At 39.6% G+C, this 54896-nt stretch carries 68 protein-coding genes and 1 riboswitch (2 of these 69 only partly in view); of the genes, 43 read left to right on the top strand and 25 right to left on the bottom strand.

The window, feature by feature from the left end:
• Positions 1 to 587 carry the 3' end of an FUSC family protein gene (locus ACFX4N_RS13935; RefSeq protein ID WP_057273843.1) on the top strand. The gene continues 1363 nt to the left of window position 1, outside the view, so 587 of the gene's 1950 nt are visible here — the last part of the coding sequence; its start codon lies off the left edge, out of view; it ends in the stop codon at positions 585 to 587.
• A gap of 35 nt (positions 588 to 622) precedes the next feature.
• Here ACFX4N_RS13935 and ACFX4N_RS13930 read toward each other — a convergent pair whose 3' ends face one another.
• Positions 623 to 1441 (bottom strand): squalene/phytoene synthase family protein, encoded by an 819-nt coding sequence (locus ACFX4N_RS13930; RefSeq protein ID WP_029323747.1) that lies wholly within the window; start codon positions 1439 to 1441, stop codon positions 623 to 625.
• Positions 1442 to 1766: 325 nt separating this feature from the next.
• On the opposite strand from ACFX4N_RS13930, the gene ACFX4N_RS13925 reads away from it, so the two are divergent.
• From ACFX4N_RS13925 to ACFX4N_RS13900, 6 genes are all read left to right on the top strand, one after another.
• A complete protein-coding gene (locus ACFX4N_RS13925) occupies positions 1767 to 2438 on the top strand; it encodes a response regulator transcription factor (RefSeq protein WP_013058558.1) in 672 nt (223 codons plus the stop codon).
• Position 2439: 1 nt separating this feature from the next.
• On the top strand, positions 2440 to 3474 hold the full coding sequence (locus ACFX4N_RS13920) for a sensor histidine kinase (protein WP_057273842.1): 1035 nt from the start codon (positions 2440 to 2442) through the stop codon (positions 3472 to 3474).
• Positions 3475 to 3561: 87 nt separating this feature from the next.
• Positions 3562 to 3918, top strand: a complete 357-nt coding sequence (locus tag ACFX4N_RS13915) for a DUF1093 domain-containing protein (protein ID WP_057273841.1) — start codon at positions 3562 to 3564, stop codon at positions 3916 to 3918.
• Positions 3915 to 4682 carry an ABC transporter ATP-binding protein gene (locus ACFX4N_RS13910; RefSeq protein WP_013058555.1) on the top strand — a complete coding sequence of 256 codons (768 nt, stop codon included), beginning with the start codon at positions 3915 to 3917 and terminating at the stop codon, positions 4680 to 4682. The genes ACFX4N_RS13915 and ACFX4N_RS13910 overlap by 4 nt, the downstream gene beginning before the upstream one ends.
• Complete coding sequence (locus ACFX4N_RS13905; RefSeq protein WP_057273840.1) at positions 4669 to 6579, top strand: ABC transporter permease; 1911 nt, start codon at positions 4669 to 4671, stop codon at positions 6577 to 6579. The genes ACFX4N_RS13910 and ACFX4N_RS13905 overlap by 14 nt, the downstream gene beginning before the upstream one ends.
• 127 nt (positions 6580 to 6706) lie before the next feature.
• Complete coding sequence (locus ACFX4N_RS13900) at positions 6707 to 7639, top strand: patatin-like phospholipase family protein (RefSeq protein WP_013058553.1); 933 nt, start codon at positions 6707 to 6709, stop codon at positions 7637 to 7639.
• Positions 7640 to 7650: 11 nt separating this feature from the next.
• Here the strand turns inward: ACFX4N_RS13900 and ACFX4N_RS13895 are convergent, their stop codons facing one another.
• Entirely contained in the window at positions 7651 to 8016 is a 366-nt protein-coding gene (locus tag ACFX4N_RS13895; protein WP_013058552.1) for a DUF3221 domain-containing protein, read from the bottom strand.
• A gap of 174 nt (positions 8017 to 8190) precedes the next feature.
• Here ACFX4N_RS13895 and ACFX4N_RS13890 point away from each other — a divergent pair, with 174 nt between their 5' ends.
• The 3 genes from ACFX4N_RS13890 (at position 8191) to ACFX4N_RS13880 (ending at position 9827) form a co-directional block, all read left to right on the top strand.
• A complete protein-coding gene (locus tag ACFX4N_RS13890) occupies positions 8191 to 8799 on the top strand; it encodes a hypothetical protein (RefSeq protein ID WP_055990595.1) in 609 nt (202 codons plus the stop codon).
• 136 nt (positions 8800 to 8935) lie between these two features.
• On the top strand, positions 8936 to 9196 hold the full coding sequence (locus tag ACFX4N_RS13885) for a hypothetical protein (RefSeq protein ID WP_013058550.1): 261 nt from the start codon (positions 8936 to 8938) through the stop codon (positions 9194 to 9196).
• 292 nt (positions 9197 to 9488) lie between these two features.
• Positions 9489 to 9827 carry a hypothetical protein gene (locus ACFX4N_RS13880; RefSeq protein WP_013058549.1) on the top strand — a complete coding sequence of 113 codons (339 nt, stop codon included), beginning with the start codon at positions 9489 to 9491 and terminating at the stop codon, positions 9825 to 9827.
• Positions 9828 to 9870: 43 nt separating this feature from the next.
• Here ACFX4N_RS13880 and ACFX4N_RS13875 read toward each other — a convergent pair whose 3' ends face one another.
• On the bottom strand, positions 9871 to 10344 hold the full coding sequence (locus ACFX4N_RS13875; protein ID WP_013058548.1) for a YtxH domain-containing protein: 474 nt from the start codon (positions 10342 to 10344) through the stop codon (positions 9871 to 9873).
• Positions 10345 to 10672: 328 nt separating this feature from the next.
• Between ACFX4N_RS13875 and ACFX4N_RS13870 the strand changes: the two genes are divergently transcribed.
• Positions 10673 to 12148, top strand: a complete 1476-nt coding sequence (locus ACFX4N_RS13870) for a glycoside hydrolase family 32 protein (RefSeq protein ID WP_057273839.1) — start codon at positions 10673 to 10675, stop codon at positions 12146 to 12148.
• A gap of 50 nt (positions 12149 to 12198) precedes the next feature.
• Here the strand turns inward: ACFX4N_RS13870 and ACFX4N_RS13865 are convergent, their stop codons facing one another.
• Positions 12199 to 12480, bottom strand: coding sequence for a hypothetical protein (locus ACFX4N_RS13865; RefSeq protein WP_013058546.1), 282 nt, complete (start codon positions 12478 to 12480; stop codon positions 12199 to 12201).
• 86 nt (positions 12481 to 12566) lie between these two features.
• Positions 12567 to 12755, bottom strand: a complete 189-nt coding sequence (locus tag ACFX4N_RS13860) for a hypothetical protein (RefSeq protein WP_057273838.1) — start codon at positions 12753 to 12755, stop codon at positions 12567 to 12569.
• A 123-nt stretch (positions 12756 to 12878) separates the two neighbouring features.
• Here ACFX4N_RS13860 and ACFX4N_RS13855 point away from each other — a divergent pair, with 123 nt between their 5' ends.
• The gene (locus ACFX4N_RS13855) at positions 12879 to 13169 is read left to right on the top strand and encodes a hypothetical protein (protein ID WP_013058544.1); all 291 of its coding nucleotides are present in this window, start codon (positions 12879 to 12881) and stop codon (positions 13167 to 13169) included.
• Positions 13170 to 13218: 49 nt separating this feature from the next.
• On the opposite strand, the gene ACFX4N_RS13850 is transcribed toward ACFX4N_RS13855, so the two are convergent.
• A complete protein-coding gene (locus ACFX4N_RS13850) occupies positions 13219 to 14460 on the bottom strand; it encodes an MFS transporter (protein ID WP_235567336.1) in 1242 nt (413 codons plus the stop codon).
• On the bottom strand, positions 14457 to 15200 hold the full coding sequence (locus ACFX4N_RS13845) for a MerR family transcriptional regulator (protein ID WP_057273836.1): 744 nt from the start codon (positions 15198 to 15200) through the stop codon (positions 14457 to 14459). Before ACFX4N_RS13845 ends, ACFX4N_RS13850 begins: the two co-directional genes overlap by 4 nt.
• An 83-nt stretch (positions 15201 to 15283) precedes the next feature.
• Between ACFX4N_RS13845 and ACFX4N_RS13840 the strand changes: the two genes are divergently transcribed.
• Both ACFX4N_RS13840 and ACFX4N_RS13835 read left to right on the top strand, forming a co-directional pair.
• Positions 15284 to 15964, top strand: a complete 681-nt coding sequence (locus tag ACFX4N_RS13840) for a CPBP family intramembrane glutamic endopeptidase (RefSeq protein ID WP_057273835.1) — start codon at positions 15284 to 15286, stop codon at positions 15962 to 15964.
• A 226-nt stretch (positions 15965 to 16190) separates the two neighbouring features.
• Positions 16191 to 17153, top strand: coding sequence for an aldo/keto reductase (locus tag ACFX4N_RS13835; RefSeq protein ID WP_057273834.1), 963 nt, complete (start codon positions 16191 to 16193; stop codon positions 17151 to 17153).
• Positions 17154 to 17189: 36 nt separating this feature from the next.
• Here ACFX4N_RS13835 and ACFX4N_RS13830 read toward each other — a convergent pair whose 3' ends face one another.
• Positions 17190 to 17576 (bottom strand): MerR family transcriptional regulator, encoded by a 387-nt coding sequence (locus ACFX4N_RS13830; protein WP_377261602.1) that lies wholly within the window; start codon positions 17574 to 17576, stop codon positions 17190 to 17192.
• Positions 17577 to 17760: 184 nt separating this feature from the next.
• Between ACFX4N_RS13830 and ACFX4N_RS13825 the strand changes: the two genes are divergently transcribed.
• Together ACFX4N_RS13825 and ACFX4N_RS13820 are read left to right on the top strand one after the other, a co-directional pair.
• Entirely contained in the window at positions 17761 to 17931 is a 171-nt protein-coding gene (locus ACFX4N_RS13825) for a hypothetical protein (RefSeq protein ID WP_013058538.1), read from the top strand.
• A gap of 62 nt (positions 17932 to 17993) precedes the next feature.
• A complete protein-coding gene (locus ACFX4N_RS13820) occupies positions 17994 to 18152 on the top strand; it encodes a hypothetical protein (protein WP_013058537.1) in 159 nt (52 codons plus the stop codon).
• An 18-nt stretch (positions 18153 to 18170) separates the two neighbouring features.
• On the opposite strand, the gene ACFX4N_RS13815 is transcribed toward ACFX4N_RS13820, so the two are convergent.
• Entirely contained in the window at positions 18171 to 18365 is a 195-nt protein-coding gene (locus ACFX4N_RS13815) for a hypothetical protein (RefSeq protein WP_223268982.1), read from the bottom strand.
• Between the two features lie 264 nt (positions 18366 to 18629).
• Between ACFX4N_RS13815 and ACFX4N_RS13810 the strand changes: the two genes are divergently transcribed.
• The 4 genes from ACFX4N_RS13810 (at position 18630) to ACFX4N_RS13795 (ending at position 20328) form a co-directional block, all read left to right on the top strand.
• Complete coding sequence (locus ACFX4N_RS13810; protein WP_199866427.1) at positions 18630 to 19109, top strand: hypothetical protein; 480 nt, start codon at positions 18630 to 18632, stop codon at positions 19107 to 19109.
• Positions 19110 to 19173: 64 nt separating this feature from the next.
• Positions 19174 to 19692, top strand: coding sequence for a GNAT family N-acetyltransferase (locus ACFX4N_RS13805; RefSeq protein ID WP_013058535.1), 519 nt, complete (start codon positions 19174 to 19176; stop codon positions 19690 to 19692).
• 2 nt (positions 19693 to 19694) lie between these two features.
• Positions 19695 to 20177 (top strand): DinB family protein, encoded by a 483-nt coding sequence (locus tag ACFX4N_RS13800; protein ID WP_013058534.1) that lies wholly within the window; start codon positions 19695 to 19697, stop codon positions 20175 to 20177.
• Positions 20161 to 20328, top strand: a complete 168-nt coding sequence (locus tag ACFX4N_RS13795; protein ID WP_200964679.1) for a hypothetical protein — start codon at positions 20161 to 20163, stop codon at positions 20326 to 20328. Before ACFX4N_RS13800 ends, ACFX4N_RS13795 begins: the two co-directional genes overlap by 17 nt.
• Positions 20329 to 20339: 11 nt before the next feature.
• On the opposite strand, the gene ACFX4N_RS13790 is transcribed toward ACFX4N_RS13795, so the two are convergent.
• Entirely contained in the window at positions 20340 to 20981 is a 642-nt protein-coding gene (locus ACFX4N_RS13790) for a pyridoxamine 5'-phosphate oxidase family protein (RefSeq protein ID WP_057273832.1), read from the bottom strand.
• A 124-nt stretch (positions 20982 to 21105) separates the two neighbouring features.
• Positions 21106 to 21360, bottom strand: coding sequence for a hypothetical protein (locus ACFX4N_RS13785; RefSeq protein ID WP_223272390.1), 255 nt, complete (start codon positions 21358 to 21360; stop codon positions 21106 to 21108).
• A 297-nt stretch (positions 21361 to 21657) separates the two neighbouring features.
• Here ACFX4N_RS13785 and ACFX4N_RS13780 point away from each other — a divergent pair, with 297 nt between their 5' ends.
• The 4 genes from ACFX4N_RS13780 to ACFX4N_RS13765 all read left to right on the top strand — a co-directional run bounded on the left by ACFX4N_RS13780 (position 21658) and on the right by ACFX4N_RS13765 (position 25122).
• Positions 21658 to 22668: an aldo/keto reductase gene (locus ACFX4N_RS13780; protein WP_057273831.1), complete on the top strand. Its 1011-nt coding sequence runs from the start codon at positions 21658 to 21660 to the stop codon at positions 22666 to 22668.
• Between the two features lie 190 nt (positions 22669 to 22858).
• Positions 22859 to 22962, top strand: a riboswitch (purine riboswitch).
• A gap of 156 nt (positions 22963 to 23118) precedes the next feature.
• On the top strand, positions 23119 to 23997 hold the full coding sequence (locus ACFX4N_RS13775; RefSeq protein WP_057273830.1) for a 5'-methylthioadenosine/S-adenosylhomocysteine nucleosidase: 879 nt from the start codon (positions 23119 to 23121) through the stop codon (positions 23995 to 23997).
• A 346-nt stretch (positions 23998 to 24343) separates the two neighbouring features.
• Complete coding sequence (locus ACFX4N_RS13770) at positions 24344 to 24766, top strand: phosphate-starvation-inducible protein PsiE (RefSeq protein ID WP_057273829.1); 423 nt, start codon at positions 24344 to 24346, stop codon at positions 24764 to 24766.
• A gap of 2 nt (positions 24767 to 24768) precedes the next feature.
• Positions 24769 to 25122: a Na-translocating system protein MpsC family protein gene (locus ACFX4N_RS13765; RefSeq protein WP_013058527.1), complete on the top strand. Its 354-nt coding sequence runs from the start codon at positions 24769 to 24771 to the stop codon at positions 25120 to 25122.
• 202 nt (positions 25123 to 25324) lie between these two features.
• On the opposite strand, the gene ACFX4N_RS13760 is transcribed toward ACFX4N_RS13765, so the two are convergent.
• A complete protein-coding gene (locus ACFX4N_RS13760; protein WP_057273828.1) occupies positions 25325 to 26821 on the bottom strand; it encodes a gluzincin family metallopeptidase in 1497 nt (498 codons plus the stop codon).
• A gap of 206 nt (positions 26822 to 27027) precedes the next feature.
• Here ACFX4N_RS13760 and ACFX4N_RS13755 point away from each other — a divergent pair, with 206 nt between their 5' ends.
• Positions 27028 to 28578, top strand: a complete 1551-nt coding sequence (locus ACFX4N_RS13755; protein ID WP_057273827.1) for an ABC transporter substrate-binding protein — start codon at positions 27028 to 27030, stop codon at positions 28576 to 28578.
• 184 nt (positions 28579 to 28762) lie between these two features.
• Here the strand turns inward: ACFX4N_RS13755 and ACFX4N_RS13750 are convergent, their stop codons facing one another.
• The 5 genes from ACFX4N_RS13750 to ACFX4N_RS13730 all read right to left on the bottom strand — a co-directional run bounded on the left by ACFX4N_RS13750 (position 28763) and on the right by ACFX4N_RS13730 (position 32018).
• Positions 28763 to 29518, bottom strand: a complete 756-nt coding sequence (locus ACFX4N_RS13750; RefSeq protein WP_057273826.1) for a class I SAM-dependent DNA methyltransferase — start codon at positions 29516 to 29518, stop codon at positions 28763 to 28765.
• Positions 29519 to 29767: 249 nt separating this feature from the next.
• Entirely contained in the window at positions 29768 to 30493 is a 726-nt protein-coding gene (locus tag ACFX4N_RS13745; RefSeq protein WP_057273825.1) for an AbrB/MazE/SpoVT family DNA-binding domain-containing protein, read from the bottom strand.
• A 468-nt stretch (positions 30494 to 30961) separates the two neighbouring features.
• Entirely contained in the window at positions 30962 to 31117 is a 156-nt protein-coding gene (locus ACFX4N_RS13740; RefSeq protein ID WP_013058522.1) for a hypothetical protein, read from the bottom strand.
• A gap of 144 nt (positions 31118 to 31261) precedes the next feature.
• Entirely contained in the window at positions 31262 to 31462 is a 201-nt protein-coding gene (locus tag ACFX4N_RS13735) for a hypothetical protein (protein ID WP_137738906.1), read from the bottom strand.
• 22 nt (positions 31463 to 31484) lie between these two features.
• Positions 31485 to 32018, bottom strand: coding sequence for a ferritin (locus ACFX4N_RS13730; protein ID WP_057273824.1), 534 nt, complete (start codon positions 32016 to 32018; stop codon positions 31485 to 31487).
• A gap of 294 nt (positions 32019 to 32312) precedes the next feature.
• Between ACFX4N_RS13730 and pgaC the strand changes: the two genes are divergently transcribed.
• The 6 genes from pgaC to ACFX4N_RS13700 all read left to right on the top strand — a co-directional run bounded on the left by pgaC (position 32313) and on the right by ACFX4N_RS13700 (position 37427).
• Positions 32313 to 33569, top strand: coding sequence for a poly-beta-1,6-N-acetyl-D-glucosamine synthase (gene pgaC / locus ACFX4N_RS13725; protein WP_377261596.1), 1257 nt, complete (start codon positions 32313 to 32315; stop codon positions 33567 to 33569).
• Positions 33527 to 33988, top strand: a complete 462-nt coding sequence (gene pgaD, locus ACFX4N_RS13720) for a poly-beta-1,6-N-acetyl-D-glucosamine biosynthesis protein PgaD (RefSeq protein WP_057273822.1) — start codon at positions 33527 to 33529, stop codon at positions 33986 to 33988. Before pgaC ends, pgaD begins: the two co-directional genes overlap by 43 nt.
• A complete protein-coding gene (locus ACFX4N_RS13715; protein ID WP_057273821.1) occupies positions 33985 to 34851 on the top strand; it encodes a polysaccharide deacetylase family protein in 867 nt (288 codons plus the stop codon). Before pgaD ends, ACFX4N_RS13715 begins: the two co-directional genes overlap by 4 nt.
• A gap of 127 nt (positions 34852 to 34978) precedes the next feature.
• Positions 34979 to 35200, top strand: coding sequence for a hypothetical protein (locus tag ACFX4N_RS13710; protein ID WP_082611766.1), 222 nt, complete (start codon positions 34979 to 34981; stop codon positions 35198 to 35200).
• Between the two features lie 278 nt (positions 35201 to 35478).
• A complete protein-coding gene (locus ACFX4N_RS13705) occupies positions 35479 to 37194 on the top strand; it encodes a putative bifunctional diguanylate cyclase/phosphodiesterase (RefSeq protein ID WP_057273820.1) in 1716 nt (571 codons plus the stop codon).
• Between the two features lie 83 nt (positions 37195 to 37277).
• Complete coding sequence (locus ACFX4N_RS13700) at positions 37278 to 37427, top strand: hypothetical protein (protein WP_013058515.1); 150 nt, start codon at positions 37278 to 37280, stop codon at positions 37425 to 37427.
• Between the two features lie 24 nt (positions 37428 to 37451).
• Here ACFX4N_RS13700 and spoIIP read toward each other — a convergent pair whose 3' ends face one another.
• A complete protein-coding gene (gene spoIIP, locus ACFX4N_RS13695) occupies positions 37452 to 38636 on the bottom strand; it encodes a stage II sporulation protein P (protein WP_057273819.1) in 1185 nt (394 codons plus the stop codon).
• A 190-nt stretch (positions 38637 to 38826) separates the two neighbouring features.
• On the opposite strand from spoIIP, the gene ACFX4N_RS13690 reads away from it, so the two are divergent.
• Positions 38827 to 38979, top strand: a complete 153-nt coding sequence (locus ACFX4N_RS13690) for a hypothetical protein (protein WP_192100124.1) — start codon at positions 38827 to 38829, stop codon at positions 38977 to 38979.
• Positions 38980 to 39005: 26 nt separating this feature from the next.
• On the opposite strand, the gene ACFX4N_RS13685 is transcribed toward ACFX4N_RS13690, so the two are convergent.
• On the bottom strand, positions 39006 to 39392 hold the full coding sequence (locus ACFX4N_RS13685; RefSeq protein WP_013058512.1) for a VOC family protein: 387 nt from the start codon (positions 39390 to 39392) through the stop codon (positions 39006 to 39008).
• A gap of 172 nt (positions 39393 to 39564) precedes the next feature.
• On the opposite strand from ACFX4N_RS13685, the gene ACFX4N_RS13680 reads away from it, so the two are divergent.
• A complete protein-coding gene (locus ACFX4N_RS13680; protein ID WP_013058511.1) occupies positions 39565 to 40092 on the top strand; it encodes a YcxB family protein in 528 nt (175 codons plus the stop codon).
• A gap of 59 nt (positions 40093 to 40151) precedes the next feature.
• Here the strand turns inward: ACFX4N_RS13680 and ACFX4N_RS13675 are convergent, their stop codons facing one another.
• The 3 genes from ACFX4N_RS13675 to pruA form a co-directional block, all read right to left on the bottom strand.
• Positions 40152 to 40955 (bottom strand): YwqG family protein, encoded by an 804-nt coding sequence (locus tag ACFX4N_RS13675; RefSeq protein WP_063672484.1) that lies wholly within the window; start codon positions 40953 to 40955, stop codon positions 40152 to 40154.
• A 174-nt stretch (positions 40956 to 41129) separates the two neighbouring features.
• A complete protein-coding gene (locus ACFX4N_RS13670) occupies positions 41130 to 42044 on the bottom strand; it encodes a proline dehydrogenase family protein (protein WP_013058509.1) in 915 nt (304 codons plus the stop codon).
• A gap of 72 nt (positions 42045 to 42116) precedes the next feature.
• On the bottom strand, positions 42117 to 43685 hold the full coding sequence (pruA, locus tag ACFX4N_RS13665; RefSeq protein WP_013058508.1) for an L-glutamate gamma-semialdehyde dehydrogenase: 1569 nt from the start codon (positions 43683 to 43685) through the stop codon (positions 42117 to 42119).
• Positions 43686 to 44216: 531 nt separating this feature from the next.
• Here pruA and ACFX4N_RS13660 point away from each other — a divergent pair.
• The 3 genes from ACFX4N_RS13660 (at position 44217) to ACFX4N_RS13650 (ending at position 47526) form a co-directional block, all read left to right on the top strand.
• Positions 44217 to 45611, top strand: a complete 1395-nt coding sequence (locus ACFX4N_RS13660; RefSeq protein ID WP_013058507.1) for an amino acid permease — start codon at positions 44217 to 44219, stop codon at positions 45609 to 45611.
• 39 nt (positions 45612 to 45650) lie between these two features.
• Positions 45651 to 47039 (top strand): amino acid permease, encoded by a 1389-nt coding sequence (locus ACFX4N_RS13655; protein ID WP_013058506.1) that lies wholly within the window; start codon positions 45651 to 45653, stop codon positions 47037 to 47039.
• A gap of 373 nt (positions 47040 to 47412) precedes the next feature.
• A complete protein-coding gene (locus tag ACFX4N_RS13650; RefSeq protein ID WP_013058504.1) occupies positions 47413 to 47526 on the top strand; it encodes a YjcZ family sporulation protein in 114 nt (37 codons plus the stop codon).
• A 40-nt stretch (positions 47527 to 47566) separates the two neighbouring features.
• Here ACFX4N_RS13650 and ACFX4N_RS13645 read toward each other — a convergent pair whose 3' ends face one another.
• A complete protein-coding gene (locus tag ACFX4N_RS13645) occupies positions 47567 to 48241 on the bottom strand; it encodes a hypothetical protein (protein WP_057273815.1) in 675 nt (224 codons plus the stop codon).
• Positions 48242 to 48721: 480 nt separating this feature from the next.
• Here ACFX4N_RS13645 and ACFX4N_RS13640 point away from each other — a divergent pair, with 480 nt between their 5' ends.
• The 3 genes from ACFX4N_RS13640 (at position 48722) to sigH (ending at position 50191) form a co-directional block, all read left to right on the top strand.
• Positions 48722 to 48922, top strand: coding sequence for a cold-shock protein (locus ACFX4N_RS13640; protein WP_013058502.1), 201 nt, complete (start codon positions 48722 to 48724; stop codon positions 48920 to 48922).
• Positions 48923 to 48999: 77 nt separating this feature from the next.
• The gene (locus ACFX4N_RS13635) at positions 49000 to 49155 is read left to right on the top strand and encodes a DUF3934 family protein (RefSeq protein ID WP_162837669.1); all 156 of its coding nucleotides are present in this window, start codon (positions 49000 to 49002) and stop codon (positions 49153 to 49155) included.
• A 385-nt stretch (positions 49156 to 49540) separates the two neighbouring features.
• Positions 49541 to 50191 (top strand): RNA polymerase sporulation sigma factor SigH, encoded by a 651-nt coding sequence (gene sigH / locus ACFX4N_RS13630; protein ID WP_013058500.1) that lies wholly within the window; start codon positions 49541 to 49543, stop codon positions 50189 to 50191.
• A 21-nt stretch (positions 50192 to 50212) separates the two neighbouring features.
• Here sigH and ACFX4N_RS13625 read toward each other — a convergent pair whose 3' ends face one another.
• Positions 50213 to 50641, bottom strand: a complete 429-nt coding sequence (locus tag ACFX4N_RS13625) for a hypothetical protein (protein ID WP_055990576.1) — start codon at positions 50639 to 50641, stop codon at positions 50213 to 50215.
• 253 nt (positions 50642 to 50894) lie between these two features.
• On the opposite strand from ACFX4N_RS13625, the gene ACFX4N_RS13620 reads away from it, so the two are divergent.
• The 3 genes from ACFX4N_RS13620 to ACFX4N_RS13610 all read left to right on the top strand — a co-directional run bounded on the left by ACFX4N_RS13620 (position 50895) and on the right by ACFX4N_RS13610 (position 53945).
• Positions 50895 to 51347 (top strand): MarR family winged helix-turn-helix transcriptional regulator, encoded by a 453-nt coding sequence (locus tag ACFX4N_RS13620; RefSeq protein ID WP_013058498.1) that lies wholly within the window; start codon positions 50895 to 50897, stop codon positions 51345 to 51347.
• Complete coding sequence (locus ACFX4N_RS13615) at positions 51316 to 52515, top strand: MFS transporter (RefSeq protein WP_055990575.1); 1200 nt, start codon at positions 51316 to 51318, stop codon at positions 52513 to 52515. The genes ACFX4N_RS13620 and ACFX4N_RS13615 overlap by 32 nt, the downstream gene beginning before the upstream one ends.
• Before the next feature lie 179 nt (positions 52516 to 52694).
• Positions 52695 to 53945, top strand: coding sequence for a C40 family peptidase (locus ACFX4N_RS13610; protein WP_057273814.1), 1251 nt, complete (start codon positions 52695 to 52697; stop codon positions 53943 to 53945).
• A 38-nt stretch (positions 53946 to 53983) separates the two neighbouring features.
• Here the strand turns inward: ACFX4N_RS13610 and ACFX4N_RS13605 are convergent, their stop codons facing one another.
• On the bottom strand, positions 53984 to 54523 hold the full coding sequence (locus tag ACFX4N_RS13605) for a DUF2199 domain-containing protein (protein WP_097812702.1): 540 nt from the start codon (positions 54521 to 54523) through the stop codon (positions 53984 to 53986).
• 152 nt (positions 54524 to 54675) lie between these two features.
• Between ACFX4N_RS13605 and ACFX4N_RS13600 the strand changes: the two genes are divergently transcribed.
• Positions 54676 to 54896, top strand: partial view of a sigma-70 family RNA polymerase sigma factor gene (locus ACFX4N_RS13600; RefSeq protein ID WP_029323655.1) — the start only. It continues 445 nt past the right edge of the window; only the first 221 of its 666 coding nucleotides appear in the window; its start codon is at positions 54676 to 54678; the stop codon falls past the right edge of the window.

The following is a 54896-nucleotide window of genomic DNA, read 5'->3' as shown; positions in this document are numbered from 1 at the left end:
GCACGCTCTTTATCACACCGAATGCTCTTTTAATTGCTGAAAGCGGTCATCCTGATAAAGCGATTAGCTACTTTACGTCTGCTCGAGTGATTGATATTGTCATTGGTTCTATTATTGGAGTGGTCGGCACGGTATTAATTTTCAAACGAGCTTCTTCACTTCGTTTGCCATATTTGCTTGGAGATGTGATACGAAAAGAAGGACAGTTTTTAGAAATGCTAAGCACCGAACAAGATGAAGAAAGAATTAAACGAGAAAGAAATAAGCTTCAAGGAGAACTCGTTAATCTTCGGGCGCTGTACGATAATGTGATTGGAGAATATTCTAAAACGGCCGTCAAGCTAGAAGGGTTGTGGCCTGCAGTTGTCGCTACACAGCAGTTAGGTTATATGCTTCTTGCGTCATTTGAAGGATATGAGCTTTCAGAAACGGAAAAACGAGAGCTTCAAGAAACATTTGCTCAGCTAGCTGCAGCAGCTGAGCAAAAACGAGCGCCAAAGCTTTCAAGTGTTCCGACCCTGAAACACTACCCTATTATTCAAGGAGAACTCGTCGCTTTATATGAAAGTCTTCAGGTAGAAATATAAAAAACACGGAACCCAGGGGCTCCGTGTTTTTGTTTTTACATATCCACAACTTCATTTACCGTTTTATTTACATCGTCACGCGTCATTTTTTCTTTTCCTTTCATCAAGGCGTTTAATGTTCCATCAGCAAGCGCTAACGGAATTTTACAGAAATGAAGGATCGGAAGCGATTTGACATCTTCTAAATATTTCTTTCCTAGTGAAAGATTGCGGCGAGCGTAGGCAAACATATCTTCTCTGCTCCAATTGTTAGGAAAGAAGCTGACTCCGCGCTCTGAATCTTCCGAGGTATTACGCAGGATATTAACAGACTGCAAGCCGCGTCCAAACGCAATGGCTAATTCTTTGTCTGTTTCCGTGCCGTCATACCATTTCCAAATGTCATTAAGCATCACACCTACTAGACCAGCTACGTAGAACGTATAGTCATCTAAATCCGCTTCATTTTCAATATGCCAGTCTTTTTCTACCCAATCGGCCATTCCTTTGGCCATAATAGAAGTTGCATCTAATACTTGATCTGCAACTCCAGTCGGACAAAGCGCAATCCAGTTGCCGAGCTGAAGCGTTACGTCAGGTAAATCAGCTTGATAAGGACCTACTAATGCCATGTACTCGTCTTCGTTAAAAGACTTTTTTAACAGGTCACTAATGGCGTAAAGCAAGCGGCTTTTTACACCGGCTTCTAGCTCAGGGTGATCTTCAATTTCATCAATTGCCCTCATACATAAGTAAGCAGATCCTACTGCATCCTGCAATTCTGCTGGCAAGTGGCTAATTGGAATAAAAAATGTTCGGCTTGTCTCTTTTAACATCACCATTGCGTTGTCGCGTAATTTGTTGGGTACACTCATTGATAACTAGCTCCTTTTTACATATCCACATGTCAAATTAGTTTAAGTTTTCATCTTATATACTATAGTAACAAAAAATGAGCATTTAATGGAGTTTAAAGATTACTTATTAACGATATTGTCATTATTTTGTAGTATTTGAACAGAGAAACTTGTAACATATACAAGTTTACACTACGATAATACTCGTTCACTCTTCGTTTTACAGAAATAAATGGTTTATTTTTAAGAAAATTGCTGTCATGCTAATGAATTAGGTGAGCTTTTAAGAGAGTATTCAACAGTGGGTTATACATAATATATAGGACAATACAGAGGTGAATGTATGAAAATTTTAATTGTAGAAGACGATGATAAAATATATGAATTAGTAAAAGAGAAATTTGAACAGTGGTCATTTGAAGTGGCTGGAGTAGAAGACTTTCAAAAGGTAATGGAAGTATTTATTGCAGAAAGCCCAGAGCTTGTTATTTTAGACGTGAATTTGCCTGTATATGACGGGTTTTACTGGTGTCAGCAAATACGTACAGTTTCAAAAACTCCTATCGTCTTTCTTTCCTCTCGTGAACATCCAATGGATATTGTTATGGCAATGAATGTTGGGGCAGATGACTATATTCAAAAGCCGTTTAACTTGGATGTTCTTGTTGCTAAAGTGCAGGCGCTTCTGCGCAGAACGTATTCATATGGAGACACGATTTCAGACGTTATCGATTGGAACGGCGCGGTGCTAGACTTAAAAAAAGGAAGTTTGCATTACAACGATCAAGAAATTCATTTAACGAAAAATGAATTTTTTATTTTACGGCTTCTTTTGGAAGAACGAGGAAAGATTGTATCGCGAGAAGAGCTTATGCGAAGGTTATGGGAAGATGAGAAATTTGTAAGTGACAATACGCTTTCTGTCAACATCACACGCATTCGCACCAAGCTGGAAGACATCGGGCTGAATGATAAAATTGTGACCAAAAAAGGCCAAGGATATTTGGTGAATTAAGATGTGGAAAAGTTTTTTAAGAGAAAGGCTAAGCTGGATTTTATTTGTTCTTATATGGCTGAGTGTAATCGATGCTCTGCTGCTGCTTGAGTATGATATTAAGATATCGTCCACTTCGTTTTGGTATTTGAATCTTTTAACGCTGTGTCTACTGATTCTGTTTCTTTTATGGAGAGGAATAAAAGAAAGAAGATTTCTAAAAAAGTTAAGCTTAATGCTGCGGCATGATGCGTACGATTTACAAGAAATGCATTCATACGTTAGAACGAAAGCAGATGAAGATATGCTGAGTCTGCTACAGCATATAGATCGTGTGTATCGCAGACAAACTCATGCTCTTCACGTACAGCAGCGAGAGCAGCAGGAATATGTAACGACTTGGGTTCATGAGATCAAGACGCCGCTTACTGCGATGAAGCTGCTTATTAATGCTCATCGTACAGAGCTTTATAAATGGCCTTGGCTAAAGGATATTGAAGATGAGTGGATGAAAATTGACGGATTAGTAGATCAGAATTTATATTCTGCACGCCTGCAGTACTTAGAAAAAGATTATCAGGTGCAGGCAGTGTCGCTAAGTGAACTTGTTTTTCCAAACGTTGCGTACTTCTCAAAATGGTGTATTGAAAAGAAACTGCATATTGATGAAAAAAATCTAGACATACTGGTGCACACTGACCCAAAGTGGATGCAGTTTGTTGTGAGGCAAGTGCTGTCTAACTCCATTAAATATAGCCCTCTAGAAGGAAAGCTTTCTTTTTTTAGTGAAGAAACGCCAAAGTACGTAAAGTTATTTATCGCTGATCAAGGGAAAGGGATTCCAACTCAAGATCTTCCCCGGGTTTTTGAAAAAGGATTCACAGGAAATGCGGGAAGAAAAACGAAGGGAGCTACGGGGCTAGGACTGTATTTTTCAAAAAAAATTACAGATGCTCTTGGCCATCAAATAGAGGTGAATTCATTTTTACACGAAGGAACCACGGTGATTCTGACCTTCTACAAACCGAATTCTTTTGATAACCTTTCAAAAATGTAAGATTGCACGCTGAGATTGACATCTGCTTCAAACGAATCTTTCCTTGTTTCAAAGTAAGATAGAGCTATACACAAGGAGGGAACGTACATGAAGCGAAAGTGGATTAGCCTCTTAGCTCTGCTTTTTGTTGTAGGAGCAGGTATAGGAGGAATAAAGATTTATCAAAAAGCCGCAACGGAGCATCAATACGGGATTATCCCAAAAGAAGCAAAAAAAGTGGCTGAGTATGGACGAGTTCAATATACAATTTCAGTGATAAACGAAAAAGGACAAACAACGTTTCAAACATTTACAACGATTAAACAGTTAAAAGAAGGAACGGTTATTGACCTTTTCGTTCGAGGTAATGAAGTTCGGAAATATGACATTATAACAAAAAATGAGCTGCCGCAGCGAGTGAAAAGCGTTTGGCCTACAAAAGAACGAAAGGAGGAGGAAAAGTGAGCATTGTTCTTGAAGGAAAAAATGTAACCAAAACGTTTGGATCAAGAGGAAATGTATACGAAGCGCTAAAAGGAATTGATTTTACAATCGAAGAAGGAGAGTTTGTCGGTATTATGGGACCATCTGGAGCGGGAAAAACGACGCTGATGAACATTCTTTCAACGATTGACCGTCCAACCGATGGCGAGGTATGGATTCAAGGGGAAAACGTGGCGCTCATGAAAGATAAGAAGCTGTCTGCTTTCAGACGCAATCATTTAGGGTTTATTTTTCAAGATTATAATTTATTGGATACGTTAACGGTAAAAGAAAATATTCTTCTGCCGCTTACGGTTACAAAAATGTCTAAGAAAGAGATGGAAGCGAAGCTTAAAGACACCGCAATGCGACTAGGCATCTATGAGCTGGCGGATAAGTACCCGTATGAGATTTCTGGCGGACAAAAACAGCGCGTTGCAGCAGCGAGAGCAATGATTACGAATCCAGCCGTTATTTTCGCCGATGAACCTACCGGAGCTCTTGATTCCAAAGCTGCTTCAAGCCTGCTTGAAAAGCTGTCGCAACTAAATCAAGAAGACCGTGCCACGATTATTATGGTGACGCATGATCCGCTGGCTTCAAGCTACTGCAGCCGCGTGCTGTTTATTAAAGACGGACAAATTTATACGGAGCTGTTTAAAGGCGAACAAACGAGACAAGCATTTTTTAAACGAATTATGAACATTCAAGGCGCATTAGGCGGTGAAGGCTATGACCGTATTTGATCTTGTTAAAAAGAATATGCGCAAAAATATTAGCCGGTACAGCCTTTATTTCTTTTCAATGATTTTTAGCATTATTGTGTACTATGTGTTTGCTACACTTCAGTACGACCAATCGATTTCAAAGGTTATTGGAGAAGAGCTGAGGCTGCAGGGCATTTTTAATGCTTCAAACTACGTTCTGCTTACCTTTATTGTTGTCTTTATTTGGTACACAAACTCATTTTTTATCAGGCAGCGTAAGAGAGAGCTCGGGCTGTATCATTTAGTCGGCATTGAAAAACGTACGATTGGAAAAATGATTTTCTATGAGAATATGCTGCTGGGGATTTCTTCTCTGGTGGTCGGTATTTTACTAGGTACCGTGTTTTCAAGGCTGTTTGTGCTGTTTTTACTAAAGCTTATGGGACTGTCGCTTTCTATTACGCTCACATTTTCTCTTCAAGCGGTTTTACAAACAGCCGTAGTGTTTTTAATTGTTACCATTTTTATATCGTTTCAAGGCTATTTTATTATGTACCGCTATACGCTATTAGATCTGTTTCAAGCAGAAAGCAAAAGTGAACGCGTAAATAAAATGAATTCAAAGCGATCAATTGTAGTGGGAGGACTTGGTATCTTACTCGTTGGCTACGGGTACTACCTTTCATCAGGAAACATTGTGACGCCTAAGTTTTTTCTAATTGTAGCCGTTGTACTGTTCTCGGTCATTTTCGGTACATTTTTACTTTTTAAAGCCACAATTGAGTGGCTGATGGGACTTTACCGAGAGCATGCAAGCGGATATTATTCGTTTGCAAATATGCTAAGTGTTTCTACTATGATGTATCGAATTAAAGCAAATGCACGAGTGTTAACCCTAATTACGATCTTGTCGGCTACTACACTTGTAGCAGTTGGTGTGACGTATTCCTCGTACTATAACACAAAAGCCGACGCCAGAAGCATGCAGCCTTATGACTATACGCTGCACAGCAAAAAAGCAGCGCAAGAATTTATGGATGTACTGGATGCGCTAGATATCCAATCAAATCAGTATGTCTATCATATCGTGAAGCACTCTGCTGATTTATCGGATTTTCGATTTATTACATCTGGTTATTACGGAGATGGTGAGCGAATCAGTTTTTTAGATGAAGAAGAAGTGCGGAAAAACGGCGTTTCGGTTCCTTCGTTAAGTGCAAACGAAACCGTTGTTTTTGATTCGATGGCAAAAGGAAAAGTGTTTAAGCCTAGTACAGGTAAAACGGCAGTTGTGCAGCTGAACAAATCAGAACAGCTTGCTTTAAAAGTCGTTAAATCAGAACCTTCACTTATTCTTGACTCTGAAAGTGCCGGCTATCAGTTTGTAGTCAATCACGACACGTTTATCAAACTTTCAAAGGCTGGACAAAAGCAAGCGGTGTACGTGTTTAATACGGATGATGAAAACAAACAAAATGAACTTACTAAGAACTATCATCAAATCGCAAAAGTGGCTGGAGAAAGCCGTACTTCATACTATGATGTGTTTCAGGCAGGCTTAATGAGTAAAGGATTGTTTATTTTTATTGGAGGATTTTTAGGGCTCGTCTTTTTGATGGCAACGGGCAGTATTATTTATTTTAAGCAAATCTCAGAAGCTGAACAAGAGCGCAAAAGATTTGAAGTACTGCGTAAGCTTGGGTTTTCAGTGTCTCAAATGATGAGCGCCGTGCGAAAGCAGCAGCTGTTTACGTTTGGTTTGCCTTTAGTAATTGCCATCTTGCACAGTCTATTTGCGCTGAAGGTCATTACAAACTTAATCGGTGAAAGTCTGATAGTTCCTGTTTTAATAGCGGATGCAGTATACGGGATTATTTATTTTCTTTTCTACTGGCTGACAATGAATTACTATCGAATGGTAATAAAGCGACTGTAAAGAAAAGACTGTTTCGATAAATGAAACAGTCTTTTTTTGTTGGGAAAATAAAAGGTATGGAGTAGCGAAAACCTGAATATAAAAAAGGGTATATAAAAACTAGAAAGTTGCAGGGGAGGGGAAAGATGTGAAAGCAGATGCTGTATTTGAAGGGGGAGGCGTTCGAGGAATTGCATTCACGGGTGCGATTGAAGCGATGGAAGAAAGCAACGTAGAATGGCAGCGTCTAGCAGGTACGTCAGCAGGCTCGTTAATTGCGGCTCTTTTGGCGAGCGGCTATAAAAGTGGTGAAATTCGCAAGGAGCTTCAAAACATGGACTATGCCAAGTTTCGCGGGAAAACGATCATTAACCGAATTCCTCTGATTGGGAACTTAATTGAATTAATGATTCATTTAGGTTTTTATAAAAATGATTATTTGGAAAAATGGGTGTACGGTTTGCTACGTGAAAAAGGAATTGAAACGTTTGCGGATTTGCCGGCAGATAAGCTGAAAATTATTGCCTCAGACATTTCGAACGGACAGATGCTTGTGCTGCCTGACGACTTGCCTCGCTACGGAATGCAGCCAAGCGATATGAAGATTTCACAAGCCGTGATGATGAGTGCGTCCATTCCTTTTTTCTTTCGTCCCGTCATCTGGAAATCCAAAGGGTTCAAGAGGTCATACATTGTCGATGGAGCGCTTTTAAGCAATTTTCCGATTTGGCTGTTTGATACGGAGCATCCGCGTTTCCCGACGTTTGGTTTTCGATTTGTAAAAGAAGAAATTGATACAGCCGCTGTTATTCCGACGCCGGTCCATTTATTTAAAAGTATGTTTACAACGATGCTGCAAGCTCACGATTTGCGGTATTTGAACGCGGAGACAAAAGAACGAACGGTGCAAATTCCAACCGGTGTGATTACGGCAACGGATTTTGCCTTAAAGGAAGAAGAAATCGAATTTTTATATGAATCTGGTTATATATCAGCAAAGCGCTTTTTAGAAAAATGGGATTTTGAACAGCATAAAATGAATCGGACCGGACGTCAGCTGACACGAAGAAAGCTCCCGTAACAGGAGCTTTTCTACGGCTGTTTTAAAATGTGGACTTCAACAGCTTCGCCTTTTGCCGGAACGGAATACTGAACGCTTTTGTCTTTTTTAAGCCAAGCTTTAACGAGCTGTCCTTTTTTGTATGTTTGATTATCCGGAATTTTTACATAAATAGGCTGTACATCGCTAGAACCAAGTATTTCTTTTGTTGTATAGTCAAGCGCGGTATCTCGCGGAATGACGTTTGCAATAAGAATTTCATCCTGTTTCACTTCTAAAATGCGCCCTTGAACTAAATAGCCGGCCGGCTTTTTTGACTGCTCGGCATTATCAGAACAGCCGCTTAAACAAATAAAAAAGAGAAGAAAAAGTGCAGTTGATTGAACGGTAAACTTCATAAAATCTCCTTTCCGTTTCAACATGACTACCATTATAACGCGTTTGACCATTTCTTTTCCAGTTTTCGGAGAAAGCAAGAGGTAATCGTTGACGTTATTTCAGCACGCGTGATATGTTTTAACTCATAAATGCTATTTTTACTAGAAGTCACGCCTAGTACGGGAGGTCCTTATATGGATGTTACCTTTTTAACCAATGTTATTCGACATATATTGGAACGAGATAATTTTGTCATTGACTTTGAAGAATCAGATGAACAAAATATTCACTTTTGGCATCGAGACGAGCCGTTTCGCCTTTTTATTTCAGAACAAACGGAAAGCTATTTAGTATGGACCGTTTTTGAAAATGAAAAAGAACAGTGGAGCGGAAAAACATTTCTTCAAGAAGTGACGAATACGTGTAAAGACTGCAGTGAGCCAATCGCGCACTGGATTTATAAAGACGGAGGCAAAGCAGGTTATTGCGATCATTGTCTGAACACGTTTGGAAATGCGTATTTTACAAATGCTGATGATATCAAGCAAAACCTTCATTTAATTGACGGTTCTATTTGTTTTATTACCGATGAAACCGGAAGCGATTGGTGGATTGCATATGAAGGGTTCAAACGAGTAATTGCAAGATTAGAAGAAAATCCCGATCAGAAAGTAGAAATGTACAAGCCCGAATATCCGGTCTTTAAATGGGAAATACATTTTCTAACGGAAAACAATTCTGCTAGCTTTAAGTTCAAAGATGACTTTGCATCTGGAATTGTACCGAAGGGAAGAATACTCTAACATCCTTGTTATAAGGGTGTTTTTTCTTATAATGGGAAGTTTTTTTGAAAAAAATAATTAATTTAGGTTAAAAAGAAGGAATTAAAGGGTAAAGAGTAGAAAATATATCACTATAGGAAGAATGGGGGAAATAATTATGACAACTACAACAAATTTAACACTGGGGTACAAAATGTACACGATTGATTTTAGCCGTCCAACGCAGTCTAACGAGGCACTGCTTGATTTCTTTAAAGATGTGCAGCACAGACAGGGAAATAACGCAGAAAGCTTTTCTAAAACATTAATGGAAATCGAAGAAATCAAAACAAAATATGTAGATCACGAAATCGTACAGCTGGCTAAATCGCTTGAACAGCAAATAAGCCGCTCAAATGCAGAAAAACTTGAGGTCTGATAATCACCAGAAATGGTCGATTTATCAGACCTTTTTTATATTTTTATCGATGTAGCACTTTATACTTGGCTAAAGGGCAGCCAAGTATAAAGTGCTAGACCTATGCGGAAGTTGCCCTCCCTTGCGGGCTGCCAACTTCCGCATAGGTGAACCTTTTGGGGTGAAGTCAAGGGGACAGGATATCTGGTAGTATAGGTTTTTGGTCGAGGATAAAATTCTGTACATTTCAAAGGATGTTTGATTTCATCAAAAGTTGTAGATGAATAGACTATCAAGTCGTTGGAGGCGTTGTATGGTTGGAATTTGCAGCTGGAAGTGTGCAGTGAGTGGAATAAGTATTGCGAGTGTCTACAGTAAGCAGCCGTCGTGGCAGCGGGAGTGTTATTTGGTAACACCTGGTAAAGTTTATTATGAGTCGTGCTATCAAGGGTACGGAGAGTTTGCGGGAATGGATATTTTTTGTTTGATGAGAGAAAGCGGAGCGGAAAAAGAAGACAGTGAAGGGGTAGCAGCTTTTAAGCCTAAGATTGTGCTGGCGAAGTATTACAGCGGACAGCGTTATGAAGAACTGCCGGAATCAGAGCCGTGTCCGTACGGAGGCTATTTTTTTGAAGGGTGGAAGGAAGGATAGCGAATATGCATAAAAGCTGTAGAGATATCTCTACAGCTTGTTATTAACGTCTTGTTTCATCGACAGATTGTTCTAAGTCACTTACTTCTTGCGTAATTGTATTTAATTCTTCTTGCACCGCTTCAGCTTCAAGAACAGGATCTTGAACGATTTCTGTCGTTTCAAGCTCTTCTGCTGCAGCCGTTTCTGCAAGCGGCTGTTCTTTAGCAGTGCGCAGAGATTTCACTTTGTTGACAACTTGCGAAGACTGTTCGGAGACTTTTTGTGAAAGACGAGCCGTGCGCTGTTTGAGGTCTTGGCCTTTTGCATATACCGTTTCTTTCACTTGACCTGTTTTAGCAAGTGCTTGATTCGCTCCGTCTTGAATAGAAGCACGCAGCTCTTTTCCTGACTTTGGCGCTACTAGTAAAGCTGTTGTTACACCCACTACGCTGCCTACTAACGTGCCGACTAATAACTCTTTGCTTCCACCTTTTGTTTCTTTACCTACTGTTTCTTTTACGTTTTCTTTTGTCATGACATTTCCTCCTTTTATAATATGTAATATGAAGGGTTTACCATTTTGTTGAATACTTCCTGCAAAACGCAAATGATTCGCTAAAAAAATCTGCAAGTGCCGTCGGACGCTCGTACAGGCTGGTGAAATTTGATTGTATATAGTATTCAACCACCTGACAGAAAAACCTTCTTTTCTGCTATAAAAACAGAAAAAAACTTATCTATAAAATCCGACACAAGAAAACGACAACATTCGTTCTTTGGTAGCATTTTCACTTGAAATTTTATATCATAGAGTGCAAGGAGAATACGTTCTCTTTTTTTTAGATGCTGGAGGGATTGAAGAGATGGCTGAATCAAAGTACAGAACAATTTTAGAAGCAAAATCTGGAGAGTTAGAAGCATTAAAAGAGAAAGCAATCAAAGACAGCTGGCAGCCGATTTATCATATTCATCCACAGTACGGGCTGATGAATGATCCAAACGGATTGATTCAATTAAACGGTGAATATCACGTGTTTTATCAGTGGTATCCGTACGGTGCGATGCATGGAATGAAGCACTGGGCTCATGTGAAATCTACGGATTTAGTAACGTGGGAACGCCTTCCGGTTGCGTTAACGCCAACGGAAGAATATGAATCGCACGGCGCATACTCAGGCGGCGCGATTGAAAAAGATGGTCAAGGGCTGCTGTTTTATACGGGGAATGTAAAATACGAAGACGGCTCACGTTCAGCTAATCAATGTATCGCGATGCTAACCAGGGATGGAAGTGTGGAAAAATACACGCATAATCCAGCGGTACGAGGCGTTCCTGATGGGTATACAGGACATGTGCGCGATCCGAAAGTATGGAAAGAAAATGATACATATTATATGCTGCTAGGCGCTCAGCGTGAAAACGAAACGGGCGCATTAATTGTGTATGAATCAAGCGATGCGCTTCAGTGGTCATTTAAAGGCGAAGTTAAAACATCGCTTCCTGACTTTGGCTATATGTGGGAGTGCCCGGATTACTTTAAACTGGACGGAAAAGATGTGTTTGTCTTTTCACCGCAAGGAATCAAAGCGGATGGCCACGATTTTCATAATATTTATAATGTGATTTACGCGGTGGGAACATTCGATGTGGAAAGTTTAACGTTTGAAATGGAGTATTACCGTGAAATTGATAAAGGGTTTGACTTTTATGCACCGCAAACGTTCCAAGATGAAAGCGGACGTCGCTTGCTGTTTGCATGGATTGGAAACCCGGACGTTGACTACCCGTCAGACGAATACGGATGGGCCCATGCCTTAACGCTTCCTCGTGAGCTTGCGCTTGAAGGAAATGAACTTGTTCAAAAGCCTGTAGAAGAGTTAAATAAGCTTCGAGATCAAGCGGTTCATTTTAGAGGAACGCTAAAAAATGAAGAAGTGATCATTGATGAAGCAACAAACAATGCATATGAAATCAATATGACGTTCCGCGAGATAGCGGCCAAACAGTTTGGTTTAGAGCTGTTTAATAGTAAAGAAGAAGAGCTTCGCCTCGTGTTTGATACAGAAAAGCAAGAAGTGCGACTCGACCGCTCTTCATTCCACCATCAATATGCAACGGAATACGGTGTGGTTCGCTCTGAAAAATGGACAGCGTCAAACGAAGTCGATGTTCGCGTATTTGTCGACAAAAGCATCGTCGAAATTTATATAAACGGCGGCAAAATTGTCTTCACTTCCCGGGTATTCCCGAAAAAAGATTCCAAATCAGCTGTAAATGTATTTGCAGAAGGAGCTGTGGATTACCGTATTGATTATTACGGTATGTCGCGCGGTATTTAATATAATAAATAAGAAAAGCCAATGAAGATCATTCATTGGCTTTTTGGTTTCTATAAAAATAAGATACAAATACATGAAGCAACTAAATGAGGAACAGCTGCAATAATAAAGCGTTTCATCCATTCTGTATCCTCTCGCTGCCGGACAGGGGTAAAGTAAGGTCCTCTCGTTTCAAAACGAAATGCGTCCAGTAAGGTTACGAGTGCAATTGCCGTAAGTAATATGCCAAGAGGGCCTGAAATATAGTAAATATACTGCCAGTTGCCTGCTGTAATAGAAATGATAATCACAATAATTAAAGATATAATGCCAGATATTAATCCTGTTTTCAAACTCAAAATCTCCTTACATCCAGTTTTTGCTTATCTATTTTACCATAACCGAATGAAGGTTTGTATATACGGCTCGGGGCGGATATTTACTTCTTAATTGACCTTCTATGTAAGTATCTTCTCGTATAAAATGAGTTTCCTAGCAAAAGCAGTGTCCCTAGAATCCAGCCAGCTGCAGGGGAATAAGGAAAGATATTTTTTAAAGCCATCCCAAAAGAAATAGAGGCTGCTCCGAGTATAAATAAAAGCAGCGTGATTACTTGACGTTTTTTCATATGTACCACCTCTCTTACTAATTTTACCATAAAATGTGAGTGTAGTAGAATGAAATGTAAGGTGTTATACAAAAAAAGAAGTATATGGTAAAAATTAAGAAGTAGGAAGGGGAGAGGGATGCAATGATTAAGAAAGGATTTATAGCAGGTATCGTGATGGTCGGGATTGTTCTTGCTCTTGCTGCTTTTACAGGGAAGTGGAGCTATCTCTATTTTGTGTCAGGCACAATGGGAGCAGTATCACTGGTTTTAGCTTTGGCATACCTTATTGACAGTATCGTGCTAGGAAATACAGGCACATTCTTTTCAGCCAAAAAGACGCGCAAGGTGAGCCGAGTTGAAGATGCAAAACGATTTGGAGCTATTGCAGTACCGAACGTATTAGCTGCTTTGATTTATGTAGCCGCTGGTTGATGAACAGGAGTCTATAAAAAACAGCTTGAGGTATAACCTCAAGCTGTTTTTATGCGTCAATCTGAACGTTTCTTTCCCGTTTATCACGCAGCGGCATCAGCATACTCACGAATCCAACGCTTACGATGATGATTGCCGCCGTTAAAAAAGTCGTCTGAGCACCTGCAAGCTTTACGACCATGCCTCCAAGAAGAGGAGCAGTAAGTAAAACGGCACTCGTTAAGGTGTTAATGAATCCGTACACTTTTCCGAGGTGTTTCTTGTCGCTGTACGTTTGAACGATATAGTTAAACAGCAGTAAATTAAGCCCGACTCCGGCCCCTCCAATAGGTGCAGCAATCAAAATGAAATAGCGTGACATAACGGCTGGATTAAAGCAGCTAATGAAAAATAAAGCCCCTCCAAATAGAAGCAGTCCCAGTGATAAAAGTCTAAATGGATGGTGAACCTGTTTTTTTCTATTAAGATACACTCCTGTTGCTAGCGCTCCCAGCCCGATTCCAGAAAGCAGCCAGCCGAGCATTTCCGGATGGTGAGGCAGCACATCTCGAAGGAAGATGCTAATTTGAGCGTCAACAAGCATGACTACAAAATACGAAAGGTGAAACAAAATAACGACGCGTAAAAGGATTGAGTGCTGAAAAACGATTTTCCAGCCGTTTGAAAGCGATTCTTTTGACTGATGAGCACGAGCAGCTTGCCTTTGTGTTTTGTTACCTGACTTTTTAAGCGAAAACAGCACCCCAATAGAAATTATACAAGCTGCGGCGTTAGCTAAAATACATGCTTTGGGCGTTGTGAACGTCAGTGCGGCGGCTCCGAGAAACGGCCCTACAACTTTGGCAATTTGAAACATAATGTTTTGTAAGGTAGAGGCCTGCAGCAGCTGGTCTTCTTTGACCACTTCTCGAACGTAAGCCAGCTGTGCGGGCACTTTCATAACAGAACTCATAGAGCGCAGGGTCAGTACCCCTAGTGCCAAAAGCGGTTCATCTGTGAAAAATAACAGACATGTGAACAGAAGACGGACTAGTTCAGACAGAAACATCAGCTGTACTTTATCGTAGCGGTCCGCTAAATTTCCTGCTGCTTGACTTAGCAGGATGCTAGGCAAAGCGTACGCGACAGGAATAAGCGTAATCCATAGGGAATTTGCGTGCCACACGTATGTAAAAAGCGTCATCACCGCAAACATATCAAATAAATCTCCGAAGCTTGCCGCAGTGCTTGAAATAAATAATTTTTTATAAGAAGAATTAGCAAACAGCTTTTCTTTTTTCAATACCTTCATTCCTTTATATGTTGTTCGTAAAAAATAATCGCATCTTCAATAAATTGAAGGACTTCGCTGTCAATAGGGTAGAGATTAAGTGAACTTGATGCCTCAGGAGATTTGCGAACATCCCAAAAGGCTTTTTCTAAAGCCGTATGATGACCAAACAGTTCACTGGATAAAAGCAGTATATCAGCTGCAATTAGTTGTCCATCTTCAGATTGAGGTGCACGCTGGTGCTTTAAGCAAAGCTGAACTCGTTTTATGATGTTAATCCATTTATCGGCACTCGCATTCTCCATTTTAGGCAAATTATGCTGCAGAATCTCACTTTCTTCTATTGAAAGCGAAAGCAGATCAGTCCAGCTGCTTTTAGTAGTAGACTGATTGTGAACTAAGGGAAGGAGCTGCTTCCAGTTTAATTCACCTTCTATTTTTATACTGTTGCGAAGAGTGTGAGTATGTTCTAAAGCTCGTTGAATTTCTGAAGCTTTTTGCTGAAGTTTTTGTTGGTGAATCGCTAGAAGTTCATCAATACTCACTTGATGAAGAATAAGTTCAATATCTCGCAAAGGAACGGCTAAGTTTTTTAAAAGGGTAATTTTTTCTAATGTGATTAAGTCTGTTTCTGAGTAGGATCGCTTTCCGTTTTCGGCTTTTGACGATGGATGAAGCAAGCCGATTTGATCGTAGTAACGAAGCGTACGCACCGTGAGGCCTAATTTTTTAGCGGCTTGCCCAGTAGAAAAATAAATCATTTTTAACCCCTCCAAAAAAATGCTTGCAGGTAACGTTACGTCACCTTTTACACTGAATATAGGTAAAAGGGAGGCGAAGTAAATTGAAACAAAAAAATCAAGGATTATGGACAATAAAATCATTCGTAATAATGCTGGTGGTCACGTTTATTGCTGTGCCTGTTTTCATTGAAGGAGCATTACAGCAAGCTTTACAGTCGCTATTTAAAAGTGACCTTTATGCTGGAACAGCTACTGGATTTGTCATGGCAGCTGTGTTTTTATCAGCTCTGTATTGGCTGATGGTTCAGGCTGATGATAGAAAAATTGGTTTTCAATCGTTTTCAAAGCGTTACTGGCCGCTCATTCTTTTTTGGCTTTTGGTGCTGATCTTAGGAAGTGTAGCAATTGTTGTGCTCATGGAATGGTTTGGTATGACATATGAAAATAAAAAAACAAACAGTTTACAGCAGGACCTGTCGCTGTTTTCATTTATACTTGCTTTTGTTTCAGCCGCTGTAATCTCACCTTTTTATGAAGAGATAATCTACCGAGGATTTTTTTATACGTGGCTGAAACGTAAAGGAGGAATTGTGTTTGGATTAATGGGAAGTTCGTTTATCTTTATGCTGGTGCATATTCCAACGTACAATACCTTGCCCGTTAACTTTTTATCAGGTCTCGTGTTTGCCTGGGTGTACGAAAAAACAAAGTCGTTGCTTCCAAGTATGATCATTCATGCTTGTTTTAATGGAATCGCCGTTATTTTAACAGCAGCAGCTTAATGTAGTTTCGATAACGAGTAAGCTATGATTTATCTTACCATATTATGTCTACTAAAGAAGCGAATTGCAAAAAAGTAAGCGAAAAATGAACCGGAAAACTGCTAGAAGCACTGCTGTTTCTAGCAGTTTTTTATATATGCACGCACGCTTAAGGCTTGTCTTAAAGTGGACGTTAAGGTGTATGATAAGAGAGGTTAAAGACAGCAATAAAAAGGAGAGGGTATCGATGCAATATCGAAAGCTTGGAGAAACAGGTCTGGAAGTGTCAAATTTATGTCTAGGTACCATGGCGTTCGGACGATGGATTGACGAAAAAGCGTCGGCAGCTATTCTACATAGCGCCATTGAAAATGGCATTAACTTCATTGATACAGCCAATTATTACGGAAAAGGGCAGGATGAAGAGTTTAGATACGGCACAGGGGAATCTGAAGAAATAATTGGACGTGCGTTAAAAGGAAAAAGAGATGATGTGGTGCTTGCGACAAAAGTCGGAATTGCCGTAGGAAAAGGCAAAAATGATAAAGGCCTTTCACGCACACATATTATGAGAGAAGTGGACAATCAGCTGCGACGACTGCAGACGGACTACATTGATCTTTATCAAGTTCATCTTTTTGATCCAAATACACCTATGGAAGAAACGCTTCGCGCGCTAGATGATTCAGTTCGCCAAGGCAAAGTTCGTTATATTGGCTGTTCCAATTACGCGGCGTGGCAAATCGCAAAGTCTCATCATATTAGTGACAAAATGAATCTTGAAAAATTCATTTCAGTTCAGCCTCAGTACAATCTTCTCTCTCGTGAAATTGAACAAGAGCTGCTGCCGTTTAGTCAATCTGAAGGTGTAGGCGTCATGGTATACAGTCCGTTAGCGCGCGGCATGCTTTCAGGAAAATATAAAACATCAAATGACGTGCCGCCAGAAAGCCGTGCTGCGCATGGTGAAAAGCTGCTGCGAAACTACTTTACAGACCGAAACTTTCAGCTGGTGAAGCAGTATCGCAAGTTAGCAGAAAAAAATAAAGTCAGTTTGTCTCAGTTTGCTCTTGCGTGGGTGCTAAATCAGCCCGCTGTAACATCAAGCATTATCGGAGCTAGCAAATTGCATCACGTAACTGATGCAGTTGAAATCAGCGATTGGATATGGTCAGAAGAGCTATTAAATACTGTGAATTCACTATATTGATAAAAAGTCCGCAGGTGCTCCTGCGGACTTTTGCGTTTAAATTTTAATTTCTTTTTGCATTATTTTTGCTTCTAGCGAGTCGTACAAAGCGAGCTTATAGTTAATTTGTTCAAGGTATTTAAACGTTTTGGCCATTTCTTCTTCTACCGCTTCTTTATGATGAAGCATCATGTTTTTTCGTTCTTTAATTGTGCTTTCGCCTTGTTTATAGAGCTCTACATAGCGCTTGATTTCTGCAAGCGGCATGCCCGTTGAGCGAAGAGCTAAGATAAAACGGATCCATTCAACATTTGTATCATTATAGAGGCGCTTTCCGTTTTTATCACGTTCTATAAAAGGAAGGATTCCTTCTTTTTCATAGTAGCGTAAAGTTGGTGCGGAAAGCCCGGTTTTTTTATTCATTTCTTTCATGCTATAAGACAAGATTGTTCACTCCCACTTGTGAATCGTAAAGCTTACTTTAAGGTATATGATAATCGATAGTTGAGTGTTTTATCAAATTCTTTTTCGGTTGTTAAAAAATATGGAACTTTTATACAGTTTGTCCGTAATAACAAGTAGACAATAATAAACTTACTGTAAAAGGTTAAGTAAAGGAGATAGAGTAATGAAAAAAATAAAATGGATTAGTTTTATACTGCTGCTGATTTCAAGCGGAGTCTTTTTTATCAATCATCAGTACGCCATTTTACTAGCGGCTTGGACTGCTTACGGAATGGCTTTATCAATCCTGGTTTATTTCTTTTCATACGGTATCAAGGATTCAAATCAAGAGTGAAAAGCGTATACGCTTTTCTTATTGTTTTCAAAATAAAAACAGAAAATGAAAGGGTGGAAGAAATGGGAGAACTTTTTTGGATGACTTTGTTCGGAGCCTGTATTTGGGTGCCAATAATTTGGAATAAAATTGCGATTGGCAAGCGCATCGCACACGAAGAAAAGAAAGCAGGACGTGATTTAACAGGGGAAATCAATCCGTTTACCGGAGGAAGAATGTAAATAGAGATTAAGACATATCTAAATTAATTCCATTGAAAGACGAACAAATAGGATAAATGAGCTCGTATGAATTACTTGTGACACCGCTGTTGATTTCCGTGCAAGACTTCGCTTTCCGCGGGCGGCCGGTGAGCCTCCTCGTCGCTTACGCTTCTGCGGGGTCTCACCTGTTCCACTTTTCTCGCAGGAGTCTTCGCTTTGCCCTCCAATCAACAGCTAGAAGCAGCTACATACATGAAACTTACATTCAGCCTATCCATAACAAATCCGAACGAATTTAATTCTCTACCAAGAATCTCAATGCATCGTTCAGATTTTCCTACCCTAAAATACTTTTGTCTCAGCCTCTTTATTAGTAAAGAAAACAATAGTTTAATTTTGTTAGTAATAGTATAATTAACCATATTTATTTTGAATAGAAAGGCTGATGAAAAGGTGTTAATATTCTTTTTAGCCGGCACGGTACTTGTGCTGGTGATGATTATTTTTTCGCGTACGCTGTGGGTGCCTAGCGGAATGGTAGAGCGTCTCAGCAAGAAAAAGTGGTTTCAAAACCATTGGCTGAGCGGAGGCTATTTGTTTGGCATTAACGCGCTGTATTTTGGTACTACGCTATGTTTACTCTTCCTTCCTACCTTTACAAATATCCCTTATCTGCATCTTGTGCTCATGTTTGTAGCGACGATTGTAAGTATTCTCACGTGGAGCGCCTTTAGTGCAGCGTGGAAAGGATCATTTAAAAACCGTCTTAAAATGGCTTTAACGGGAAGCAGCTTTTACTTGATATTAGCACTGATCATGGTAATTCAGTGGCTAAGCGTTAAGCCTCTGTATCCAAATGAAGATACGTTTATGCGAGCTTTAGGATGGATGCTTGGCTTTTTCGTTTCAGCCGTCGCTTTTAGTATATGTTTTATCTTCACTGCGTTTCTTGGAAAACGTTCAGCACGTGTGTAAGGATATCATCCGTTTATTAACGTTCTTTTCTAGTTAACTACTATTGACGAAAGCAGGGGTAAACGTGATTCGAGAAATTTTAGCTTCCGATGCAGCCGCTTTTTTAGCGTTAAATAAAGAGCTTGATCGAGAAACAGCATATATGCTGTACGAGGAAAATGAGCGTGCGACTACGCTTGAACAGCAGAAAAAAATGATTACAACTTTTTTAAAGATGCCGAACTCGACCATTTTAGTGGCGGAACAAGACGGACAGCTTGTCGGACATTTATCTGTGATTGGCGGAAGCGTTAACCGAAAAAAACACAGCGTATACTTAGCTGTTGGCGTGCTTCAATCTTATGGAAACCGAGGCATCGGCACTGCGTTGTTTGAAGAAATGGAGAAATGGGCAGCGCAGAGCGGCATCAAACGAGTGGAGCTAACGGTTATGACACACAATGAACCGGCCATTTCGCTGTATAAAAAGATGGGTTTTAAAACAGAAGGGAAAAAAATATGTTCGCTCGTTGTAGATGGAAAATCAGTCGATGAATATTATATGGGGAAGGTTTTTGAAAAAACGTGCTTAAAGGAGAAATGAACATGGAAACGACGATTGTTCAGTTAAATGAATGGGTGGTAAAGCTTCCTAAAAAGCTTGAAGTACTCTCTGAAGCAGCGGCGTCAAACCGTCCTGCTCCTAAGAATTGGTCACCAAAAGAAATTGCGGGTCACTTATGCGATTCAGCTATTCACAATTTGCAGCGGTTTATCAACGTGCAGCATGAAAAAACACCTTTAGCCCTGACGCCTTACAAACAAGATGAATGGGTAGAACTGCAGCACTATCAAGCTACGTCCATGGCAGAAATAGTTGCCCTATGGCGCAGTTTAAATAAGCAAATTGCTTCCGTTCTTTCCCATATACCGACAGAAAAGTATATGTATCAATTTGAATTAGAAGGTGGAAAGTTCGTTTCGCTTGAGTGGTTGGCTAAAGATTATATTGCTCATTTAGAGCATCATATTAAGCAAATTGACGCTCAACTGCCGCTAGGAGGCAAAGTGAATGAAAAAAGAACATAAAAAAGAAGAATCTCAGGTGAAAGTCGATTTTAGAGCAGGCCACGCATATGGTGATCATGAATACATAGAAAGTTCAAAAAAAGGCGTGCTTCTTGCTTTGTTACCAGTTCTGATCATTGCCGGAGGTATACTGTTTCTGATGGTAAAATGACAAAAGCCGCATTATAGCGGCTTTTTTTCATAGAGGTGCTGGGTTTTGCTTTCTTTGGGATTGTTGCGGCTTTCTAGAGTGGAAAAGCCTGCGTGTTCTGCGACTATTTTAGCTGCGGAAGGAAGCGTTTCGACTCTTTCCCAAGATTCTGGATTCCACAGCTTTGATCGCTCGAATGCTTTGCTGCAGTGGAGAAAGCATTCTTGTACTTCGACGCCAATAGCGAGCAGCGGAGCTTTATTGTGAACCGCCATTGTTTCAAGCAGCGCTTTTTCTTTTACAATGCAAGCTTTGCCGCTAATCCGCAGCGTTTCTTCTATGCCTGGAATCAAAAAAAGCAGCCCTATTTGAGGATTAGATAAAATATTTTCCAATGAATCTACTTTTTGATTGCCGCGCCTCTCTGGAATCAACAGCTTTTTCTCATCGACGACTTGTACAAAACCAGGGTGATCACCCCGCGGAGAACTGTCGCAAATTCCTTTATAATCAGCTGTAGCGATGATGACAAAAGGGGAATGTTTAATAAATTCCCGGCAGTGTCGATCTAAATAAGGAATTATTTTTTGATGCGCCAATTTGTTAGGCGCGCCGACTATACGGCGAAGCTCTTCTTTCGTTTTTACTCGTTCTTTAAAGTGACTGTTTTTCATTCCTCTTTTCACTCCTACTGTATGCGTATACTGAAAATACCATTTTTATATATGAAATACTATATTTTTATATTTTAAAAACAGAAAAATCAGTATATTTAAATGAAGTAGAAGTGTTATAACGCTAGCTTCGGTCTTTTTTTAAATTTTTGATTGCGTTATCAAATATGTCATTAACCGTTTTCATATGTTCGCTGACAAGATGATTCGAGTCTTTTTCTCGCTGGCGCATGTCTTTTAACAAATCATCCATATCATCTAGCAAACTTTGAAAATACTCATCTTTTTGTTCTTCTTTCATTGTGGAATCGTCCATTTCATCAAGCTTATCGAGCTTATCTTCAATTTTTTTGAAGTATTCATCTCTCAAGAGTCTCACCTCATTTATAAAGTAGCTTTCTGCTTATTGTATGCAAAATGTTTGTTTGCATGAGTAAGAAGTAGAAAGTACATAAATAAAAGGAGAGTCTGAAGAGCTCATTTACTTCTTAGTAGGTTACTTTTTAGTTCCCATATTACTTTGAAGTGCGTACTTTTTTTTATTGTGTATATGCTTCATAATAAATTTTGTCAGGAGATAATATGACATTTAATGAATAGATCAGTCGTTGAGTTTACCTTCATACTGATCAATTTCTAAAATAGAGTTATAAAAATTTCAGGAGGTTTTATGAATATGAGAGAGATACTGCAAGGAAAACTAGGTTTTGGAACGGCACCACTGGGCAATATGTATCGTAATATTCCAGAAGAAGAGGCCATCGCGACGGTCGATGCTGCTTGGGAAAGCGGCATCCGTTACTTTGACGCAGCTCCTCTTTACGGAGCTGGCTTAGCCGAGATACGCCTTGGTGAAGCCCTGTCAAAAAGAAATCGCGATGAGTATGTGCTAAGTACGAAAGTAGGTCGCGTTATTTCAGATGAACTAGAAGACACATCTTTACGTGATATGGGAGAAAAAGGCGGGCTTTTTGAATTTGGCCGTAAAAATAAAATTATCAATGACTACAGCGCAGATGCAACTCTTCGTTCGATCGAGCAAAGTTTAAACCGTTTGAAAACAGATCGCTTGGACTTTGTGTATATTCATGATGTCGCGCAAGATTTTTATGGAGATGAGTGGGTAGGACAATTTGAGTCTGCTCGAACGGGCGCATTTCGTGTGCTTACACGCTTGCGTGAAGAAGGAGTTATTAAAGGATGGGGACTTGGAGTAAACCGAGTAGAACCAATTGAAATCATGCTGGAGCTGGAAGAAGCAAAGCCGGAGGTCTCGTTGCTAGCTGGCCGTTACACGTTATTAGATCATGAACGTGCGCTGCAGCGAGTGATGCCCGAAGCCGTAAAGCATAATATGGACATTGTTGTCGGCGGACCATACAGCTCAGGCGTTCTTGCTGGAGGTACGCACTTTGAATATCAAAAAGCATCTTCAGACATTATGGAAAAAGTAGAAAAAATCAAAGCTATTGCAGATCGTCATCAGATCAGCATTAAGGCTGCTGCTGTCCAATTTTCACTCGCTAATCCAGCAGTTGCTGCTGTTATCCCCGGCGCTAGTCGTCCAGAGCGTATTGCTGAAGACAAAGCAGCATTAAACACAGTAATTCCGGCAGCCTTCTGGGAAGAAATGCGTGAACAAAAGCTTGTAGCTCCTCATGCACCGCTGCCAATTAACGTTAAGTGAAGTTAGAGGATAAATGTTTAGTAAGTAGAAAAAGTGTCTCAAAGTTCCGATTTTGAGACGCTTTTTTTGTTTTGAGACAGAGGTTTATAAAAGATTTAGTGGTGTCCGGCTATAAAAACGAACGTTTTAACGATTTTTCGGATGGAATATTCGTTTTAATGTTGAATAACCATTTTGTATTTGATACATTTAGAAGGTGAAAAATATTACTCGTATATACTTGGAAATATGGTCTGAGTGTCTCTACCTGATTCCCATTCAAAGAACTGGACTACGAGTTAAAGTATAAAAATGTTCGGTTTATCAATACATAAGCGTTACGCCGTGCTTAATTTCTTATACTTTGACTCTAAAACCCTTAGACTATCAAAAATGTTCTAGGTTTTTTTCTTTTGTCCAATCATCGAGTGTATGAAACAGCAAAACGAAATGGAGTGAAAGTAACGATTTATGAAAAACAAGATGTTAAAAACAGGGACTTTACTTACTATTGGTATGGTTTTACTGCTATCTGTACTTGCCGGGTGTAACTCAGCTTCAAAAAAAGAAGCCGGAAATAAACAAAACCAGAAGCCTATCATTGTTCAAGGGCCGATGCCGATAGAAGCGCAGAAATTCGCTAAAAAATTAGAAAATGTAAAAGAAGAAAAGTCAGGGAATTTTGTTTTTTACAAAGGAACTGTCGATAATTATCCGGTCATTGTTGTTAAAACGGGAAAAGGAATGGAAAACACGGCAGCTGCTACAGCGATAGCTATAGAAAAATACCATCCTAAAGCGATTATCAACCAAGGAACATCGGGCGGACATGATGAAAACCTGAACGTATTTGATATTGTATTAGGGAAGAGAACAACAAACATAGGCTCTTTAAAAACAGAAGATAAAAAAGAAGGCGAAGGAATGGATCCTACTGCTTGGAAGCCGATGGATTTAATGGCTTCTGAAGGAAGCGCTGGAGAAGATCCTGATGCTGAAAAAGCTCGCTATTATGAAGGAGATAAGAAGTTACTTGCGGCTGCAAATGCAGTAAAAGATACATACAAAAAAGGTAAAGTAGTTGAAGGAACGATAGGATCAGCGGACACGTGGAATAACGAAGTGGATCGAATTAAGTGGTTCCACACTAAGTATGGGACGTCTGTAGAAGAAATGGAAGGCGCAGCGGCAGCACAAATTGCAGGAAGCTATGGCGTTCCATTCTTAGGTATCAGAGTGCTATCTAATAACAAAGTAAACAATGGAAAATATAATCCAAACACAGCAGCCGCTTGTCAAGATTACGTTTATGAAGTAATTAAACGCTATATCAGCGCAAACGCCAAGTAAATCTTTATTTGAAGTTTTGATGTGTTGCGTTATAATTAAGTGAAAAGAAGCTTATTGATAGAAATTCATTACATATGTTTTTTTATCTTTGGTGACTTGATGATATGTAAATATATGGCGGGCTGGATAACAAGTATTGAAAAATGCTGAGTCGTTAACCCATCATAAGGAAATTTGTACAACTATGCACAAATTTCTTTATGATGGGTTTTTTTGTGGAGGAGTGGAGGTACTGGAGACATCTAAAAAAGCAGCAGATTCTCAGACAGGCTACCAAGTTTTGGACGCTTTACGAACATAAATAGAATCAATGTAAGGAAGTTAGATAAAAGGAAGGGATACAAAGATGTTCAAACTATTTTTATGTAAAAAAAGGAAGTATCTAATTACGACATATCAATTTATTTTAAATATCTCGCTGATTGTCCTTGGGTTTATACTTGTTTATTTTTTATTAAGAGAGCTTTTTTATATTATGAATGATGCCTTAACGGGAAATAATAACGTTCATAAAATTCTTGGAAAAGTACTGGTTTTCTTTCTATACTTTGCTTTTGTTTCAATGATTATGACTTACTTTAAGGAAAGCTGCCATTTCCCGTTAAGCTATCTTTTATATATTGGAATTACCGCCACAATACGATTTATCATTGTGAATAACAATTATCAAATTGGAAGTTTATTTTTATCGTTAGGAATTATCGCTTTAACAATTAGTTATTTAATGTTAACAAAAAAAAGATTAGAAGATAATGAAAGGAGAATTTGAGCATGAGTAGAAATAGAGAGCATGAATTTAGTAATTTGGTGCGCGAAATCCGTAAAGAGCAGGTTGGGAACGGACCTAGAGAAATCACTACTCGTTTTATAGATACATGGGCTGTTAGTGAAATGAAAGGCAATCTTACGAATGTAGAAAAATTTATGATAACTTCTCCTGAAGGCAAAAGGATGGTTCATGAGGCACGTACAGAACTAGTGAAAAAAATTTATGATTGCTCCGAGATACGAGATAAGTTTGAAAAACTTGTTCATGCAAAAATTGTAAGAGTTTTTTCAGACATTAATATTGAAGAAGATGTTGCGATGACTACTTTTGTTTTTGATAGAAAGTTAGATAATTAACTAAGATAAACTCCTTGGCGTACGAAGCAATCGAACTGCAAAAACACCAAAAACATAGCAGATATTTGCTGTTGTGGTTTGGATGGAAAGATTAGTATGACCTTAAAAGGAATACGGTTTATTAACCATAAAAGAAGCTGTCGCTAAGTCAAGCTTTTGGCTTAGCAGCGATAGCTTCTTTTAAACATTTATCTAGAAAGAGTTAAAGTTTATATAACCCTTCATACTTTTTTTTCAAATAATTAATTAACGGCTGAGCATCAATTCTACCTATAGAAAGGTTAGTTAAGATCTCTCTTGGCGTTTTTAGTTTTCCATACTGATGGATATGCTGTTTTTGCCAGTCTGCTATAAGTGATAGGTTTTGACTCGAAATGATTTCATCAAAGTCAGGATTGTCTTTGATTACGGCTTCTCTTAGCTGAGCTGCATAAATGAAGCCTAGATTGTAGGAAGGGAAGTAGCCAAACGCTCCTCCGTACCAGTGGCCGTCCTGTAACACCCCGTCACGGTCTGTTTCCGGTTTGATTCCTAAGTACGCTTCATATTTTGTATTCCATGCGGAAGGAAGATCCGAAACGCGAAGCTTGTCAGCGAATAAATCTCTTTCTAGCTCGTAGCGAATGATAATATGCAGCAGATAGGTAAGGTCATCTGCTTGCAAACGAATGAGAGAAGGTGTGACTTCATTTAAGGCAAAGTAAAGAGTTTCAAATGAAATATCACCGTAGATCGCAGGTTCTAACTCTTTGAATAAGTGAGCGTGATTTCTCCAGAAGCCTTCGTGTTTTCCAATGATACGTTCCCAAAAAAGAGATTGAGATTCATGCAGTCCCATAGAAGTGTATGCGCCTAACCCTGTGTCAAGCAAGTCGGAGCTAATTTGCTGGTTATAGATAGAATGTCCGCCTTCATGTAAAAACATAAAAGCTGCCAGTTTTACATTGTGTTCGTCGTATCTTACTGCAAGCCGTGCGTCTTGAGGGTGAATGCCTGCACTGAACGGGTGGGCCGTGGTGCCGATTTGGCCAGACTTAAAGTTATAGCCAATAGCAGTGAGAAGGTGTTTTCCGAGCTTCTGCTGATTTTCTATTGAAAACGGCTTGTTGAGAAATGATGTATCATGTGTAACCGAAGAGCGTTTAATTTTTGTCAGCAAAGGAAGAATAGCATCTTTAATTTGTTGAAAAAGCGAATCGATGGTTTCACTAGAAACGTCGGGCTCATATTCTTCTAAAAGCTGTTCGTAAGGAGCGAGGTGAGGATTACGGTACTCCGCAAATCTTTTATGCATATGAATCAGCTGCTGCAGGTTGTCTTCGACGAGCTTAAATTCATTTTGCTCTCTAGCCTGTGACCAAAGAGCATGAGTAGAAGCTTTTAAAACGGAAAATTGATAATAATCCTCTAGCGGTACAGCGGAAAGTTTTTGATAGATGTTCCAATAGTGCTGTACTTGTTTTTGCTGTAGTTGACTTAGGTTTTGTTCTTGAAGATGCCGCAATTCTTTTGCAAAGGTTGGATCTGTTTGCAGTAGGTAAAGCTCTTTTGAAAGCGTACCTTGAATGGTTGCATGCTGTTTTTGGCTATTAAGAGGAGCGGATGTTTTTGCGTCCCACGATAGAAGAGATAAAGCTTGCTTATAGTGTTCAATCCTCGAAATATGTTTTTTAGTATGAAGACGGCCGGTAGAATTCATCATATCCTCCTTTAGAGAAATTAACTTTACCTATAAACATACTAGGAATTAGAGTTTGAAACAAGATAAATTAAATCAGTTATTGCAAAGAAATAGTTTAATTTTGCTAATTTCACAAACAAATGGAAAGGTGGTAGGATGGTTAATATTCATACTAACCTTACAAAAATAGTGGGTTTTAAAAAGCGATTTTAAATATTGGGGGAATGACGTTGAAACAGGTTAAGGTAAAATGGTTATTATTTATTGTGATTGCTTTATTTGTCGCAGGTTGCAGCAATAATCAAGCGAGCTCAGGGAATAAAAGCACCAGTGCCGCTCAAAAAGACGGAGGTACGCTAAACATTGCGTTTCAAAGCGAGCCAACGACTTTAGATCCTCAAATTACAGGGAATTCTTCGGTTAAAGATGCGGCGCGAAATATTTACGAAGGACTCGTTATTTTTGATAGCAAAGGTAATGTAGAGCCTGATTTAGCAGAAAAGATTGACATAAGCGAAGATAAAAAAGTCTACACGTTTCAGCTGCGAAAAGGGGTAAAGTTTCATAACGGCAAAGAAATGACGGCGGACGATGTAGAAGCTTCGATTAACCGTTGGATCAAGCTATCTTCACTTGGTAAAACAAACTTTGTTGGTGCCCAGGTTAAGAAAACAGGAGACTATACGGTTGAGCTTCATTTGAAAACACCAAATGTGAATACACTGGCACTACTAGCAGATCCAATTCCAGCAGCCGCTATTTTTCCAAAAGAAATCATCGAAAAAGCACCTGCTGAAGGAGCTACTGAGTTCGTTGGTACAGGATCATTTAAAGTGAAGGAATGGAAAAAGAATCAATATATCACGCTAGAGAGGTTTAAAGATTATTCTTCAAAAGGACGAAAAATTAAAAAGACACCTCACGTAGATGAAATTAAAATTAGCTTTTTAAGCGATGAATCTACTAGAATTTCAGGCATTACAGCTGGACAGTTTGACATTGCCTTAGGTGTTTCAAGCGACAATGCGGCTCAAATTGAAAGTACGCAAAACGTTAAGAACAAGCTGGCTCCAGGCGGATTCATTGGTTTATTTTATAATACACAAGAAGGGTTCTTTAGCGATTTAAATGCTAGAAAAGCCGTAAATGCTGCGATTAATGCAAAAGATATTTTATCAAGTTCATACGGCGATTCCGATTATTATGAACTGACTTCATCGATTGTCAATAAAAAGTTTCCGAACTATTACAGTGAAGCAGGAAAAGAAGAGTACAATCAGCATGATGAAAAGAAAGCAAGAAGCTATTTAAAAAAAGCTGGATACAGCGGGCAGGAACTGCGTCTTTTAACTTCACGCGATTATCAAGATCAGTACAATACGGCTGTTATCGTGCAGCAAGAGCTTGAAAAAATCGGTGTGAAAGTAAAGCTAGAAGTGTATGACTGGGCAACGTTTACAGATAAAGTAAATGACCCTAAAGCATGGGATATTTACCCCGTAGACTGGGCGGCGCGTTCAACCGTTTTTCAAGGATTTTGGACGTCAGGAGGAGCACCGGTTGAAAAATCAACAAAATACTTAGATAAAATCAAAGCGGCTGCTTCTGTAAAAGATGCACGACCAGCTATTGATGCTACGCAGAAATACGTATGGGAGGAGCTTCCGTTTACGTTAATTGGTCATAAAGTCAACATTAACGCGGTATCTACAAATGTAAAAGGCTATGACTTTAACTTAGGACCTGTATTTTATAACGTGAGCGTGAATAAATAACATAATGTAAGAACGAGCAAAAGTGGTTTTATACAAAAAAGTTACGAAAGCGGCTGGGACAAAGAGTATTTTAGTTAAAGGAAAATCCGAACGATGAAGATTCTTGGTGGAGAATCCAACTCGTTCGGATTTTTTTGTAATGGGTAGGTTTCATGTATGTAGCAGCATCTAGCTGTTGGTTTCGTCATGTCTCAATTTCTTTCGATTTTCTGTTTTTCACGCCGCTCATTAGTAAAAACAAAGGAATACGCATTCGACGCTCGTAAGTTTCAACATTGTCAAAGTGTTCTTGTTGAGGGCACGCTTCCTTTAGGTTTGTGACCGTAAAGCCGCTTTGCTGCATCAAAGAAAAGTACTCTTCAAGCGTGCGATGATACTTTTGAACGTATCCGCCCATCCAGTGCTGCTGACGGAATCCCATTGAGAAGTAGTTATCCACCGTCCAGTTTGTGCGCAGAGCGGAAGGCTGCAAAGTGGAAGTAATGACTGGGTGTTCAACGGAAAAAATAAATCTTCCTTCAGGTTTGAGTGCTTGATTCACTTTAGTGAAAATGGAGGCTAAGTCTTCCATGTAGTGGAGAGACAATCTTGCAGTAACCAAATCGTATTCGGTGCGTGGTGGAGTATAATGCTCCATCGATTCATGGAGCACTCTTGCATTTGGATAGTTTGAAAGCTGTTGCTGAGCCGCGTTTATCATATTGATCGAGCCGTCTACTCCGGTATAAGAGAAACATCCTTGTTCCAGAAGCTCCGCGCCAAATCCAGCGTTTCCGCACCCTAAATCTAAAACGTTTGCATCTGTAACATCACCTAGAAGCTGTAAAATAGCGGGTTTTTCAATCGTATCGTTGGCATTTTCTTTTTGCTGCCGGCGTTTTGTATAGGCCAAAAACGCCTCGTCATTATCGTAAAATTCAGCTCCTGTTGAGATTTTCAACTAAATCAGCCTCCTCTATGCAAAGTACCTCATTATAATCATATATTCAAATTATTTACAATGATTTTGATAGATGTGGAAATGATGTTTTATTTTGGAGATAGTGCTATCATGTGGAGTAACCGGCTTGTACGCGTTTATGGAAGATAAGTCTAAAAGCTAAGAGTTGGGTATAGAAAGGGTCACTCTATGCGTAACTCTTAGCTTTTGCTTTGAAGTCGTAGGGAACCATTTGTTTTGGCGTCGTTCTTATTTCGATAATTTTTCAACAATTGCTGCGTCTATTTGCTGAGATAATACGCTGTTAATCTCTTTTTCGTTCTCCACTTTTTCTAAAATTAGCTGCTTATTACCTGTCTTTATTTTTAACATCGTACCTGAGTGGATGGAGAAATCATCTCGCAGCTTTTTAGGAATAGTAAGTCGAAAACGGTCATCAATTTTTCGAGATTGAGCCGTAAATGTTAAAGTCGTTTTCTTACCAAAACTCATTTCATATTTTTGAATCACAATGTTATTTTCTTTGTTAATAAAAAATTGGACCTCCATATTTGCATCCAATTCGACTGACGCTAAAAGTTCAGAGGTGAGCTGAATCTGCCGTCCAGTTAATGTTGCATAATAAGGAGGAGACGCCGCAGGTTTTCGTGAAAGCGCTATCGATTTTTCGTCTCTTTTTTTCATAACAATTTGCTGTTCTACCACGTATAGTTCTACATAATCAAAGGGCTTAAGTTCATAGTCATCTCGCAGGGATCTTGGAATGACTATTCTACCTATATGGTCAATTGTTCGAATGAAGATATGAGAAGGAACGGGGACATTTTCATCAGGATGATCGATAATAATCCAATCATCACAGCTCCGTAAAAAAACTTTGTCGTTCGTCTCGAGTTCTGTTAGTTGCATAAACAAAGAAGGAAGGGATACTCTTCCCATTTCGTCAATTATACACTCTTCTTTTTTTGTACGCATCTTGCTACTTAATCCTTTCTAAAAACATTTTAGATGGGGTATGTTACTTAAATTACACAGCATTTATTTCTTTGTCAAATGAAGCAAATGAGTATTTATTCATCCTACAGATTGAGAAATACAGGAAGTTTGACCTCATTCAGTAGATGCACAGCTGTCCCGTGTAAATCATCATCATCTGAAGAAAACAGTTAATCTGTTAATTAGAAAAGCATAGAATAAAAGCGTTTTTCTTTCTTTTGATTTTATTGTCGGAAACAAAGGTTTAAAAAGAAGCTTCCTCCCTTTTCTAAAGAGTAGGTTTTTTATTAACAAAATGCAGCCGGATTTATGCTGAATGATGAATAGATTTATGCATATTAAGTCTAGAAAAAAATTTCAAGCGGTGCTTTTTTCACTTTTTTGGGAGAGCAGTTATAGTTGAACAATAAAGAAAAAAGCTCAAAGCAATAAGCTTTGAACCAATTTTTATCGTTTTTCAACCAGCAGTAAGATGAAGGTAGCCAGCGGTCCTAAAGCAAGAGATAATAAGAACCAGTTCAGACCCGTTCGATTTTTACCTTGCGCTAATCCGGCATTAGTTAAAGCCAGCGTTCCCCATTCTGCAACGTATTGATTATCCATATGACACCCCGCTAATAATTGTTTCTTTATTTGATTAAAAAAATCTATATTAGCATAAATATCCATATTTTTGATTGGAATTCCTTAATTAGGGTGGAGAAACAGTGAATTTCTTCAAGAAGCAAAATTCCTATTCTCCTTAACTCAGTGAAGGTAGTAATGAATAAGAGAAGGGTGCACGTAGTAGACGTGAACGTATTGAGGACGATGATAGTGAAACTGATGCATATATTGATTCATAAGTCTTTGAATGGCGTTATACACATTGGGCGGATAGCCATAATAGCCGTGATGAATACCAACTCGAAACAAGGAAACGGGCGTCGTATTATTGGTTCTGCACATTGTTCTACACTCTTCTGCGCTTTTAACCTTGCGCAGCTGCTCCACCCGCTGGTGCTCCGCCCGCCGGCGCAGCTTTTCGCTGTCCTAGTTCTTGATCGAGTATAAAAATAGCTGCAGGGTTATTTTGGGCGATTTTTAAGCGGTCTACAATCGTTTGGGCTTGAGCTTCTTCGTCGACTTGTTCTCGTAAAAAGTCCTGCACGATGACTAAAGTTTGAGGGTCGTTCGCTTGGCTGATAAACTGAAACGCTTGACGATAAGAATTCGTGACGAATTTCTCATGCTCCAGTACTTTTTGAAACGTTTCTAACGGTGTCCCAAACTCACTTGGCTGAGCAGGCAAAGAGCTTAATTCCACCGTTCCGCCGCGGTCAACTAAGTAGTCGATGAGTTTTAGCATATGGGTGCGTTCTTCTTCAGACTGCAGACGCAGCCAGCTGCCCATTCCTTTATAGTTTAATCGATTCATATAGTTAGACATAGCTAGGTATAAAGTCGAAGAGACGTGTTCAAGTTGAATTAAGTTATTGAGAAGTTTTTGAATTTGTTCGTTCATATTTGTTATTCCTCCTCAGGGAAAGGATTTCTTTACTATACTTGCTGCAACCATCACACTTTTTCGTGATGAAAGAAATCTACAGTGATACTATATGTCACTTCTTTAAGTAGGTAACTTGCCCATCCTTTATTGGTGCTTCTTACTTACATATAAGGTTTGTATAATATAGGAATAAAAGTAGTTTAAAAGTATCTTTTTTTAGATGGTTAAAATTACTATGTTCTATTTAACCAATTTAGTGATAAAATTGTCACTCTGTGCAATTTTAATTGGTGTGAAGGAGTCAGAAAAATGAATATGCAACACGTATTAATACCTGGATTTGAAAAGCTTGCGAGCTTTGTTTTCTGGTATCCATTTATTATGTCTTTATTTTGGATTGCAGGCACGCTTATTTACATACGCTATCGTGACCGAGATCCTAAAGTTGATTTTTCAACAGTTGATTGGCCGTTAGTGAGCTTTTTAGTGCCTTGCTATAATGAAGAAGAGACGATTGAAGAAACGCTTAAGCACCTTTTGGCGTTAGATTATCCGTCTAAAGAAATCATCCTTATTAACGATGGAAGCACGGATGGAACAGCTGATATTTTAAAGGAAATCAGCAGAAATCACCCTGAAGTTCGTGTGATTCAGCTTTATGAAAATAAAGGAAAAGCCAACGCGTTACATTTAGGTGCACACGCATCTAAAGCTGAGTTTTTAATCTGCTTAGATTCCGACGCTATTTTAGATCAAGACGCTCCGTATTATCTAATCCATCATTTTCTTCATAAAGGGGAACGGCTGGGAGCCGTTACCGGAAATCCGCGCATTCGAAACCGTAATACACTGCTGAGTCGCATTCAGCTAGTTGAGTATTCTTCTATTATCGGTTCTATTAAACGAACACAGCGAATTTTAGGAAAAGTAATGACGGTCTCAGGCGTAGTAGTGGCTTTTCGAAAGAAAGCACTTGTGGACGTCGGGCTGTGGGATCGTGACATGATTACGGAAGATATCGCTGTGAGCTGGAAGCTGCAGCAGCGCTTTTGGGATATCCGCTATGAACCGCGGGCATTGTGCTGGATGCTTGTGCCCGAAACCTTAAAAGGAATTTGGAAGCAGCGAGTACGCTGGGCTCAAGGCGGACAAGAGGTAATGCTTCGCCACTGGAAAGTGTTATTAAAATGGAAGCAGCGCAGAATTTGGATTGTATACCTAGAGCAGTGGATCAGTACTTTTTGGTCATTCGCATGGCTGTTTGTGACTCTAATGCTGCTTGTTACCGCGAGCAGTCCTCAAGACATGCTGTTTTGGTTTACGTTTACGTCATTTTCCCTTGTGTTTATGAGCTTAATTCAGCTATTTATTGCGCTGAAAATTGATTCGAAATACGACAACGTGAAGCGGTATTACGTATGGGCTGCATGGTACCCAGCGCTTTACTGGATTGTGAATACGGTTGTGGTAATAAGTGCATTTCCTCGCGCTATCAGATCTAGAGTGAAAGGAGGCTATGCTACATGGAGCAGTCCAGACCGCGGCTTAACGAAGAGCAAATCATGATTCAAGCCAAACAGCCTCTTGCTCGATTAGTGATAAGTATCATTATTTCATCTGTTTTTTGGCTGTATTGTGCCATTGTTCTTTGGTTTTTCCTTTCAGCTGTTATCGGCGTAAATGACCGTTACAGCGGGGTATTAAAAATTGCGTTCAAAACGACGAACGGCGAAATTCGAACGTTTTTAGTGATTGGACTCGTTATTTTTTGCTTCTTTTTCCTGGCTCTGTTTTTATGGAGATCCTACAACAAAAAGAGATTTGGAAGCTTAAACCGACGAAAAGAGCCGGCGTATACGAGTATCAAAGATTTAGAGCGTCTTGAGCTTTTATCCAAGCATCAAATTCAAGAGCTTCAGCGTGCACAGTACATCGAGTTTGATGTTAATCCGTTAAAACATACTGAGGAGAGGAAGCACGCATGAAGAAATATGTATTCTTTCTTTTGATTGCGGCAGCGGTAGTTGGCTTTATTTTCTTTAAAGTAGTGAACTGGGAAGACAAGGCGAAAGCAACAACGACCGTGGAGCCAGCGCTTGAGACGAACGGATGCTTAGGCTTAAATTATCATCGCGTGCGCAAGCATAATTGGTTTAATCGAATTGTCAGCTCAGTTACAAAGTCTGACGAACTGACAGAGTACAGCGTCTACAGCAATGATTTTGAACATCAGTTAAAAAAGCTGAAGGAACTTGACGCTACGTTTGTTACGCCAAAAGATATTGAAACGTATCAGCAAAAAGGCACGTTTCCAAAACGCTGCGTATGGATTTCATTTGATGATATTGACCGTACTGTTTATCAAAACGCGTTTCCCATTTTAAAAAAGGAAAACATTCCGTTTACGCTATATGTAATCGCAGGACAAGTGGGGGCAACGGATTTTCAAAATTTAAACATGGCTTCGTGGAGTCAGCTAAAGGAAATGAAAGACAGCGGCCTTGCGACAATCGGTTCTCATACATATGACATGCACCGTTTAGAAGGAGACAAGCCTTTATTTCTGGCGCCTGCTAAATACAGCGCGTTTGCTCGTGATTTACGAAAAAGCAAAGAAACGATTAAGAACCATTTAGGAATAGACCCGGTTTACTTTGCGTATCCATACGGCAATACAAATGATGACGTAGCTAAGATTGTGAAAGATGCTGGATTTCACCAGGCAGCTATCCTAGCGCCGCATCTTATTACAAAAGACAACGATCCTTATTATCTTAACCGAATTGTTGTATACAACAAAACCTTTCAACATCTTATTCTTCCGTGGCTGACACGTACGAGCTCATGAGAAGAAAGTGGAAAAAGAAGCTGAGACAAAAGTATTTAAATCGAAGGAAGATCCGAACGATGAATCGTTCGGATTTTTTTATTGTTAGGGTGAACGTAGGTTTACTGTATGTAATTGCTTCTAGCTGTTGATTGGAGGAAAAGGCAAAGACTCCTGCGGGAAAAGCGGAACAGGTGAGACCCCGCAGGAGCGGAAGCGACGAGGAGGCTCACCGGCCGCCCGCGGAAAGCGAAGCCTTGCACGGAAATCAACAGCGGTGTCTCAAACAATCCATACTAACTCATTTATCCAATCTATTCACGAAAAGGTATGTCAATTAAGTAAAGAAAGTACACTTTCATTTCTATAAAAATCATTTTAATGTTACCATATAAAAGTTGTGATAACAGACATGGATAAACGAAACGAGCTATCAATTCTTTTACAAACTACGCGTAAGAAGTTTGTGAAGGTGAAAAGAGGAAAAACAGCGATCCTACGCTTGCTATTTTAATAATGTAAGGCAATCGGACAGATTAATTCGTTGTCCGTTGCTGATTAAATTGTATTCATTATTCACGATTCCTCTCTATCATTTCGTCATAGGTTTTGTTTTATCGTTAAAATTTTGATAAAGGTGTATAGGCTATGGAAAACAGGCATTTTGAATATAAATTTAAAGAAGCGCTGAAAAAACTAAATGATATTGAACTTGCGTTAAATGAATCATCGATTGTAGCGATTACGGATAGTCGCGGATTCATCAATCACGTGAACGATAAATTCTGTGAAATTTCTAAGTACGAAAGACATGAGCTTCTCGGTCAGGATCATCGTATTATTAATTCGAAACATCATTCAAGCTTGTTTTTTAAAGAGTTATGGAGCACGATTAGATCCGGTAAGGTATGGCACGGAGAAATAAAAAATAAGGCAAAAGACGGTTCGTACTACTGGGTGGATACAACCATTGTTCCTTTTTTAGATGAACGAGGCAAACCGTATCAGTACGTATCGATTCGCAATGATATTACAAAACGAAAAGCATATGAAGAAAAAATTAAGCAAATGGCTTATTATGATCCTTTAACCAATTTGCCTAATCGCTACTGGTTAAACAAGCAGCTGAAAAAATTACTTTTAGATCGAGAATCTCCTGAACTGCTGGCCATTTTATTTTTGGATTTAGACCGCTTTAAATCAATAAATGATACGCTTGGCCATCATCACGGCGATGTGCTGCTGAGACGCGTAGCAGAAAGATTAAGAAAATGTATTCCTTCCTCTGATTTTATCTCGCGGCACGGGGGAGATGAGTTCATTTTAGTGCTGCATTCACTAAAAAATGTTGAGGAAATTGAAGAAATGACCGAGCAGATTGTAAAAGAAATGTCGCTTCCTTTTTATATAGACGGAGATAAAGTGCTAACCTCTACAAGCGTTGGCATCAGCCTATTTTCAAAGGAATGTCAGCAGCATATTATTCCAAAAGACGCAGATGAACTAATCGACCGGCTGATCAAGCAAGCAGATATTGCGATGTATGTAGCAAAACGGAATGGACGAAACACATATGAAATGAGTTCGTCTTCATCTAATGAACGAATAATTAAAACAATCAGCATGGAGAATGAGTTAAAGTATGCGCTAGAAAGACATGAGTTTCAGCTCGTTTATCAGCCGTTAATCGATTTAAAGACGTCTGGTGTGATAGGGGCGGAAGCGCTTATCCGCTGGAATAGCGCAAAATTTGGTACCGTCTATCCAAATGAATTTTTGCCTATTTTAGAAGAAGTGGGTCTAATTGTGCCAGTTGGCAAGTGGGTGTTAGAAGAAGCGTGTAAGCAGATGAAAGCATGGACGGAGCTGAATTCAAAAGCGAGTAAAATAGGAGTGAACGTATCACCTATTCAGCTGAAGTCCTCACGATTCGTAGCGGAGATGGAACAAATTTTGAAAAAAACGGGCCTTGAGCCGCACTTTCTGGAACTTGAAATCACTGAAAGCGTTATTCAAAACAGTCAAGAATCAAAAAAAGTGTTAAACCGCCTGCGGAGTCTAGGGGTAAAAGTGGCGATGGATGATTTTGGAACGTGCTATTCTTCTCTTAGCTATCTGAAACACTTGCCGATTAATACGTTAAAAATTGATAAATCATTTATTGACGACTTAGACGAAGTCGGAAAAGTGCTGGTGGAAACGATTATTCAAATGGGAAAGAAACTTAACTTTGATCTAACTGCAGAAGGAATCGAAAACGAAGAACAGCTGCAGTTTGTGACGGAACAAGGCTGTCATATCGGTCAAGGCTATATATTTGATAAGCCGCTTTCTCCTGAAGAAATGAGCCGTTTGTTGAATTAAAGGAAAATCATATGTACGGAAAGAAGCTCTTTAATAGAGCTTTTTTTTATGGTTTTTAATCGTATGGAAGGAGTGAGAAATTCGTGAAAGAGTACGTTGGAATCTGCACAGTATGTCAAAAGAATGTGTACTGTTTAGAGGGCTTTTTAAACGGTGTGGTTGTTGAAGGGAAGCTTGTGTGCTTGGCTTGTGAAGAAGAGGAGAAGCGTGACTCTCATAAAAACAAAAACTAGCTACCTGGGGTAGCTAGTTTTTATTTACTGCGCATTCACTTTTTCAGCTTGCCAGTAATACTCGCTGAACACATCTGAAAAGGCTTTGACAGTGTTTGTAAGTTCTTCCATATTGTTATCGACGCCGCCTACTTCAATTAAAATGGAGCGGTCGGATAAGTCTTGATTATATAAACCATTATTGCCGCTTGTTTTCTTTTTGCTTAATACTCCGCGGCTAAGGCCTGGATATTTTTCCTCTAGCTTTTCATGAATCGCTTTGGCCATTTTAACGTTTTCATCAAATTTCGGGTTTGCTTCACCTAATACAATCATCATTTTAGCGTACGATTTGCCGTTGATAGCGGCCGTTGTTTTTTCTTGGCGCAGTGAATCCCGATGAATATCAATTAAATAATCGACGTCTTTGTTTTGCTGAAGAGCCGTTTCCACCACGCTGCGAGACATCGCATAGGCTCGTCCTGTACCCCAGCCTTTTTCATTCAGCTTTTGCGTCATATTAGTTGTATCTACTTCCGAACCGATTCCGTCTGCTTTTAATTCCATTCCTAGCATTTGACCAACGAGCGTGATGTTGGTTTTGTTATCAACGGCTTTATTTTCGTTCGCTTCACCTTGCATACCAAGTAAAGGGAAATAAGATTCCCAGCTGTGCGTGTGGTAGATGTACACAACTTTTTTGTCTCCCGTACTTTGCTTGGCCTGTGTTTGAGACTGTTTTTTGCTTTCTTCGTACGTTTTGCTTTCAGCAGGATCCAAATCACGCTCGCCTGAAATGCTTTCGAGCGGAGGAGCCGATTCATGAGGAATCGTGGTATAATCCGTTCCTTCACCGGCTAATAGAATATGAGAATCAAAAATAGAAAAGCCGGGCAGTTCTGATCCAAATAGACTTCTTGTATCTGCCACGCGAATATTCGTCGCAAGCTGCAGGGCGACAGAAGAGAGAGGAGGCGGGGAGAAGTCTTCTTCAAAGGCATGAGAGAAATGATGGTTTTCCGTATGCATGAAGTAGAAAAAGCTTTGGGCTTTATAATTTGATAGTGCTTGATAGACAACGTTTGAGCGCAGCGTATGCTGAAGAGTTGAATACGTGACGGTAAAAATAGCGGCAGATGTTAAGAGAACAAATAGTATAGCGATAATTAATGATTTATAAGAAAGGATCCAAAAAAGCTTTTTAGGCTTTTCAGTGAACTTGTTTTTCATAGAGTAAACCTCCTCTAATAAAATTTTGAAATCAGCGGATGAGAACTCTAAGAGGAGAATGTTATGTATCTACTATTTACTCTATTAAAAAGAAATAGAAATATGATAGAAACCATGATATTTAACACCACATAAAAAAGTTTATATTAGGGCATACTGTAAAAAAACGGTGCGTGTTGGAGCTGGTTAGATGAACGACTCATGGGTTTATCATCATTTTATTAATACATTTTTATTTCCTTTAACAATGTTTGGCGTGGCATTTTGTGTGCTAGGGGTGTTGCTGTACATGCTGTGGAAAGAAAAGCGAAAAGAAGGACCAAAAGAAAACAAGAGCTCTTAAATAAGAGCTCTTGTTTTGTCGAACATTCAGTTGGAAAAAGGGAGATTCACTTTCTCTAAGAACTCCATTCGGTTGCCAAAAGGATCAGTCACATAAATTCTTTCGACACCGGTAATGTTTTTGTCTTCTATAAAAGAAATACCGAAGCTAGTCAGATGATCTTTGAACGCAGGTAGATTTTTAACGTGAAAGCCTGGATGCGCTTTTTTTGCGGGTGAAAAGGTAGGTTCAACACCAATATGCAGCTGATAAGAACCAAATTCAAACCACACGCCGCCGCGCTTTTTTAGACTTTCCGGCTTTTTGACTTCTGTTAAGCCAAGAACGGTTCCGAAAAAGTGTCGTGCTTCGCTTTCTGAATTCGGGGGTGCAGCTAGCTGAATATGATCAATATGCGTCAGTGTAAAAGTCATAAACATTCCTCCTTAAATAGTAGAGTACTAGTTAAGTTTACGTGATGTATACGTGTAAATAAATGACAAAAAGATGATGCTTTTTATAAGAAAAACTTATTGTTTTATATACATATAACACCAAATGAGGTATATTTTATTTTGTTGTTATTTAGGAGAATTGGAGATTAATATGGAATATCATTATACGTTAACAAAAGATGATTACGTAGCTTTTAACATGCATCACGCTCAACATTCGGAAAGAGTACAAAAAGTGCTGAGAGTTCAGCGATGGATGTCGCTTATTTTTCTTCTTATTCCTTTGCTTGTTTCGTGGGTTGAAGGAGAATTTTTACTTGGCATGTTCGTAGCGTTTGCGCTGCTTGCGGTGCTGTGGTTTTTATTTTATCCGAAGTATTTTTACGGAAGTATTAAAAAGAACATTGTAAAGGTAATAAATGAAGGAGATAACAGCAGTCTGACGGGTGAGTATACTATGATGGTTACGGAAGATGGCTTGGTAGAGAAAAGCTCGAAAGGAGAAGTGAAGACTCCTTGGTCAAGCATCACTCAAATTAAAGAAACAGATGAACATATCTTTATCCTTGTTAGTGCAATGAGCGGATACGTTATTCCTATAAGCGCATTTGCAGATGTAAAAGCGCTACAGCAGTTTAAAGAAACGCTGAATGCTGCAAGAGCCGGAAAAACAGGCTGAGTAGTAATAATAATGTGAAAAAACGCCCTCCTAGATCCTTTTCTAAGAGGGCGTTTTTTTTAACAGCAGTCCCAGTTGTACAAAACATCTCTAAAGTTACGGTTGCGAAGATCTTCTTCTTTAATGAAGAAATTGGCCACTCCCGCATCACCAAACATAATATTCGCTTCGTCGTCCATGGCGAATTGAAGAAGCAGAACGTTGTATGCGCGCAGCGCTTCATCGTAGTCTCGAGGATCGCTTTGAGTGAAAAAAGCGTATCCGCCCATTTTATGATACTCGCCCGTAAGCTCATCCCAGTAGATTTCTTCCATTTCTTCATCGTCAAATAAATCTGATTCTATATCGTTATATCGATAGTCAGTAGGAGACACAGGTTCGCTTTTTATTTCAAACTGTAAGCCTACTTCTTGAGGAATAGGGAACATATCTCGGTCAACGTCCTCTAGGTATGTGAAATCGGTTGTTAACTTGTTTTCGTCGGTTGTTACATTTTCGTAAAAAACGACGCGAAAGTCTTTTTGAGACGTAGGGTGATCAAAGTCAAGTCCGTACATATCGCCGGCGTTTTCATTATCAGCTCCGCAAATGAAAAATTGAAGCATGCCTTGAATGGGCATATTTTTATAGGAAGGAACTTCAGAAAAATTGATTTGTGCCATCAGCAGCATCGGCTTGCCCTGAGAATCAAGAGGATGATTCGCTTCTAGAGGAAGGTAGGGGTTGCCGCCAAACTTGCTTTCATATAATTTTGGACTGTTTATGACCGTATTGATGTGGACATAAGGCTTACATGTTTTTTCGATTTCTTTTCGGTAAGGTTCTAGCTTAGGAGGCAGTGCTAATTTTGATAGAGGATTCATATGTACTCTCCTTTTCGTTTGTAATAAAAAGAACGTTTGTTCGTATTTATATTTTATCGCAATACATACTGAAAGGGAAGAGAAATAGGATAAAAAAATCCCTTTGCAGAAGCATCTACAAAGGGTACAAAGAAATGATAGCGTTTTCATTATGATACTTACTGAATAGATTGCTTATTTAGAAAAGAATCCTTTTAAAGCAAATGCGACGTTTTGCGGTCTTTCGGCTAAGCGGCGCATAAAGTAGCCAAACCAGTCGTTGCCAAACGGAACGTATACGCGCATTGTATAGCCTTCTTTTGCAAGGCTAAGCTGCATGTCTGTGCGGAATCCGTACAGCATTTGAAATTCAAACTGCGTGCGCGGGATGTTGTTTTTGTGAGCGAACTCTTTTACTTTTGCAATAATATGGTGGTCGTGAGATGCAATAGCCGTGTATGTTCCGCTCAGCAAGTGCTCTTCAATAATTCGCATATAGTTCTCGTCAATTTGGGCTTTATCTTGAAACGCCACGGTTGGTGATTCTTGATACGCGCCTTTTACCAATCGAAGAGGAATGCCTTTTAGCTCTTTTACGTCTTGTTCAGCGCGGAACAGGTAAGCTTGAATAACCGTTCCAACATTATCAAACGTCTCGCGAAGCTCTCGTAAAATATCTAGTGTCATTTGACAGTGGGCGTAGTCTTCCATGTCGATTCGGACGAAGTTATCGTATTTTTTCGCCGTTTCAAGAATGCGGCGCATGTTCTCAACGCAAAAACTGCGGTCAATATCCAAACCAAGCTGCGTCATTTTGACAGATAAGTTGCACGTTACACCGGCTTGCCCCATAGCTTCCAGCGTTCTGACATTATATTGAGTTGCTTCGATAGCTTCTTCTCTGCTTGAAACAAATTCCCCTAAATGATCAAGCGTACAAACAAGTCCTTTTTCATTCAATTCCCGTACTTTTTTAATCGCATGTTCAATTGTGTCGCCAGCTACCACTTGAGCTGCACCAAAGCGAAGACCCCATTTTTTCGCCGCTTTGTTTAGCGCTTTATTTTGGGAAGCGTGAAGAAACACATTTTTAGATACCTCTGCTAACATAAATATCTCCCCCTATAGAAAAAATCCCTTGTTGTTTTAAGATAGAGCAGCCTAGGGCTGCTCTACTGAGTATTAAAGCGTTGTGCTTGTTGTTTTTGCTTGCAGGTGCAGAATCAAGTAATCAGGACCGCCAGCTTTTGAATCTGTTCCTGACATATTAAATCCGCCAAACGGCTGGTACCCAACGATGGCACCTGTACAACCGCGGTTGAAGTAAAGGTTTCCGACGTGGAACTCTTCTTTTGCACGTTCGATGTGCTCAGGCGTATTTGAAAGAAGGGCACCTGTTAAGCCGTAGTCTGTGTTGTTCGCAATTTCCATCATATGATCGAAGTCGCGCGCTTTGCAGAATGCTACGACTGGGCCGAAGATTTCTTCTTGCATTAAACGTGCTTTTTCATCTACATCTGCAATGATCGTAGGCTGAATGAAGTAGCCTTTTGAATCATCTGCTTCTCCGCCCGTCATTAAACGGCCTTCTTCTTTACCGATTTCAATGTACTTTGTAATTTTGTTGAAAGAAGCCTGATCAATAACAGGTCCCATATACGTGTTCACATCTTCAGGACTGCCCATTGTTAATGTTTTTGTCAGCGCAACTGCTTTTTCAAGAACGATATCGTATACGTCTTGGTGAACAACTGCACGAGAGCCTGCTGAACACTTTTGTCCAGAGAAGCCAAATGCTGAATACACAATAGAAGAAGCAGCTAAATCTAAATCAGCATCTTTATCTACAACGACCGTGTCTTTACCGCCCATTTCAGCAATAACGCGTTTTAGCCAGATTTGACCAGGCTGTACTTTTGCTGCGCGTTCATAGATGCGGCAGCCTACTTCACGCGAACCTGTAAATGAAACGAAGCGTGTTTTTGGATGATCTACTAAATAGTCGCCAATTTCGCTTCCGCTTCCCGGCACGTAGTTCAGTACGCCGTCTGGAAGGCCAGCTTCTTTCATTACTTCTACAAATTTTGCTGCGATAACCGGTGTGTTGTTAGCCGGTTTTAATAGAACTGTATTTCCTGCTACGATTGCTGCTGCAGCTGTTCCTGCCATGATCGCTAACGGGAAGTTAAACGGTGAAATAATAACCCCGACACCAAGCGGAATGTAGTTAAATTTATTTTCTTCACCTTCGCGGCTCTCAACAGGCGCACCGTCTTTTAGCTGCACCATTTGGCGAGCGTAGTATTCAAGGAAGTCAATTGCTTCTGCTGTATCAGCATCTGCTTCTTTCCACGGTTTTCCTGCTTCTTTCACAAGGTAAGCTGAAAATTCATGCTTGCGGCGGCGAATGATGTCCGCTGCGCGGAAAAGAATATCTGCTCGTGCTTCCGGCGCTTCTTTTTTCCACGTATTAAAGGTAGAAAGTGCTGCTTGCATTGCTTTTTCAGCCAAGTCTTGATCTGCTTTTGACACGCGGCCGATAATTTCTGCTTTATTTGCTGGGTTAATGGACTGAATTTGATCTTCTGTTGTAATTAATTCTCCGCCAATTACAAGAGGATAGTCCTTGCCAAGCTCTGATTGTACAAGTTCTAATGCAGATTCAAATGCATCTTTGTTTTCTGCAATCGTAAAGTCTGTGAAAGGCTCGTGTTTGTATTGTTTGATTTCGTTGATATTCATTGTGTTCATTTTCATTACCCCTTTTTTAGAAAATTTGCAACATAATTAATATTCCAACACCCTATACCTGTATTATAATCATCTTATTCTCGTTTTGTACATAGTTTTTTAACAAAAATGTTCAAAAAATTTAAAAATAAACACTTTTGTTTAAAGAACCAATGAATCTATGGCTTTTATAGTGATTTTGAACAAAACGAAAAGAAAGGAGTGTTGGTAAAATATAAGAAAAGATGTTTTGAAGTAAAGAATTACGATAGGGGAAAGAGTTTATCGTTAGTAAATTAAAATGATCTTCCTTTCAAAAAAACAATAGACAAAGTTGTTCAATATAAATTATCATATAATTCGAAAAGTAATTTTTGTCGAATGAAGCTATCTTTTTCGTCAAGTGAAGGCTTCATTTGAATGTACAGATAAAAGGAGGGTAGGAAAACGGCAGTTATTTGTCCACATTATTGTAAGGGCTTACATATTTAACGCGCGATGCGAAGAACGTGTAATTCTTTAAATGACGGTTCCTATAAGGAGGATTTTAACATGAGTCATCAACCGCCTGAGTTAAAAAAAGAATTAAAAATTCGACACATAACCATGATTTCTTTAGGGGGAATCATTGGTGCCGGTTTGTTCATTGGAAGCGGATCGCTCATTAACGCAGCGGGTCCTGGTTCCATTTTTTCGTACGCGTTTGCCGGTTTGCTGGTGATTTTAGTTATGCGAATGCTGGGGGAAATGTCTACGGCTAATCCTTCAAGCGGCTCGTTCGCCACATATGCTAGAGAAGCGCTTGGACCGTGGGCTGGCTACACAATCGGCTGGCTGTACTGGTTTTTCTGGGTAATTGTTATTGCAGTTGAAGCGATTGCGGGTTCAACGATTATTCAATATTGGTTTCCGTCTTTACCGTCTTGGGGCGTGAGTCTGATCCTGACGTTTTTACTAACTTTAACGAACTTATACTCTGTTAAATCATTTGGTGAATTTGAATACTGGTTTTCGCTTATTAAAGTAGTTAGTTTAGTACTGTTTTTACTTTTAGGAGGAGCGATCATCCTCGGTTTAATACCGGGAGTAGAGTCTCCGGGAGCGTCGAACCTTCTTCATAGAGGAGGATTTCTTCCAAATGGAATCAGCTCCGTCTTTTTAGGAGTGGCGATTGTCATGTTTTCTTTTATGGGGACAGAAATTGTTGCAACAGCCGCTGGAGAATCGGCTCAGCCTGAGCGAGCGATCACCATCGCAACAAATACCGTTATTTATCGTATTTTAATTTTTTATCTTGGATCGATTTTAATTTTAGTGACCATTCTTCCGTGGGATTCTTCAAGCTTGATGAAAAGTCCGTTCGTTTCGATATTAGAGCTGGTAAACGTTCCGGCAGCGGCTCAAATTATGAACTTTATCGTACTGACTGCCGTTCTTTCTTGCTTAAATTCAGGTCTATACACGAGTTCTCGTATGCTGTACTCAATGGCGCAAAAAGGAGACGCGCCGCGCATGTTTTTAAAAGTGAATAAAAAAGGCATTCCGTTTAATGCCATTGTAGGATGTACCGTGATTTCTTACATCAGCGTTGGTTTTAACTATCTTTCACCTGATAAAATCTTTTTATTTTTAGTAAACGCATCGGGAGGCGTAGCGCTTCTTGTGTACCTTGTTATTGCTTTTTCACAGCTTCGCATGAGAAAGAAATACGAAAAAGAAAAGCCGGAAGCATTAAAAATCAGAATGTGGCTGTTTCCTTATTTAACGTATGGAACGATTGCGGCGATCACAAGCATCTTTATTGCGATGGCATTTATTGATTCACTTCGCACTCAGTTTTATCTCACGCTGCTGATTGCTGTATTTGTGGTATGTTCGTACTTCTTTATGAAAAAGAAAAAAGATGATAGTTCCCTATCAGGACAGGGGAATAAAAGAATTTCTTAATAGAAGAGAAAATCATCACGAGGGCTAGGAGGAAGTAAATTGGCAAACAAAGAGTTAAAAAGAGGGCTTGAATCTCGTCATATCCAAATGATTGCTCTTGGAGGAACCATTGGGGTAGGGTTATTCATGGGTTCAGCAAGCACCATTAAATGGACGGGGCCATCCGTCCTGCTTGCGTATGCTATTTGCGGCGTTTTTATTTTCTTTATTATGCGTGCAATGGGTGAGATGCTCTATTTAGAGCCAAGTACGGGTTCGTTTGCGACATTTGGTCATAAATATATTCACCCGTTAGCTGGCTATATCACGGCTTGGAGCAACTGGTTTCAATGGGTGATTGTCGGCATGGCAGAAATTATTGCAGTCGGAGCTTATATGCAGTACTGGTTCCCTCATTTACCGGCGTGGGTTCCCGGAATTGTCGCCATGGTCATTCTCGGTGGGGCCAATTTAATTTCAGTGAAATCTTTTGGAGAGTTTGAGTTTTGGTTTGCAATGATTAAAATTGTTACGATTGTTCTCATGATTATTGCTGGTCTTGGCCTTATTTTCTTCGGTCTTGGAAACGGCGGCGAAGCGCTTGGGCTGTCGAATTTGTGGGCAAACGGCGGTTTCTTTACAGGCGGATGGTCAGGCTTTTTCTTTGCCCTGTCGCTTGTTATTGCTGCCTATCAAGGAGTAGAGCTTATTGGAATTACAGCAGGAGAAGCAAAAGATCCTAAAAAAACGTTAACAAGTGCAATTCAAAGCTTAATTTGGCGTATTTTAATTTTTTATATCGGCGCCATCTTTGTGATTGTAACGGTGTATCCGTGGAACGAGCTGGATTCACTCGGCAGTCCGTTTGTTTCTACGTTTGCTAAAGTAGGAATTACAGCAGCGGCGGGCATTATTAACTTTGTTGTCATCACAGCAGCAATGTCTGGATGCAACAGCGGAATTTTCAGTGCAGGACGTATGCTTTACACGCTAGGTATAAACGGTCAGGCTCCAGCCTTTTTTACAAAGGTTTCTCGAAACGGTGTGCCTATTTATAGTACCGTTGCGGTGATGATTGGCTTAGCGGCGGGCGTTGTCTTAAATTATATTGCACCGCCAAACGTTTTTGTGTACGTGTACAGTGCGAGCGTGCTTCCAGGTATGATTCCGTGGTTTGTGATTCTCATCAGTCAAATTCGTTTTCGAAAAGCAAAAGGAGCGGCGATGGATCAACATCCATTTAAAATGCCTTTTGCTCCTGTGACGAACTACGTAACCATTGCGTTTTTACTTATGGTGCTTGTAGGCATGTGGTTTAATGATGAAACGCGCATATCGCTGATTGTCGGCATTATCTTTTTAGCTATTGTCGTACTGAGCTACTATGTACTAGGTATCGGAAAGCGTGCGGAAGTACGGTCTTCTGAAAGACGTAAGCTAGTGAAATAAATGATTTTGTAAGAGAGGCTATAAAGCATTTTAGTTTAAGGAGAAGATCCGAACGATGAATGTAACGCGTTCGGATTTTTTTATTGGTATGGTGAACGTAAGTTTCAGCTCATGTATCTCATTTGTTCGTCTTTAGATTGGATTGATTTCGTTATGCCTTAATCTCTTTTGGACAGAGGAGAAGAACCGAAGTCAGCGCTTTTCTTAGGCTGTTTTCTTCTTTTAATAATGAGGTGCATGGCAAGAAGGAAAAAGAAAAAAGAAAAAACCAGAGTCAAAACGGCGTGTTCAGGCATAAGATAATCCAACTCAAGCGAAATGCAAACGGCGTTTTTCTTGAGGAAAGAGTAACTAAAGAAAAGGAAGTGTTCGTATGTCTGGAAACGCTGGATATGGTCATGGATCTGGTTTTGCTTTATTAGTTGTATTATTTATTTTATTAGTGATCATCGGCTGCAGCTGCTACGGCGGAGGCTTTGGCTGGTAATTCACTCATTTCAAAAGCCCTATAAGGGCTTTTTCTATGCTTATAAATAACGCTTTTTCCCGTTTTGATAAATTTTGACGTGAAAGCCGTTCATTTCCCCGATATAGAGTTCAGAGGGTAAATCAGCTACTTTGATAGATGAAGTAATTTCTACAGTTTGATACCCCTTTGATTCTAGCGTAACGGTATGAAGTTTAGGCTTATTCATCATTTGTAAAAAAGGCTGTTCATCTTCAAAAAAAGCGCGCTTATCGATTGCTACTTCAAACGTAACAGGCTTTGAACGGTTATTTTCAAAGGAAAGCTTGCAGTTTCCCGTTAATATGGTTTCTCTTTTATTAGTCTCGAATGTGCAGTTGCTGTTTTCAGCATCGTAAGAAACGACATACATACCTGGTAATACGGTTTTTTGCATCGCTTCAACCATATGACCAGGACCCGATATGACAATAAACGCAGCTAAAATCGTTAGTTTTAAACGATGACGATTTAAACTTTTGTAAAGGGCAAAAAGACCAAGTAAAAGTATAATTCCCCATGCATTGCTAGCATATTGAATTCCCGTCATTGTTTCTTCATCTCCATAGATGGGAAGACCTAAAAAAGAAAAGACAGAATGACTGAGCGGCGTTGAGTTAGGAAAAGGGATGTTTAAAATAAAAACAGCTAGTAAAAAGGTGAGTCCTTTTATCAAAAGTGATCGTTCACGAATCATGTTGTTCCTCCTTAGCTATAAATCACGTATCATTATATACTATTATTATCTTTTTTTGTAATTAATGGTTATTTTATTGCGTGGGTGGAAAGAGAGTAGAAAGTAAATTGATAAAAAATGTGCATGTCCATTTATAAGTGGCATAGTTCTTAGAAAGCAGGATATAAAATATTTATTTTTGTGGAGATGATACATATTGCTGAATGAAAAAACCTTATGCCGCATCACAATCCAGATATGTTGGTATCCTCAAAGCTGCCCGTAGGCTTTTAGCAGATACGTAATTAGTATAAAGTCTGTCTTAGAACAGAAACTTGCTATTTCTAAATTGATATGTTACACTAAGGTTAATTATTTTTGTTCGGTATGAAATTGAAAGAAGAGAAATATTCTTCAATAGAAATTTTTATCTGGAAATAGTACGATTGAGCAAGGGTAGTAATATATGCGTGGAGTAATTCCACCACTGGAGGAAATAGTATGACTGAAGGTACAGTAAAATGGTTTAATGCAGAAAAAGGTTTCGGTTTCATCGAAATTGAAGGCGGAGAAGATGTATTCGTACATTTCAGCGCAATTCAAGGCGACGGATTCAAATCTTTAGATGAAGGTCAAAAAGTGACTTTCGACATCGAGCAAGGTCAACGCGGTGCACAAGCTGCTAACGTTGTAAAAGCATAATTTTATGCAATCCAAAAAAGACTCCGACTTTGGACGGGGTCTTTTTTTATTGTAGCAAACACGCAGGTAACGGAGGAATACGTATGAGTAAAGCAAAAGGTAAAGGCGGCACGGGGCGAGGCACCGGCAAAAAAGGGTGGAACCGCTGGCAGGCGAGTGCAAAAAAGAAGAAAAATGCAAAGCCTTATAAAAGCAAGGGAACAAAAAATGCTGATAAGCCGGAAGGCAACTAATCCTATATGCGCAGTATCATCTGCAACTTCGACTTACTCTGCTTGAGTAAGTTTATTTCATATGGAAGTATTTTTTTATTGCTTTTTTTACAGATTGCCGTCACTATATGAAATAATAAAGTGATTTATGTGAATTTTCTATAAAAATTGATTTTTTTTGCAAACACTTTCATATTTCGACAACCTTTTTGATTTTTATCGGTTATACTTCTTTATAATAGATTATAGAAAGATGCAGGGGAGCATAAAGTGAGAGAGGAAAGCGACAGTTTACTCTGTACGCTTTTTACGTTTCTGGACCGTATTGCAGTAGCGTCGTAACAAGTAGATCATGCATCAGTTTAGAACACATCAAAACTCAACTAAGTGTAACGGGGGGATATGAGTGAGCGTAGGCATCGTAATTGAAAAAGTTCAAAATTATGCTATGTTAGAAGATCATGTTTTGGTTGAAATGGTTCATAGTGGAGACGAAAAATCATTAGAGTATTTAATCAACAAGTATCAAAATCTTGTGAGGGGTAAAGCAAGAAAATACTTTTTGATTGGTGCTGAAAAAGAAGATATCGTCCAAGAAGGAATGATTGGACTGTACAAAGCAATTCGCGACTTTAACGAAGACAAGCTAACATCTTTTAAAGGGTTTGCGGAGTTATGTATCACAAGACAAATCATTACGGCAATTAAAACGGCTACTCGTCAAAAACACGGTCCGTTAAATTCGTACATTTCATTGGACAAGCCTCTGTATGATGAAGAATCAAACTATACGCTGATGGATATGATTCCTGGCGATCAAATTGCTAACCCGGAAGCGGTGCTGATTCATCAAGAAAAAGTGGAAGACCGCGAGTTAAAAATTGCGGAAACACTTAGTGAATTGGAAAGAAAAGCATTGACGCTGTACATGGACGGCCATTCATACGCTGAAATTTCGAAAGAATTAAATACGCACGTCAAGTCAATTGACAACGCGCTGCAGCGTATCAAAAGAAAGTTAGGTCGAGACGTAGAAAGCAGACAAGCTATTTCATAATAGGTAAAAAACAGCCGGACCTTAAAGGGGGTTCGGCTCTTTTTCACGGCCTTTTAAAATGTCTTGAATAATTTCAATATGAACAGAAGCCCACGATTGTTCACGGAAATGAAGGAACACGCTTGGAATGAGAATAAAAACATACAGCGCCACAAAAATAATCCAAAACCAGCTGCCGTCTTTAAATAAAAATTGCTGCAGCCGCTGGGAAAATAAAAAAAAGAGCCAAGGCAAGGCAGAAACAAGGATAGGGATGACGCCGGAGCCATTTTTTTCTTTGATCATTCGGTAATACACTTTTCGCAAAGTAGCGCTGTCGAGCGTAAGGTAAAGCTGCCGAATTTCTTCCATTTCCGCTAATTCATCAATTTCTTCTGCGTTTTGGTTTTGATGAGCCGCTTTTTTCAGTTTAAGGTAGACTTTATGAGCATCGCCGCGCAGTGAAAACATATACCAGCCTCCCGCATATTGTTTCGTCTTCTTTAACAGAGTTTGCAGGTGCATGTAAATATATACAAAAAGTTTCGTGATACGAAAGAATAAGGAAACAGAAGTGAAAGCGTAAATCATTAGTAGAAAATGAGAGAAAAAAGCTGATTTTCGCTCTTTTTAGACGCCTTTACACATCAAGTAGCAGCACATATACTAATAAAAGAACAATTAGTTACCTAGGTAAATAAAATAGAAAGGTGAGGTGGGAAAAGTGAATAACTTGGTGTTTCATGAACTTCATCAAAAGTCGAGATTGTCTATTAAAGAAGTAAATGAAGTGTTAAAGGCGTACGGGCTATACAGCTCACAGTATTCGATTTTATTTTGTTTAAAGCGATTCGGCTCAATGACGCAAACAGAGATTTGGCAGTATTTAAATGTCGAAGCGCCAACGGTTACCCGCACGTTAACAAGGCTTGAAAAAAGCGGATGGATCGTTCGAAAAGCAGGCAGTGATAAACGAGAGCGCATCGTTTATTTATCTCCTCAAGCGAAGAAAAAGCTTCCGGAAATTCAGCAAGAAATTGAACGTTTAGAAGAAAATTTGCTGATTGCTTTATCCGACAGCGAACAAGATCAGCTTATCTCGTTATTAAAGAAAATTTGTAAATCTACAGAAAAGGGTGAAATGAATGACGAACCAGCAGGAGCCAATCTGGACTAAAAGCTTTATCAGCATTGCGATTACCAACTTTTTTATTTTTGTCGTGTTTTATGCATTGCTGACGCTGCTGCCGATTTATGTATTAGACGCCTTAGACGGCACGAGTACGCAGGCAGGGCTTGTTGTTACCATCTTTTTATTATCTGCGATTATTGTTAGACCATTTTCAGGGAAAGTCATTGAAAACATTGGAAAGAAAAAAACGCTTGTATTTAGTACCCTCATTTTTGCGCTTTCTTCCTTCTTGTATATGCTTATCCACCATTTTAACGTGCTTTTATTACTGCGCTTCTTCCAAGGAATTTCATTCAGCTTAGCGACAACCGTCACCGGAGCGATTGCAGCGGATTTAGTTCCCGCTAAGCGACGAGGAGAAGGACTTGGCTACTTCGGAATGTCAATGAACTTAGCCGTTGTTGCAGGGCCGTTTTTAGCACTAACGCTTCATCAGTACATGGCATACAACATTATTTTCCTTGTATTTGGCGTGATTATGCTCGTTGGCTGGCTGTGCGGAATGATGGTTAAAAATCTTCAAGAAAACGCTGCTCCGTCAGTAAAGAAATCATTTTCACTGAGCGATTTGTTTGAAAAGAAATCCATGCCGATTTCATCTGTAGGTATACTCGTTTCTTTTTCGTATGCAAGTATTATTTCTTTTATTTCTGTGTACGCACAGTCGCTTGGATTGATTAAAACAGCAAGCTTTTTCTTTGTCGTGTTCGCAGCTGCGATGCTGATTTCACGACCGTTTACAGGAAGATTATTTGATAAATCTGGCCCAAACATTGTGATTATTCCATCATGTATTGTCTTTGCGATTGGTCTATTTAGCTTAAGCTTTACACATTCTTCTTGGATGCTGCTGTTTTCAGGTGCGTTAGTAGGACTAGGCTACGGAACGCTGCTTCCTAGCTTCCAAACGCTTGCGATTCAAGCGGCGCCTGCTCACCGAAGCGCATATGCAACTGCTACATTCTTTACGTTTTATGATAGCGGTATTGCGGTTGGTTCATTTGTATTAGGAATTGCAGCAGGTGCTTTAGGGTATTCAAAACTGTACTTTGCGCTTGGGATTTTTGTTCTTTTGATTACACTTTACTACAAGTGGATTGCAAATTTACGTCAAAAACAAAAAGCAGCAAATATCCAGGTGGGCATGAAATAAAAAAGCTCGGCGTAATATGCGCCGAGTTTTTTTCTGGATTTTTTACAGGACTTTGGAAGGGAAGCATATTTAAGTCAAAAGGTACTAGCCAATTCCTATCCATCTGCACCATACTTTAACAGGGGAACCATTTACATATAAAACTTCTTGGATGAAATAAAAAACAAAGGAGAACAAATATGAAAGTAATGAAACCTCTTATGGTCACAGCGTTAGGGCTTAGTCTTGCCACTTTTTATGAAGGCGCTTTTCCTGCAGAAAAAGCTGTGCAAGTACAGGCTGCAACAGATGAAAACGTGATTGCTGACAAAGCAAAAACGTATGAAGGAGCGGATTATACGTCTGGAGGAGAGACGCTAAGCGAAGGGTTTGACAGCTCTGGCTTCGTTCAATATGTGTTTAAGCAAGCGCTTGATACAACGCTTCCTCGTTCCGTGAAAGAACAGTCAGAGCTTGGAACAGATATCGATAAAAACGAGCTGCAGGCAGGCGATGTATTGTTTTTTGACACGGATGAAAACGGTGAAGTGAACGTAGCCGCTATTTATATCGGAGACGATGAAATGATTTATGCATCTTCTTCAGATGGAAAAGTTGTGGTGAAAAACATTTCAAGTAGCGCGTATTGGTCATCACATTTCGCCAAAGCAAAGCGCATTACAGGAGCACCGGAAATTGCAAAAGATAATGAAGTCATTGCAGAAGCATTAAAACATCTCGGTACACCATATGTATTCGGAGGCGAGTCGCCAACGGACGGCTTTGACTGTTCTGCATTTGTTGCATATGTATTTCAACACGCATCGGACGTGTACCTTCCGAGATCAACCGATCAGCAGTGGCAAGTTGGAGAAGAAGTTGCTCGCACAGATTTAAAGCCAGGAGACGTTATCTTTTTTAAAGATACGTATCGTGAAGGGATTTCACACGTCGGCATCTACGCAGGCGGCAATCAGTTTATTCATGCCAAGCGCAGCGAAAATGTGACGGTGGATTACCTGACAAGCAGCTACTGGACGTCTAAGTACGCAGGAGCAAGACGCTACGATGACTTATCGCTGTCAAAAGACAATCCATTTGTGACGGAATCTCTTAAATATGTAGGAGAAGTACCTTACGCACAAGGTGGGACAAGTCCTTCTACAGGCTTTGATACGGCTGGTTTTGTTCAATACATTTACAAAGAAGCAGCTGGAAAAGACATTCCGCGCTATGCGAGTCAGCAGTGGGAAACAGGAGAAACCATTTCAAAATCTGACTTGAAGCCAGGAGATCTCGTCTTTTTTGAAGGAAGTTCGCTTATTCCATCTATCTATATTGGAAATGATTACGTCGTTCACGTATCTACATCTGAGGGCGTGAAAATTACAAACTATAAAGTAGACAGCTACTGGGCGCCTAAATACTACGGAGCAAAGCGCATGCCATAAAGGTAAAAAACCAAGACAGTCTGGGGCTGTCTTGGTTTTTAATACGAAGTCAATTGTTTTTGTATGTCTTTGATTCGCTCTAGCGTTATCCCTTCCCGCTGCTCGACGGCTAAAGGGTGATCGGTCGGCTCTAATTCAATGAGCGGCCGTGTTCCAACAGATCTTGTATGCACTTTTGTTTTTAAATTTAACGTTTCCGGATAGCCTGGAATTGAAACTGAAAACCAGCCGAAATAAGGCGGTTCATTTTCTCTTTTGTCACTTTCCCATAAATCTGTCATTCGGCGGAAATTTTCTTCACTTAAAGAAACCCATATGTTCCAAGTGAAAAATTCTTCTTCATTAAGAACAGGAATTTCAACACAGCCTCTAATGAAAAAATGTTCTTGATTCATGATACAAATCTCTGAATATAGTTCAAAGTCGTTTTGTCTTTCGTCGTCTGACGCGTCATAATAGTAAAAAGGAGCTTCACTTGTATAGCTCATAGGCAAAGCAGGCTGAGGGTGTTCACAGGTTAAGTCTTTATAGTGAAGTTTGTTCGTTTTCTTCTTGCCATATAATCGTCTTCTTCGCATATTATTTTAGACTCCTCAGATAAAAGTATCTTCATTATAATACAAAAAAATGGCTGCTTAAGCGTATAATGTGTAAAAAAGTTTGATCCCCCGTATCTTTTGAACTTCCTTTAATCGTTTAGTAAATAGAGAGTGCAAAAGGAGTGAAAATCATGTCACATTCAAAAAAAATCGAAACACAAACAGAAAGCTTTGACGATGCCTGCTGGAACGAGCATTACCCAAAATTGCAGCAGTACTGCCGCTTTTTAGCACAAAATGTGTGGGATGGAGACGATATTGCCCAAGAAACGTTTTTAAAGGCTCAGCGATATAAAAGTGAAGAGCATAATCTGTCTTCTGCGCTGCTGAAAAAAATTGCGTATCATCACTG

It is taken from the genome of Priestia sp. YIM B13551, assembly GCF_042787905.1.
In the GTDB taxonomy this organism is placed as follows: domain Bacteria; phylum Bacillota; class Bacilli; order Bacillales; family Bacillaceae_H; genus Priestia.
The sequence above is the reverse complement of the archived record's forward strand: the minus strand, read 5'-3'. Positions and strand labels throughout refer to the sequence as shown.

Coding starts and splice junctions, on each gene's coding strand:
- ACFX4N_RS13930 (WP_029323747.1), bottom strand. CDS start 1,441: ATGAGTGTACCCAACAAATTACGCGACAACGCAATGGTGATGTTAAAA.
- ACFX4N_RS13925 (WP_013058558.1), top strand. CDS start 1,767: ATGAAAATTTTAATTGTAGAAGACGATGATAAAATATATGAATTAGTA.
- ACFX4N_RS13920 (WP_057273842.1), top strand. CDS start 2,440: ATGTGGAAAAGTTTTTTAAGAGAAAGGCTAAGCTGGATTTTATTTGTT.
- ACFX4N_RS13915 (WP_057273841.1), top strand. CDS start 3,562: ATGAAGCGAAAGTGGATTAGCCTCTTAGCTCTGCTTTTTGTTGTAGGA.
- ACFX4N_RS13905 (WP_057273840.1), top strand. CDS start 4,669: ATGACCGTATTTGATCTTGTTAAAAAGAATATGCGCAAAAATATTAGC.
- ACFX4N_RS13895 (WP_013058552.1), bottom strand. CDS start 8,016: ATGAAGTTTACCGTTCAATCAACTGCACTTTTTCTTCTCTTTTTTATT.
- ACFX4N_RS13890 (WP_055990595.1), top strand. CDS start 8,191: ATGGATGTTACCTTTTTAACCAATGTTATTCGACATATATTGGAACGA.
- ACFX4N_RS13885 (WP_013058550.1), top strand. CDS start 8,936: ATGACAACTACAACAAATTTAACACTGGGGTACAAAATGTACACGATT.
- ACFX4N_RS13880 (WP_013058549.1), top strand. CDS start 9,489: ATGGTTGGAATTTGCAGCTGGAAGTGTGCAGTGAGTGGAATAAGTATT.
- ACFX4N_RS13875 (WP_013058548.1), bottom strand. CDS start 10,344: ATGACAAAAGAAAACGTAAAAGAAACAGTAGGTAAAGAAACAAAAGGT.
- ACFX4N_RS13870 (WP_057273839.1), top strand. CDS start 10,673: ATGGCTGAATCAAAGTACAGAACAATTTTAGAAGCAAAATCTGGAGAG.
- ACFX4N_RS13860 (WP_057273838.1), bottom strand. CDS start 12,755: ATGAAAAAACGTCAAGTAATCACGCTGCTTTTATTTATACTCGGAGCA.
- ACFX4N_RS13855 (WP_013058544.1), top strand. CDS start 12,879: ATGATTAAGAAAGGATTTATAGCAGGTATCGTGATGGTCGGGATTGTT.
- ACFX4N_RS13850 (WP_235567336.1), bottom strand. CDS start 14,460: ATGAAGGTATTGAAAAAAGAAAAGCTGTTTGCTAATTCTTCTTATAAA.
- ACFX4N_RS13845 (WP_057273836.1), bottom strand. CDS start 15,200: ATGATTTATTTTTCTACTGGGCAAGCCGCTAAAAAATTAGGCCTCACG.
- ACFX4N_RS13835 (WP_057273834.1), top strand. CDS start 16,191: ATGCAATATCGAAAGCTTGGAGAAACAGGTCTGGAAGTGTCAAATTTA.
- ACFX4N_RS13825 (WP_013058538.1), top strand. CDS start 17,761: ATGAAAAAAATAAAATGGATTAGTTTTATACTGCTGCTGATTTCAAGC.
- ACFX4N_RS13820 (WP_013058537.1), top strand. CDS start 17,994: ATGGGAGAACTTTTTTGGATGACTTTGTTCGGAGCCTGTATTTGGGTG.
- ACFX4N_RS13810 (WP_199866427.1), top strand. CDS start 18,630: ATGATTATTTTTTCGCGTACGCTGTGGGTGCCTAGCGGAATGGTAGAG.
- ACFX4N_RS13800 (WP_013058534.1), top strand. CDS start 19,695: ATGGAAACGACGATTGTTCAGTTAAATGAATGGGTGGTAAAGCTTCCT.
- ACFX4N_RS13795 (WP_200964679.1), top strand. CDS start 20,161: ATGAAAAAAGAACATAAAAAAGAAGAATCTCAGGTGAAAGTCGATTTT.
- ACFX4N_RS13790 (WP_057273832.1), bottom strand. CDS start 20,981: ATGAAAAACAGTCACTTTAAAGAACGAGTAAAAACGAAAGAAGAGCTT.
- ACFX4N_RS13780 (WP_057273831.1), top strand. CDS start 21,658: ATGAGAGAGATACTGCAAGGAAAACTAGGTTTTGGAACGGCACCACTG.
- ACFX4N_RS13775 (WP_057273830.1), top strand. CDS start 23,119: ATGAAAAACAAGATGTTAAAAACAGGGACTTTACTTACTATTGGTATG.
- ACFX4N_RS13770 (WP_057273829.1), top strand. CDS start 24,344: ATGTTCAAACTATTTTTATGTAAAAAAAGGAAGTATCTAATTACGACA.
- ACFX4N_RS13765 (WP_013058527.1), top strand. CDS start 24,769: ATGAGTAGAAATAGAGAGCATGAATTTAGTAATTTGGTGCGCGAAATC.
- ACFX4N_RS13760 (WP_057273828.1), bottom strand. CDS start 26,821: ATGAATTCTACCGGCCGTCTTCATACTAAAAAACATATTTCGAGGATT.
- ACFX4N_RS13755 (WP_057273827.1), top strand. CDS start 27,028: ATGACGTTGAAACAGGTTAAGGTAAAATGGTTATTATTTATTGTGATT.
- ACFX4N_RS13745 (WP_057273825.1), bottom strand. CDS start 30,493: ATGCGTACAAAAAAAGAAGAGTGTATAATTGACGAAATGGGAAGAGTA.
- ACFX4N_RS13740 (WP_013058522.1), bottom strand. CDS start 31,117: ATGGATAATCAATACGTTGCAGAATGGGGAACGCTGGCTTTAACTAAT.
- ACFX4N_RS13735 (WP_137738906.1), bottom strand. CDS start 31,462: ATGTGCAGAACCAATAATACGACGCCCGTTTCCTTGTTTCGAGTTGGT.
- ACFX4N_RS13730 (WP_057273824.1), bottom strand. CDS start 32,018: ATGAACGAACAAATTCAAAAACTTCTCAATAACTTAATTCAACTTGAA.
- pgaC (WP_377261596.1), top strand. CDS start 32,313: ATGAATATGCAACACGTATTAATACCTGGATTTGAAAAGCTTGCGAGC.
- pgaD (WP_057273822.1), top strand. CDS start 33,527: ATGGAGCAGTCCAGACCGCGGCTTAACGAAGAGCAAATCATGATTCAA.
- ACFX4N_RS13715 (WP_057273821.1), top strand. CDS start 33,985: ATGAAGAAATATGTATTCTTTCTTTTGATTGCGGCAGCGGTAGTTGGC.
- ACFX4N_RS13705 (WP_057273820.1), top strand. CDS start 35,479: ATGGAAAACAGGCATTTTGAATATAAATTTAAAGAAGCGCTGAAAAAA.
- spoIIP (WP_057273819.1), bottom strand. CDS start 38,636: ATGAAAAACAAGTTCACTGAAAAGCCTAAAAAGCTTTTTTGGATCCTT.
- ACFX4N_RS13690 (WP_192100124.1), top strand. CDS start 38,827: ATGAACGACTCATGGGTTTATCATCATTTTATTAATACATTTTTATTT.
- ACFX4N_RS13685 (WP_013058512.1), bottom strand. CDS start 39,392: ATGACTTTTACACTGACGCATATTGATCATATTCAGCTAGCTGCACCC.
- ACFX4N_RS13680 (WP_013058511.1), top strand. CDS start 39,565: ATGGAATATCATTATACGTTAACAAAAGATGATTACGTAGCTTTTAAC.
- ACFX4N_RS13675 (WP_063672484.1), bottom strand. CDS start 40,955: ATGAATCCTCTATCAAAATTAGCACTGCCTCCTAAGCTAGAACCTTAC.
- ACFX4N_RS13670 (WP_013058509.1), bottom strand. CDS start 42,044: ATGTTAGCAGAGGTATCTAAAAATGTGTTTCTTCACGCTTCCCAAAAT.
- pruA (WP_013058508.1), bottom strand. CDS start 43,685: ATGAACACAATGAATATCAACGAAATCAAACAATACAAACACGAGCCT.
- ACFX4N_RS13660 (WP_013058507.1), top strand. CDS start 44,217: ATGAGTCATCAACCGCCTGAGTTAAAAAAAGAATTAAAAATTCGACAC.
- ACFX4N_RS13650 (WP_013058504.1), top strand. CDS start 47,413: ATGTCTGGAAACGCTGGATATGGTCATGGATCTGGTTTTGCTTTATTA.
- ACFX4N_RS13645 (WP_057273815.1), bottom strand. CDS start 48,241: ATGATTCGTGAACGATCACTTTTGATAAAAGGACTCACCTTTTTACTA.
- ACFX4N_RS13640 (WP_013058502.1), top strand. CDS start 48,722: ATGACTGAAGGTACAGTAAAATGGTTTAATGCAGAAAAAGGTTTCGGT.
- ACFX4N_RS13625 (WP_055990576.1), bottom strand. CDS start 50,641: ATGTTTTCACTGCGCGGCGATGCTCATAAAGTCTACCTTAAACTGAAA.
- ACFX4N_RS13615 (WP_055990575.1), top strand. CDS start 51,316: ATGACGAACCAGCAGGAGCCAATCTGGACTAAAAGCTTTATCAGCATT.
- ACFX4N_RS13610 (WP_057273814.1), top strand. CDS start 52,695: ATGAAAGTAATGAAACCTCTTATGGTCACAGCGTTAGGGCTTAGTCTT.
- ACFX4N_RS13605 (WP_097812702.1), bottom strand. CDS start 54,523: ATGCGAAGAAGACGATTATATGGCAAGAAGAAAACGAACAAACTTCAC.